Below are 57,671 nucleotides of genomic sequence, written 5' to 3' on the forward strand. Positions count from 1 at the left end.
ATACCGATTGCTCCACCATTATACAGCTAAGCAACAAGATGGATAATTCCTTACTGGCTGTAAGGGGTATTAACCATAAATATATTGTAGTAGAAAGTATCAATCATTTATTGGTGCTTTCTTTTTTTGAAATCATCCCCTAGGCATCCCCATGTGTTTGGTGGGGTGACCTATTCATCACATCAATTAAACAAACAGACGCCCATTGCTACCGAGTAGTGGGATTCACGTCATTCCTTTACCGTTAGGTCTTAGCAGGTGAAGGAATGGCGTATTTCTTTTTCATGAAAAACTGTCGGTTCCACAGGTCATATGTGTTATTCTTATTGTAGTTGGAATTGCAGGACTAAAGATTCTTGCAAAAGAATGAGAATAAAAGGGAGCAATATGACAGAAGAGATTTTTGACATCGTAGATGAAAATGGGCAGCCTACAGGCGAGACAGTGACCAGATCAAAGGCACACGCTGAAGGCATTAGACATAGAACTGCTCACATATGGGTGGTTCGTGAAAATGGTGATAAGACAGATGTTCTTTTACAGAAGAGAGCTATGAATAAGGATTCTTTTCCTGGCAGATACGACACTTCATCAGCTGGACATATTCAGGCTGGGGATGCGCCATTGGAATCTGCAGTTAGAGAACTATCTGAGGAGCTTGGTATTCAGGCGGATCCGGATGATTTGAAATTTGCAGGAACATTTCCAATTCAGTATGAAAAGGAATTCCATGGCAAGCCATTCAGGGACAATGAAATTGCATTCGTCTATGTCTATGATGAGGAAGTAGGAATCGATAACCTTACCATCCAAAAGGAAGAGCTGGACAGTGTAGAGTGGTTCGACCTAGAGGAAGTGTATCAGGCATGCCAGCCACCAAGGGATGAGAAGTTCTGCGTTCCTATGGGCGGATTGGAGATAGTTCGTAAATACGGTAAGATAAGTAGAGGCTAATAATCATTATAAAGAGAGGAGGATTACAACTATGAGTAGAAAAGATTTTGGGGCTAAGCCATTGAGCTATCCACAGCCAGTATGGATTATTGCAACTTACGATGAGAATGGTGTTCCTAACGCTATGAATGCAGCTTGGGGCGGCATTAGTGAATCTAATGAAGTTTCTATTTGCCTATCTGTTGGACATAAGACTTGCAAGAATTTTGAGAAGACTGGAGCTTTCACAATCAGCATGGCTGACGCAGATCATGTGGCAGCATGTGATTATGTAGGTATTGCTTCCGGAAATAAGGATGAGGATAAATTTGCCAAAGCTGGATTTACAGCTGCAAAGAGTGCCAATGTAAATGCACCTATTATCAATGAACTTGCTGTTTGTGTGGAATGCAGGGTAAAGAACTTTGACCACGACAGCTGCATCTTAAAGGGTGAGATTGTTAATGTAAGTGTTGATGAATCAGCTCTTACAGATGGCAAAGTAGATGTTAGCAAGGTTAAGCCTATCACATTTGATCCATTTAATAATGCGTATCTTGTTGTTGGTGAGAAGGTTGGCGATGCATGGAGCAGTGGAAAGAGTTTGATGTAATGAAGAAGATATGCCACTCTTTTATTCCTGGTATTTAGCAGGTGGAGGAGTGGCTTATTTTTTAACATAAAGACTAATTAAGTAGAATCCAAGTAAAATCAAGGCTTTAAGCTGTCCAGTATAGAGAAATTAGAGAAAATTAATTATCTTGAAAAATTGTTGAAGTACATGTATTATAAAAGTGAAAAGTATAGTTTCAAATATGTGAGGTTGAGCTATGATATATGATTACATAATTGAAAATTATAAAACAGGCGATCCAATTTTTCTTGATGAGCTACCTACAAAATCAAAGGATTACCTTAGGCAAGAGATGAAAAAGTTGGTGGACGAGGGTAAGCTTGAAAGATTATATAATGGTGTTTACTATCGTTCATATATCACAATATTAGGTACTAAAGGGAAGATATCTGTTGATAGATTTATCGAAAAGAAATATTTATGTAGAAAAGGTAAGGTTTCTGGATATATCACTGGTCTTCAGCTAGTTAACAAATATGGATTTACTACACAAAATGCAGCTGTTATTGAGGTTTGTAGCAATGAGGCAACAACTAAGCAACGTAAAATAGATATTGATGGAAATTCAGTTATTATTTATAAGCCGGTTGTAGAAATAAATGATACAAATAAAGCTGCTTTACAGTTCTTAGATTTTATGACAGTTATTGATAAGTATAGTGAAATCTCTGGTATTGAGTATAGAAATAAACTTATTAGATTTGTTGAGAATATAAACTTGGATTTTAATCAAGTTAAAAAATATATTTCTTACTATCCTGATAAGGTTTATAAGAATATTTATAATGGAGGCTTGATGGGTGAGCTGGTATAAAAACTTTAAAGAAGAATGGCAAAAGATAATTGAGACGGTTGCTAGGGAAGCAAATAGAACAACACAGATGATTGAGAAAGATACAATTCAATCGATGTTTCTTAGGGAATTGTCAAAAGTAGATTTACCATTTGTATTTAAGGGTGGAACATCAGATTCTTGCAAAAGAATGAGTATAAAAAGGAGTAATATGACATAAGATTGCTCGAGGATGCTAATAATAGGGGGTGACCGTTTATGAGTTCTTTATTTGAGGATTTAAAGGAAGGTTTACAAGAAGCTATTGATTTTGAAAAAGGAAAAATGAAACAATATATTGTAGATGCATTTACAAATACACCTTTTGCAGGTAATCCAGCTGCAGTTTGCGTTATGGATAGCTGGCCATCAGAAGAATCAATGATGAAGCTGGCAATGGAAAATAATCTATCAGAAACAGCATTTATTGTTAAGGAAGAGCAGGGGTATCACTTGCGTTGGTTTACACCAGGTTCAGAGGTAGAACTCTGTGGGCACGCAACTCTTGCATCTTCATTTGTAATCCTTAATTATTTCGATAAGGATTCGGACAAAGTCGAGTTTAATACTCTCAGTGGAAAGCTTATTGTAACAAGAAACGGCAATCTTTTAGAAATGAATTTTCCTACTTATGAACAGAAGGAAATCCCGGTTACGGATGAAATGGAAGAGGCTTATGGCGAGCGGCCAATAAAGGCACTTCTTGGACCAGACCTTCTGTGTATTTTTGAATCAGAAAATCAGATAAAAAATATGAACCCAGATCAGATGAAGCTTTCAAAGCTTCCAGGTCGTGGACAGAATGCCACAGCAAGAGGAAAAGATGTAGACTGTGTTTCGAGATCATTCTTCCCTAAACTACTTGTTGCGGAAGATCCAGTGTGTGGATCTGCTCATTGTCAGATAGCGGCATATTGGTCAGAGGTATTGAACAAAAAGGAAATTAGAGCGTATCAGGCTTCAAAGCGCGGTGGGTATTTATATTGCAAGCTAGAGGATAATAATCGCATCGCAATTAGTGGAGAAGCTACGTTGGTTGCCATTTCGGAAATTGTAGCTACACTATAAATTAGACAGTACTTTACGGAGTAAAATATCAAAATAATGAAAACAGTAAAAGTTGTAGCAGCAGTAATATGTGATTCCATTGAAGAAAAGAATAAGATTTTTGCAACCGCAAGAGGGTATGGCGACTACAAAGGTGGCTGGGAATTCCCTGGTGGCAAAGTAGAAGAAGGGGAAACTTCTGAGCAAGCTCTTGTGAGAGAAATACAGGAAGAGCTTGCTACGCATATAGAAGTGGGGCCATTTATCGATACTGTCGAATACGATTATCCTACATTTCATCTTTCGATGGATTGCTTCTACTGTGAAGTGAGGGACGGAAATCTGGAGCTAAAAGAAGCTGAGGCTGCCAAGTGGTTAACTACAGACACCATTGATGATGTAGATTGGCTGCCAGCTGATGTTACGCTTATTGATAGAATTAAGAGGGATATGCAGAAGTGATGCATGGCAGTTATCTGCTAAAGAATAAACCTAAAGAGGACTGAATTGACTAGGAAGGAGTGGGGTAGGTGTACATAAATTTCAGAAGACATTATCTTTCAAAGGCAATTTGTATATCAGCCATCGCAGGGTTAGCTGGGCAAGTTTTAAATGCTTTTTCCCGAATTATATTTAACTCCAATCCTTTAAGGCCTGATATGTTAAATAATAGCTTCTTTGGCGTTAGTATTATTATTCAGCTGATAGTGGTGCTTTTAATATTTTTGGTATTTCTTCATTACATTCGAAAAATAAAACAGGCAATATACGTAATTGACGAGGATGATTTGGATGAAGTAGCTATGCTGCAGAAGAAATATATTCCAAATACAATTTCTACACTTAAAGGGGAAGCCATATACCAGCTGCTTGAGATTTGGGCTGTTATACTGATTTTTGTTCAGATTATTTCATTGGTTTCTAATTATGAGTATAAGAGATTCATTAGCGGTTTATATGAACTTTTACCCGTCTACTCAGCGGATAATGCAGTGACATTTGCAGAAATCTATAATTACACCCACGGGTTTAAATATATTGGAATGTTTTCTGCGATTATAATTGGGATATTTGTTACCGCTGTTTTTCTACAAGATCGCTTCTTGAAAATACTAGCCACTGTAATCACATTTATTTTTATTTTGGCTTTTATGGTATTTCAAATGGTGACTTTTGAAACACAGATTAAAATTATAAGCATTGTATGGACGGCTGTCATATATCATGGGTTGGAAACCCTTGGCCTGTTTGCATTTTCATTGTATTTGGCAAAGCATTACAGGGGACTGTGATCTTACACTATCAGATGATGAATGGGGTTAAGTAAGATAAATGTAGAGGGAGAATTGGAGTAACTTCAAAGCTTGATGAGAGACAAAACGTTATTAAAAAATAAATATATAGTGTGCTTTTTAGCTATAGTGTGCTGCCTTTTGTGGGGTAGCGCATTCCCTAGTATCAAGATAGGCTATAGGATGTTCGATGTGGAATCTTCGGATGCCATGTCACAGATTCTATTTGCAGGAATAAGATTTTTGCTTGCAGGGATACTTGCAATTATATTTGGCAGTATACTGCAGCGAAAAGTTCTGATGCCAAGGAAAGATACATTGGGAATGGTTTTTAAGCTTAGCATTTTTCAAACTATTCTTCAGTACTTTTTCTTTTACATGGGTCTTGCTCATGCATCTGGAGTAAAGTCTTCTATTATCAATGGAATGAGCACTTTCTTTGCGATATTGCTTGCATGTCTTGTAAGAAAACAGGAGCATTTAACGCGAGAGAAAGTAATAGGATGCTTTTTAGGTGCCATAGGTGTAATTACAGTTAGTCTGGCTGGTGGAAGTATAGATGGCGGCTTTTCTATAAATGGAGAGGGATTTATTCTTATTGCATCTATTTCCTATGCCATATCATCTGTTTTAATCAAGGAATATTCAGTTGTTGAAAATCCTGTAACCCTCAGTGGGTATCAATTTGTCATCGGCGGAGCAATTATGATTTTGATTGGTTTCATTGCCGGTGGTCGACTTCATCTGACTTCATATGCGTGGCTTCTTCTTATAGTTTATATGGCTTTGATTTCGTCAGTTGCATATTCTATATGGGGGATACTTTTAAAATATAATCCGGTGTCTTCGGTAACTATATATGGATTTACAAATCCTATTTTTGGAGCATTATTATCGGCTCTATTTTTAGGAGAGTGGAAAACAATTACTATCCGATATTTAGTAGCATTGGTGCTGGTAAGTTTGGGAATATACATTGTAAATATGGAAAAAGGTAATAACAAATTTACTCATATTGACAAAAGATATCAAACTTAATAATATATACCTAGTAATTCAGTAGGAAATAAAGCAGATGATGGAATGATGTCATCTGCTTGTTTCCTGTTAATAAGAGGTATTTATGTTAAATCAGTTTTCAAGAACAGAGCTCCTTCTTGGCCAAGAAGCCATGGAGCAGTTACAGAATAAGAGAGTTGCAATTTTCGGAATAGGCGGCGTAGGCGGTTATGTATGCGAAGCCCTTGTTCGTACAGGAATCGGTCATTTTGATTTGATTGATGATGATAAAGTTTGTCTTACAAATCTTAACAGACAGATTATTGCCACTCGTTCCACAGTTGGAAAGCACAAGGTAGATGTGATGAAAGAGCGTATGCTCGATATCAATCCAAAGGCTGATATTACAGTGCATAAGTGCTTTTTCCTTCCAGAAAATGCAGATGATTTTGATTTCAAATCCTACGATTATGTAGTAGATGCTGTAGATACAGTTACAGCCAAAATAGAGATTATCATGAGATGTAAGAGGGATGATGTACCTGTAATCAGTTGCATGGGTGCAGGCAACAAGCTTGATCCTAGCCGATTCAGAGTTGCAGACATTTACAAGACCACCATGTGTCCTCTTGCAAAAGTGATGCGTCGTGAGATGAAAAAGCGTGGAGTAAAGAAGCTAAAGGTTGTATTTTCTGATGAAAAGCCAACCCGTCCTATTGAGGATATGGCAATCAGCTGCAGAACAAATTGTATCTGTCCACCAGGTGCAGAGCACAAATGCACAGAGCGTAGAGATATTCCTGGATCTATCGCTTTTACACCAGCTGTAGCAGGCCTTGTGCTTGCCAGCGAAGTCATAAAGGATTTGTCTGATGGATTTGGAAGAGGATTATAAAGACAGCGAGGCTTTATTGCCTCGCTGTTTTCTAAACAATATCCCCTAGCACTTCCCCAAGAGAGAGTACTGCATTTCTTACACATTCAGGGCATTCGCAGAGTACCTGACCACTGCTGATTCCCTTTAAGTCTTTACAAATAGTAGCGCCGCATTTGTCGTTGAATTTGGCTACGATTTCTTTGGAATATCTAGGTGTGCCAGCACCGTCTGTTATCATTCCGGCAGTCATTACTGCGCCGATTAGGGCACCGCAGGTGCTTTCCATGCAGCCCATGCCTGCTGCAAAGCCAGCGGCAAGTTTAGATAGCTCTTCTGGAGCAATATCAATCTTGTCTTCAAATACTTTTAGCACTGACTGTGTGCAGTTGCACTGACCAGTTGCTTTTAAATTCGCTGCAAGAGCAGCTCTTTCTTCTAATGTCATATCAGACTCCTTTTACTTACTGTTTTTGTGTTCCTTTATTTTACATATGCCTTGAGTCATTGTGCCCATAGGGCAGAATGTGCACCAGGTTCTTTCTTTATATAGTACCATGACTATTAATCCAATCAAAGTGGAGGTGAGCATCAGGCTGTAAAAACCAAATGAGAATTGTGCGACCCAATCCGGGAAAATGCTTCCGGAGTACGCCCATTGCCATGGCAGCTTGAAAGTCCAAAATAGTTTGATAGCTTTGCGAAGCTCTGCGGCTCCGGAGAATACCAGATAGGTTTGAAAAATCATAGTTCCAAACATAGTGAGGAAGAATGCTAAAAAGCCGTATCTAAACCATTTAGAAGCAAGCCATCTTGGGGCAGGTTTCTTGCAAGAACATCCCAAGTTTCTTCCTAATACCCAAAACAGCTGGCCGCGGCCACACATATTATTGCAGAACCATTTATTGCCGCCGACGATTGCAAAAATTAGTGGAAGAATAAAATCAATCATGCCGAGCCATGCGAATAATATGTTGAAAAATCCAAGGGCAAAATAAATAATGCTCCAAATCCATAAATAATTATACCAGTGATTTCGTTTTGTCTTTGCCATGTTAGCCCCTTTCTTTCAATTCAATTGCTTCTGCGGGGCAGGCCTTTTTACATAGCCCGCAGCCTACACATATATCTTCATTCACCATGGCGTAGCAACCATTATGAATCCTAATTGCTTCTCTTGGACATTCCAAGGCACATACACCGCAGGCAACGCATATATTCTTATTTACATTTGCAAGTTTTTTTGCCATATCAAATTCCTTTTACATTTTATTTTTGTCTGCTAGCTTGACATACATCTGTAAGATATGTTTATTATAGGTGGTACGAAAAATATATCAAGTACGCAAGAAATATTAACCTAGTAAGGAAAAACTGACTATGAAAAAAGAACCATTATGTGAAGAAATCGCTGGCGAGGGCTGCGGTTTAAAGAAAGTATTGAATATCGTTGGTGGCAAATGGAAGATAATGATTCTATGTGTCATTGATAATAATGAAATTGCAAGGTATGGAGATTTGAGGCGCTCTGTTTATGGCATCACTAACACTATGCTGGCTCAATCACTTAAAGACTTAGAGGCAGATGGGCTGGTTTGCCGCACACAATACGATGAAATGCCGGTTAGAGTAGAATACACACTCACAGAAAAGGCCAAAAGCTTGATTCCCATTTTGCTACAGCTAAAAAAATGGGGAGAAGAGAATCTGTAATTCCATTAAATGCAAAATTCGACAAGAAATGAGCAACAAGAAAAAATGATTTTCCATGGCCCTAAAATACAATTGTTTTAGTAATCAAAAATAGGAGAATCATTATGAATTTAGACAAGAAAAGATGGATAGTCCTTTTTGCTGGATGTTTCATCAATCTATGCTTAGGCTCAATCTACGCCTGGAGCGTATTTTCATCTGCAATGGCAGATTATTTCAATGCATCACTTGGTATGAACGTTACACCTGGTGACCTGGCTATCGTATATACGATAGCAAACTCAGTGGGACCTATCACTATGATTTCAGGTGGTTGGTTCAATGATAAATTTGGCCCAAAGAAGGTCATTCTTGTAGGCGGAATTATGTGGGGGCTTGGAATGTTCCTTTCAGGATTTGCTACAAGTATAGGATTCTTAATTGTGACCTACGGAATTGTTGGAGGTCTTGGTCTTGGTATGGCTTATGGTAGCACAATTTCTACTTGTGTTAAGTTCTTCCCTGATAAGAGAGGACTTATTGGTGGTGTGACCACAGCAGTTTATGGAATGAGTTCAGTTATTCTTCCTCCAATTGTAACAAAGGTTGTTGCTAGCTCAGATGCCACATTTGCTTTTAAAGCAGTAGGTATTGTGTTCCTTGTTCTTATTGCTGTATCCTGCATGTTTTTAGAGCAGTGCCCAGAGGGATACAAACCAGCAGGATGGGAGACAACTATGGCAGCAGGTGGTGCAGCACCTAAGAATCTTGATTGGAAGGGAATGCTTGCGACACCTGTTTTCTATATCATGTTATTCCTTTTAACTTGTGGAGCTTTTACAGGAATGATGGTTATCTCACAAGCATCATCAGTGGCTCAAAATATGATAGGCATGACACCAGCTGCTGCAGGTATAGCGGTTTCTGTCCTTGCTCTATTCAATGCACTTGGTAGAATTGGCGCAGGAACACTTTCTGACAAGATTGGAAGAATCAATACTCTTATGGTAGCATGTATTCTTGCTGTAGCAGGATTATTGTGCCTTTTCAATGCGGGAGCAGGTCAGGTTGGAATGTTTTATATAGGACTTTCAATTGTAGGTGTCAGCTTTGGTTCATTCATGGGAGTTTACCCAGGCTTTACAGCAGATCAGTTTGGTCCAAAGAACAATTCTGTAAACTATGGAATTATGTTCATCGGATTTGCCCTTGCAGGATATTTTGGCCCACAGATTATGAGAAACACATTTGCCAACACTGGCTCATATGACAAGGCATTTCTTATTGCCTGTGTATTCTCTATCGTTGGTATAATGCTTGCCAATGCATACAGATTTCACACTAAAAAGAAGTCTTTGGATTAGATATTTAATCTGAAATATTGAGATTTTTGAAAGCCATTGTGATAAAATCATAAATGGCATCGGGGTGTGGCTCAGGTGGTAGAGCGCTACATTCGGGATGTAGAGGCCGCGCGTTCGAATCGCGTCACTCCGATTGAAGAAGAGTGGTACCTTTTGTACCGCTCTTTTTGTATGCCTTATAAATTAGATTTTACCTGTTGCCTCCAAAAAATTACCTCTTGTCCCAAAATGTTGAGATTATAACTAGGTTATGTAAAATATAATCATAAGGAGGCGCCAATAGTTATGAGAATAAACATTGACGTAGATAATTCGCTGAAAGAGGATAGAGTAACTATTCATTGTCGTGAGATAACAGAAGAAATATTAGAGCTGCAGCGTCTGTTATCAACACAGATAAGTATAGGTCAAAAAATATCTGCCAGCATTGATGATGTGGAGTATTACTTGGATTTGAAATCCATTATCTTCATGGAGTCAGATGGTAATTATATATCCATTCATACGGCGAACAATATTTACAGAAAAAGGCAAAAGTTATATGAATTGGAAGAAATTCTACCAAGAAGTTTTATTAGAGTTTCTAAATCAACAATTGTTAACACTGATTTAATTGTCTCAATAAAAAAGAATATCACTGGTGCTAGCGAAGTGAGTTTTAAAGGGTCTACCAAGCGGGCCTATGCATCAAGAAATTACATAAAATTATTAATTGAAATAATGGAAGAGAAGAGGTTAAAAAGATGAAAGAAAATAATTATAAAAATATACTTAGAGGGGTAATAGTAATTGCGTTTGCAGTATGTTTATTACTGGATAATATTGGAATGTTTCCTAATTTGCCACTTGTGAAAATTGGTATTCTTTTAATTTTGTTTTATGTTTTTGCTGAAGCATTAAAAAAATTAAGCTTTGTTGGAATGACATTTCCCATTGGGCTTGCCGCATGTTTGTTTACAACTGAACTTGGAATAAAAAACGCATCTATAGCAGTTATCATTTTGGTATCTGTATTAGTTGGAGTTGGCTTAGAACTGATTTTTTCCAAGCCAAAAGAAAAGAAAAATCATTTTGAGAGGACAACTACATCATATTCTGAAGGAGAGGGCACATTTGATGTAGATAACAATATGGGGGCTAGAACAGAGTATATTCAGGTAAAGAATATTCGTCGTGGTAAAATAGATAATGCTCTTGGAAAAATGACTGTATATTTAAATGGTTCAACTGTAGATCCCGATGGTGGTTTCATCGATATGGATAATGGCTTAGGTAAGCTTGTTGTTTATATTCCAAAGGAATTAAGAGTATCATTTGTTACAGATAATGGTTTAGGTAAAGTAAATATTCACGGTGAATCATCACATGATGAATCATTACCACTGTTAACAATTAAATTGGATAATGGACTAGGAGAAGTAGATATTTATTTTGAGTAAAGTAAATATATTACTATTTTAAGGAGAAGTTGATTGTTATGATAAATATATTTGCTGATAACACATTAAATATTGATGAATACAAGCCAGATAGCAGAGGTGTGGAAGCAGCCAAGAGGATATTTAAGATAGACAGGATTTGCATTATTGCAATGGTATTAAGTGAGATTCTTGCATACTATATTATGGTCAGCAGAAATTTCTTTGAGCTGTATTGTGTTTCGAAAGCCATTATTTATGTGGGGCTTTTTGTGTTATTGATATGGGCAGAAGTGATAATTCTGAATAGAAATATCACAATGCGAAAGGTGAGCGGATTATCTGATCAAGAGAAGTTCGACTTCAATTATTATTGCTTGTATAAAAAGAAAAATATGAGCATTTGGGCTAGGAATAATTATTTGGTGGCTTTAGCAATTAATTGTGCCCTGATGGGTTTAAAGGAAAAATGTAAGGATGCATTATCACTTATATCATACGAGTATAAGCCGCCAATTCTAAATGTATTAAACGAATGGATTGAGTCAGAGGATGCTGTTATTGATAGAGCAAAAGTTGGTCCTAAGAAAAGGATAATCAATCCAATATGCTTTGCGCCACTGTTTTTAGTTTTGGATATTGGTGTGCTGACAGCATGTATTGATTATAATATCCTGCTGGCTCATGGCGCCACAAAGACCTTTATAGCAGCAATGGGCTATATACAATCCGTAGCTTTTGTGGTGCTTGGTGCGTGGATTGCTGTAATGCTTATTGTGCAAACAGGTAAAAATACCACATTTGCTATTTTATTTAAGCTTAAAGCCACAGCGAAGATTATTATTGGAATAGTTGTTTTGTTGCTTTCTACTTATTCGGTAATTACCAATGAAGCATTACGCTATGGCCTTGAACTAGATAAAGATGATGTAACGGATATATCTACAGTGGAAGATAATTTAGATGATTCGCTAGAAGATTACGACGATTATTATGAAGATGAATCTTTGTATGAAGAATATAAGGCAGATTATGAGGAGGCTTATCCTGAGGAGGAATATCCAGAGGAATCAGCTGATTATGAGCTTGATATCATGAATAAAATGATTATCCTGTGCAATTATCTTCAAAAAAATGGAGTGATTGATGATTTTTCTGTCGAGCTTGGGTATAATGCCAAAGGACGAGTCAAAGGAACAGTGGCTCAGGATGATGATTATATCTATGTCTTATATGACAATGGAACCAAAAAGGATAAGCATGGAAATGACTGTATCGAGCTTGTTTTAGAGGCAGAGCCTCTTGATGAAAATGGCAATTCTTTGGGCCAGTCAGAAGCATCACTTAAGGGATTTTATTTAGTAGATCTAGAGTCCGGAGAGGTTACTGACGAACACAAGACACACTGGTAGAAAAGAATTAGAGAGTAGTAATGGAATCGGTTAAACACTTTATTAAAAATGAAATAGTGCTGTGTATAGCATTTCTTGTAGCTCTTTGCTCTTGCTTTATTATAAAGCCGGGCAAAGAGTATCTTACGTATATAGACTTTAGAACACTCAGCATCCTTTTGATGCTGATGATTACAATGGCAGGCTTTCAAAGGCTAAATGTATTTAGACAGATAGGTGAGATACTGGTGGCAAAAAGTAAATCCATCAGAGGTGTGGTGCTTATTCTTATAGGGCTTTGCTTTTTCTCAAGCATGTTCATTACAAATGATGTGGCACTTTTGACATTTGTGCCATTTTCAATCATCACCTTATCAATATCAAATCGAAGAGATTTGTACATAAAGGTAATTGTGCTTGAGACACTTGCTGCAAATCTTGGTAGTATGCTGACACCTCTTGGCAATCCTCAAAATTTGTATTTATATTCACTGGCAGATATGGGGCTTGGCTCTTTTATAAAGCTGATGTTGCCATATAGCATATGTGCAGCTGTGCTTTTGATTTTAAGTGTTGTGATTTTTGTAAAGAGGGCACCAGCAGTTCTTTCTGGTGATAATAAGAGCGTCTTTAAGCGCACTGCAAGGGATAAAAGAATGCTTTTAATGTATGTATTCACATTTATCCTGGCACTGCTTGTAGTAAGCCGTCTTGTGCCTTATTACATCGGAATGGCAATCGAGCTTGTGATAGTTATTGTCTTTGATAGAAGGATACTTAGAAAGCCAGATTATTCATTGCTTCTTACATTTATCTTTTTATTTATATTTATTGGAAACGTAAAAAGGATTCCTGAGGTAAGCGCTTTCTTAGAATCGCTTATACGAATTAATGAAGTGTTGGTATCTATTGTGCTTAGCCAGTTTATCAGCAACGTGCCTGCGGCTATCCTTTGCTCAGGCTTTACAAAAGATATCCCAAAGATAATCGTAGGAACAAATCTTGGTGGTATGGGAACACTGATTGCATCTATGGCATCCCTCATATCATTTAAGCAGTATTCGTATATAGATGGAGCCAGTAGCAAAAAGTACATACTTGAGTTTACTGTGTTCAATATAGTTTATTTAATAATAATGCTTTTATTTAGTTTTATATTGTAGAAGATTGATTACATAAGAGGAGCGTTTTATGAAGACAGCGTTAATAACAGGGGCTACATCAGGAATTGGCCTTGAGTTTGCAAGACAGCTTGCTAAAGAAGGCTACAGACTTATAGTTACAGGAAGACGTGAGGAGCGTCTTAAGGAACTGGAAGAAGAGGTGGATGTGCCTGTTAGGATAATCCCGGGAGATCTTAGTAAAAAGAAGTCATGCTTTGCTTTACTAGAGAAGCTTGAGGATGAAAAGATAGATGTATTTATAAATAATGCAGGCTTTGGTTTGGCCGGAGCATTTGTGGAGACAGATATTGATAGAGAAATCTCTATGATAAAGGTCAACGACATAGCTATGCATATTTTATTCAAGGGTATTCTTAAAAAGATGGTAGCAGAGGATGAGGGACGCATACTTAATGTGGCATCATCTGCAGGTCTTTTACCAGCAGGCCCTTATATGGCCACCTACTATGCCAGCAAGGCCTATGTGACAAGCCTGACCCGTGCAGTGGCTGTGGAGCTAAAGCAGGCAGGCTCAAAGGTAAAGGTATCGGCTCTTTGCCCAGGCCCGGTTGATACAGAGTTTAATCAAAATGCAGACGTTGTGTTTGCCTTAAAGGGGATTACTCCTGAAAAGTGCGTTGCAGCAGCATTAAATGGCATGAAGAAAGGACGCACCATTATAGTGCCAGGATTTATGATGAGCGTCGTGATGGCTGCTCAGCGTTTGACACCAATGCCACTTCTTGTAAGGATTACAGGACGTCAGCAAAAGAAGAAACTGGGTTAGTGCAGCAGGGAGACATTATGAGAATACTTATTACAAATGATGATGGAATAGAATCAGACGGAATAATTCGCTTGGCCAAAGCGGCCAGGGAATTTGGTGAAGTATGGGTGGTGGCGCCTAAGACTCAAAGAAGTGCAGCGAGCCACAGCATTACACTTCACAATACAATCGATATATATCCATGTAAGGATTTTCCGGTAGAGGGTGTTAAGGCATACTATTGCAGCGGCACCCCTGGAGATTGTGTAAGAGTGGGTGGCCTTAATGTTATGCCCGAAAAGCCTGATTTAGTTCTTTCAGGTATCAACTTCGGCTATAATGTGGCATCTGATATTCAGTATTCAGCCACAGCAGGCGCAGCATTTGAAGCTGCATTTCAAGGTTATCATGCCATAGCCCTTTCAGAGGAAGCCTGTGACTGTCATGAGGTGACAGATAAATACATAAGCCAGATACTAAAGGAGCTTATTGATACACCATTGGCACCAGGTATGATTCACAATGTTAATTTTCCTGGATGCAGCCTATCAGAGTGCAAGGGCATCCTATACGACAGAACAGTATCCCGTGGAATGGTTTTTAGAGATACCTATGATGTGGTTGAAAAGCTTGAGGATAATGGCGTTCGTTATATGGTAAAAGGAGAGTATAACGAGGATAATGAGCCAGGCACCGATTTCAGAGCTATCACAGATAAATATGTTTCTGTGGGAGTAGTTAATAATATAGGCTTTTAATGGTTGCTTTTTTCTGAAAATGGGTATATCATACATATGCTTTAAACTTAATAGGACAGTTCGTTTGTACCATCCTGTCCCTAAACAAAACCAGGACTAATTATCATTAGATTATTAGACTGTAGGTATGCCATCTACAGTCTTTTCTTTTGTGTAATTTCAGGTCCTGTTTCAGGAGGAATTCAATGTATTATTTAACTGCAGAGGCGTCATTTGACGGAGCCCATTTTTTGGCAGGCTACCAGGGTAAATGTTCTAATTTGCATGGTCATAGATGGAGAGTGCTGGTGAAGATTAAAGCTGAAGAGCTTCAAGAGAGTGGTCAGCAGCGAGGAATGGTTGTTGATTTTGGCGATGTAAAGGATGCTCTCAAGAAGGAAACAGATTTCTTTGATCACACTTTTATATATGAGGAAGGCTCACTTAAGGAAACTACAGTAGCTGCTCTTAAGGATGAGGATTTTCTTATGAGAGTTGTAGATTTCAGACCTACAGCAGAAAACTTTTCAAAATACTTTTTCGATAAGTTTGAAGAGTATGGATTTAATGTAGCAGAGGTGACAGTTTACGAGACTCCAAATAACTGTGCCAGCTATAGCAGGTAGGTGAGGATATGTCAGTATTTAATGTAGTAGAGAAATTCGTTAGCATAAATGGCGAAGGGCAGCACGCTGGAGAGCTTGCAGTATTTATTCGCCTTAGAGGCTGCAACCTTTGCTGTAGCTATTGTGATACCAGATGGGCTTGTACATCTGATGCACCAGCGACAGAAATGACTGAGGATGAGATTGTTCAGTATGTATTATCAACAGGGGTGAAGCGCGTTACCCTTACAGGTGGTGAGCCTCTTTTAGCTGATAACATAATGGACCTTTTGAAGGCCTTTGCAGCAGAGGATTTAAAAATTGAAATAGAAACTAATGGTAGTGTGGATATTCATGAATTTACAAAGATAGATAATCCACCAGCTTTTACACTTGATTACAAGCTTGCAGGCTCAGGCATGGAAGACAAAATGAATCTTACTAATTTTGATTGTCTTACATCAAAGGACACAGTAAAATTCGTATGCTCCAATGTGAATGAGCTTGATAAGGTTTGTGAGATAGTAGATAGATATCGTATATCCGATAAATGCACATGCTTAATCAGTCCTGTATTTGGAAAGATTGAGCCAGCGGATATGGTTGATTACATGATAAACCACAACAGAAATGATATTAGGCTTCAGTTACAGCTACACAAATTTATTTGGGATCCAAATAAGCGCGGAGTGTAGTGAGAAAGGAATAATATGGCTATCAACAAAGAACTTATAAAAGAAAGCATTAGAAATATTATTATTGCTCTTGGGGATGATCCTGAAAGGGCTGGCCTTAAGGATACTCCAGATAGAGTTGCTCGCATGTACGAGGAAGTATTTGAGGGTATGAATTACACAAATGATGAAATTGCTGATATGTTCAACAAGACATTCGACGAGGATTATTATGATGAAACCTCTCAGGATTTAGTTGTTGTAAAAGACATCGAGGTATTTTCTTATTGCGAGCATCATCTTGCCCTTATGTACGATATGAAGGTCAGCGTTGCTTATATTCCAAACGGAAAAGTAATCGGACTTTCTAAAATCGCAAGAATCGCTGATATGGTTGCAAAGCGTCTACAGCTTCAGGAGAGAATTGGCAACGATATTGCAGAGGTTATCCAGAAGGTAACAGGCTCAGAGGATGTGGCTGTATTTATTGAGGCAAGCCACAGCTGCATGACAGCCAGAGGTATCAAAAATGCCAGTGCCAAAACTCATACACAGACACTTAGAGGTAGATTCAAAACAGATAGAGATTTGTTAAGTAGATTACTGTAGGAGAATAAAATGAAAGCATTAGTTTTAGTTAGCGGTGGCTTAGACAGCACTACATGTCTGGCTCTTGCTGTAAAAGAATATGGTAGTGAGAATGTAATTGGATTGTCTATTTTTTACGGACAGCGCCATGATAAGGAAATCAAGGCTGCAGATGCAGTTTGCGAACACTATAAGGTAGAGCATATTACACTTGATTTATCTACTATGTTTCAGTTTAGTGATTGCACATTACTTCAGCATTCCGATGGAGAGATTCCAGAGGAGGATTATGCATCACAGCTTGAAAAGACAGATGGCAAGCCTGTAAGCACTTATGTGCCATTTAGAAACGGATTGTTTTTATCAAGTGCAGCAGCTATCGCTCTTTCAAAGGGCTGCTCAAAGATTTACTATGGAGCACATGCGGACGATGCAGCAGGCAACGCATATCCAGATTGCTCAAGCGATTTCAATAATGCCATGAACAAGGCTATCTATGAGGGAAGTGGAAAGCAGCTTGAAATAGAAGCTCCTTTCATCGGTCTTAATAAAGCGGGAGTTGTAAAGCTTGGTCTTGAGCTTAATGTGCCATACGAGCTTACATGGAGCTGCTACGAAGGTCACGATAAGGCTTGCGGAAGATGTGGCACATGCATCGATAGAATGAAAGCATTTGAGATTAACGGTACAAAAGACCCAATCAGTTACGAGGAATAAGGAGAAATAAAATGGCAGATAGAAAAGAAGAAGGAACACTTACACTTTTAGGAAATAAAAACAACGTATATCCAGATAATTATGCACCAGAGATGCTTCAGACATTCTTAAACAAGCATCCTGAAAATGACTATTTTGTAAAGTTCAACTGTCCAGAGTTTACATCACTTTGTCCAATCACAGGTCAGCCTGATTTTGCAAATATCATCATTTCTTATGTACCAGGTGAGAAGATGGTAGAGAGCAAGTCATTAAAGCTTTATTTATTCAGCTTTAGAAACCATGGTGATTTCCATGAGGATTGTGTAAACATCATCATGAAGGATTTGATTAAGCTTATGGATCCTAAATACATCGAGGTTTGGGGCAAGTTCACTCCTAGAGGAGGAATCTCAATCGACCCATATTGCAACTATGGCAAGCCAGGTACAAAGTGGGAAGATGTTGCATGGCAGAGACTCACAAACCATGACATGTATCCTGAAAAAGTAGATAACAGATAAAGAATTTTAAAACTGGTTTACCAAACGGGACTTCTTTGTTATAATTAATCTAGTTTTTCTTAGGCATTTAGGAGGCAGATATGGCAGAAAGTAAAAATTTTGTGATAAATGTTAATGGAGATGATTGCGTTAATATCTCTGAAGAGGTAGTAGGAATCATTGCTGGACTTGGTGCAGTTGAAGTTGATGGTGTAGAGTCATTAGTTGGAAATCTTACATCTGAAAGCATTTCAAAGGCTGGTCAGGGAAAGCTTGCTAAGGCAATTAGAGTTGTAGATAACGAGCCAGGTAAGATCATAGTTCGCATGGCTATTAATATGAAATATGGTTACGAAATTCCAAAGGTTAGTGGAATGGTTCAGGAAAAGGTTAAGTCAGCAGTTGAGACAATGACAGGCCTTGAAGTTACAGCTGTTGATGTACGTATTGCAACAGTTTCAGTTGCTTCTACTAACTAACTCACAATTGTTTATTTTTTATGCATGATAATGTATAATTATGGGGTGCTATTTAACGTAGCACCCTTAATTAGTCTTAATCAATAGATTTTTAGGAGTAGTATTTATGAATAGACATGAAATCAGAAAAGAAGTATTCAAGGCTGTATTTATGAATGAGTTTTATGACTCAGACGATATGAGCGGTGTTATCGGCACTTTCCTTGAAGGCAGAGACAATGCTGAGGAAGAAGACTTAGCTAAGAACAACAAGACTGCCGAGGACGAAGAATACATCAAGACAAAGGCAGAGGATATTAGCAGTAAGATTACAGAAATCGATGCACTTATTAATAAGTCTGTTGATGGCTGGAAGACTACACGTATGGCTAAGGTAGATCTTACACTTATCCGTCTTGCTTTATACGAAATCAAATACGAGAATATTCCAGTGGGAGTTGCCATTAATGAGGCTGTTACTTTAGCAGATGAATTTGGCTCAGACAGCTCAGCTGGATTTGTTAATGGAGCACTTGCGAAGTTAGTCTAATGAACAAAAATGTATATAGTGTATCACAGGTAAATACATATATTGAGCGTATGTTTGCCGATGATTTTATGCTTGGAAACCTTTCCCTTAGTGGGGAGGTTTCTAATTGCAAATACAATCATACAGGGCACATTTATTTTACTCTTAAGGATGAAAAGAGTGCCATTTCCTGTGTGATGTTTGCTGGTAAGCGTCCAAAGGGCCTTAAGTTTCAGATGAAGGACGGAGATAAGGTCGTTGTTACTGGATACGTGGGCATCTACGCAGTTGCTGGTAAGTATCAGGTGTACGCTAGTGAAATAGAGCTTGCCGGTGTAGGTGATTTGTACCAGAGGTTTGAGGCGCTTAAGCAGGAGTTGGAAGAAAGGGGCATGTTCGACCCTATGTATAAAAAGCCACTTCCAACACATGCCATGAAAATCGGTATCATCACTGCATCTACAGGAGCAGCTGTTCACGATATCATTCGTGTTTCCAAGACCAGAAATCCTTTTGTGCAGCTTATCCTTTATCCTGCGCAGGTACAGGGAGAGGCAGCAGCCCCTTCTATTATTTCCGGTATTAATTGTCTGGATGCAATGGGGCTTGATGTGATTATCGTAGGTCGAGGCGGTGGTTCCATAGAGGATTTATGGGCTTTCAACGAGGAAGCTGTGGCAAAGGCAATCTTTAATTGCGAGACACCAATCATTTCTGCTGTGGGCCATGAGACAGATTTTACCATTGCAGATTTCGTGGCAGATAAAAGAGCGGCTACACCTTCACAGGCGGCAGAGCTTGCTAATTTTGTTTACGACGATTTTTACCGAACAATCGAAAGATACTCGGATAAGTTGAATAGAGGGCTTGATTACAAAATCAACAACCTCACAACACAGCTTGAAAATTACAAGCTCAGGCTTAATGCACTTCGTCCAGAGAACAAAATCAAATCAAACGAAGAGAAGCTGAAAATGCTTTATCAACGAATAGATAGTTTGATGCATTCGAAGCTTGAAAGATACGAAAACAGACTGATAGCAATATCCGGCAGACTGGATGGTCTATCACCTGCTAAAAAGCTTTCTACAGGATTTGGTTATGTTACAGATGCTAGTGGTAAGCGGGTAGATTCAGTTCAACAATTAAGTGTTGGTGATGATATCGTCCTTAGAATTAAGGATGGCGTAATCAATAGTCAGGTTACAGGTCTCACCAGCAATTAACAGGAGATAAAATGGAAGAAAACAAGACAAATACAATCGAAGAAAGCTTTGAAGCACTTGAAGAGATTATCACAAAGCTTGAATCGCCAGATGTTACTTTAGATGAATCATTCGCTTTGTACAAAAGCGGAATGGAAGAGCTACAGAGTGCAAATGCTAAAATAGAACAGACCAAGAAAGCTGTTATGGCTATTGCGAAAGACGGCGGACTTGAGGTGTTTGAAGAGGAAGAATAAATGGGAACTGATGTAAAGAGCCAGCTTGCTGAAAGAGCAGCAGAGGCTGAAAAAATAGTTGCAGGTTTTCTACCTGAAGTTACTGGAATGCAGAGCACCATTTTCGAGGCTATGGAATATAGCATTATGGCAGGTGGCAAACGCCTTCGTCCAGTATTAATGAATGAGACATTCAAGCTTTTTGATGGCAAGGGTGAAGCAATCAATTATTTCATGGCAGCCATCGAAATGATTCATACATATTCTTTGGTTCACGACGATTTGCCAGCCATGGATAATGACATGCTCCGTCGCGGCAAGCCTACCACTCACGCAAAGTTTGGCGATGCGATGGGAGTGCTTGCAGGAGATGCACTTTTAAATTTTGCATTTGAGACGGCAATATCAGCTTTTGAAGCAAAAGATGCAGATGTGAGCAGAATAAAAGTCGCACTTCAGATTCTGTCTAAGAAGGCTGGCGTCTTTGGTATGATAGGCGGTCAGGTTGTTGATGTGGAATCTGAAAAGAAGCAGCTTGAAATCACTGAAGAAAAGATTGATTTCATATACGAGCTAAAGACTGGCGCATTGATTGAAGCTGCAATGGAGATAGGTGCAGTACTTGCCGGGGCTTCAGATGAGCAAATTGCCACAATCGAAGCAATCGCTTCTAAAATTGGCATGGCCTTTCAGATTCAGGATGACATCCTTGATATCGAAGGTGACGAGGCAGTGCTTGGCAAGCCAATCGGCTCAGATGAGCGCAACGAAAAAGCTACTTACGTGACATTTGCAGGAATAGAAAAATCAAAAGAAGAGGTAAAACGTCTCACAGACGAAGCAATAGATATGCTAAGCAAGCTTCCTTATGAAAATGCTTTCCTTAAGGATTTATTAGCTTATCTCGTTTACAGAGACAATTAGTAATTATGGTTCTTGATAAGATAAAGCAGCCAAATGATATAAAGAATCTTACAAAGGAGGAGATTGAAGCTCTTCCAGCTGAGATTCGCACATTTTTAATTGATCACCTGTCTAAAACGGGTGGTCATTTAGCATCTAATCTTGGTACAGTAGAGCTTACAATCGCCCTACATTTACTTTTAGATTTTCCTAAGGATAAGCTAGTGTGGGATGTAGGCCATCAGGCTTATACACACAAGATTCTTACTGGAAGAGCAGATGAGTTCGATCATCTTCGCCAGTACGGAGGCCTCAGTGGTTTCCCTAAGAGAGCAGAGAGCGACTGTGATAGCTTTGATACTGGTCACAGCTCAACATCTTTATCTGCGGCATTAGGATATTGCATGGCCCGTGATTTATCTGGAGATGATTACAAAGTGGCTGCGGTTATTGGTGATGGTGCCCTTACAGGCGGCCTTGCTTACGAGGCTTTGAATAATGCATCACGCCTTAAGAAATCTAATTTTCTTATTATTTTAAATGATAACGAAATGTCTATTTCAAAGAATGTTGGTGGTATGTCTACCAACCTTGAAAGACTTCGTACAAGCTCTAAGTATGTTGGGCTTAAGAATAACGTGCTTAATTCTCTTGAATCCTGGCCAAATGGCGAGAAAATCATCAGAAAGATTCGTAGCACTAAAAATGGAATAAAGTCCCTCATGGTGCCTAATATGGTCTTTGAGGACTTAGGAATAATGTATCTTGGTCCTGTTGATGGACACAACATCAAGGCTATGCTTGAGACATTCAAGATGGCTATCAATATCGATGGCCCGGTGCTTGTCCATGTTATTACTAAAAAGGGTAACGGATACGAGCCAGCTGAGCGTCATCCATCACGTTTCCACGGTACAGATATATTTGAAATCGAAACAGGACTTCCAAAGCGAAATCCAAATCCAGGCTATACAGATGTATTCTCTACAGTAATGCGAAAGATGGGAGATAGAAATCCTGAGGTTGTTGCCATTACAGCTGCTATGGCAGAAGGGGCCGGTCTCAAGCGATTTAGAAATATGTTCCCAGACAGGTTCTTTGATGTAGGTATTGCAGAGGAGCATGCTGTTACATTTGCGGCAGGTCTGGCTTTAGGTGGTCGCACACCTGTGTTTGCTGTGTACTCATCATTCTTGCAGCGTGCATACGATCAAATCCTAGAGGACGTTTGCTTGCAGAACCTTCATGTTGTTTTTGCAATAGATAGAGCTGGTCTTGTAGGTGCAGATGGAAGCACACACCAGGGAATATTTGATGTGTCATTCCTCACATCAATGCCAAACATGACTGTTATGGCTCCTAAGAACAAATGGGAGCTTTCAGATATGATGAAATACGCAGTAGGCGAGCACAAAGGGCCAATAGCAATCAGATATCCTAGAGGCGAGGCTTACTGTGGCCTGAAGGAGCAACGTGCTCCAATTGAGCTTGGCAAGGCCGAGGAAATAAAATCAGGCTCAAAGGTAATGCTATTAGCATTGGGCTCTATGGTAAAGAAGGCCGAAGAAGTAGAGGCGCTTCTTCAGGAAAAGGGAATCGATGCTGGTATTTGTAATGCAAGATTTGCAAAGCCTCTTGATAAAGCTTACCTGGATGGCATCAAGAATCAATACGATATGATTGTCACCATGGAAGAAAACGTTGTGACAGGTGGTTTTGGCGAGCATGTTCAGGCATATCTTTATGATAATGGCTTTAAGGGCAAGGTTCTTAAGATTGCTGTACCAGACGAGTTTGTCAGACACGGAAGTGTTACTTTATTGTTTAAGGAGCTCAAGATGGATGCAGAGTCCATTGCAGAGCGAGTATTAAAAGCTTTAGGAAATTAATATGAAAGAAAGACTAGACATTGTATTAGTAGATAGGGGATTTGCTCCATCACGTGAAAAGGCCAAAACCATGATTATGGAAGGCAATGTTTTTGTAAAAGGAAATCGCGAGGATAAAGCAGGTACCAAAATCGACGTAGACGCAGATATAGAAATCCACGGCCAGCAGCTTAAGTATGTAAGCCGCGGTGGTCTTAAGCTTGAAAAGGCTATGACACATTTCGATATCAGCCTTGAAAACAAGGTATGTATGGATATCGGCGCATCCACAGGCGGATTTACAGATTGCATGCTTCAAAACGGAGCATCAAAGGTATTTTCGGTTGATGTAGGTTATGGTCAGTTTGCATGGAAGCTTAGACAGGACCCTAGGGTTGTGTGCATGGAAAAGACTAATATCCGTTACGTCACACCAGAAGACATAGGTGAGCCACTTGATTTCGCCTCTGTTGATGTATCTTTTATCAGCCTTACAAAGGTGCTTGGCCCAGCCAAGGCTTTGCTTGCTGAGGATGCTGAAATGGTTTGTTTGATTAAGCCACAGTTTGAAGCCGGCAGAGAAAAGGTTGGTAAGAAGGGTGTTGTAAGAGACCCAGCGGTACATGAAGAAGTAATTAACAAAATCGTTGATTTTGTTAGAGAGATAGGATTTACGGTTCTTCATTTGGAGTTTTCTCCAATCAAAGGACCTGAAGGTAATATTGAGTATTTAATTCACATAGCTACAAAGGAAAAAATGGGGGAAGCTATTGATGTGCCAGCGGTAGTTAAAATGGCTCATGACAGCTTAGACAAATAATGAAAAACTTTTTAATTGTTGCAAGGTCATTCAGTGATTTACACGAAAAATACATCAATCTCATTAGAGACTACATCTCTGTTCACGGAGGCATGTGCATTCTTGATTTAGATACATGCTCAGATTTTTCTGAGGCTCCTGTTACAGTGGATGATAATATTGAGTGTATCATTACCGTCGGTGGTGATGGTACAGTGGTTCGTGTTGCGCAAAATGTTACTAATCGAAAGGTGCCAATCGTAGGATTAAACTGCGGCCACTTGGGATATCTATGTGATATGACAGTGGATAATGTTGAGCACTGCCTGGATCAGCTTCTTGACGACAGCTACAAGGTAGATGAGAGAATGATGCTTGAAGGTGACTGCAAAAATGATCCAACACACAAATACATGGCTCTCAACGACATCGTAGTAACATCTGATGCTGCAGGTCTTTATGTCCTTAATCTGACAGTTAAAGTTAATGGAATACCTCTTTATTCCCATAATTGTGACGGTCTTATCGTTTCAACTCCAACAGGCTCTACAGCCTACAATCTTTCTGCCAACGGGCCAATTGTCAGCCCACATGCAGATTGTATAGTCTTGACTCCAATCAATCCACATACACTTAATTCAAGGAGCATTATCCTTTCATCAAATGATATTGTTGAGGTTACTTTGGAGGCACGACATGAGGAGGATGAACCTAAGGCCAATGTAATTTACGATGGAACTCTTAGACAGATTCTTAGAAAGGGAGAGTCGATTGAGATATATCGTTCGAAAGCAACAAGCCACATGGCAATGCTTGAAAACGTCAATTTCCTTGAAAGAATCAGAGCACGAATGCAGGAGATATAATATGAAGGTTGCAAGGCAAGCTAAAATATTAGAATTGATTGTTAAAAATGAAATTGGTACTCAGGAGGAGCTTACAGCTCGACTTGAGGAAGCAGGCTTTAATGCTACACAGGCCACAGTTTCACGCGATATTCGCGAGATGAAGCTTACTAAGGTGGCTGATGCTGCAGGAAAGCTTAGATATGTCGCCTTCAAGACAACAGAAGACGATATGAATGAGAAATATATACGCATTTTCCTTGATGGATTTTTATCTATGGACAATGCAGGTAATATATTAGTTATCAAAACTGTTTCTGGTATGGCTATGGCTGTTGCTGCGGCACTTGATCACATGGATTTACCAGAAATTGTTGGTTCTATTGCAGGTGATGACACTATAATGTGCGCAGTCAGAACACTTGATGACACAATAGCTTTAATGGGAAAGCTTAAAAAGCTAATTGAAAAAAGATAGGTGCAATTATTTTTTTACTATTGAGTGTAGACAAAGAAAGGGAGTATTAAATGCTAGCAAGTTTACACGTTAAAAATTTAGCTCTTATTGACGAAGAGGAGATTGTATTTTCAAAGGGGCTCAACATTTTATCCGGCGAGACAGGTGCTGGTAAATCAATAATCTTAGGAGCGCTTCACTTAAGTCTTGGCGATAAGGCTTCAAAGGATGTTCTAAGAGATACGGATTCCGAAGCATTTGTAGAAGCGGTTTATCTTATTGATGATGAGGCTACAAAGCAGGCTTTGAGAGATATGGGCGTTGAACCATACGATGATGAAGTAATAATGAGCAGACGTATTACTGAATCACGAAGCGTAGGCAAGATAAACGGAGAGCAGGTTCCTGCAGCTAAGATGAAGGAAGTAGGGGCACTTTTGCTTGATATCTACGGACAGAAGGAGCACCAGTCACTTCTCAACACAAAGCGCCACATGGAGCTTCTTGATGAGTTTGCAAAGGCTGATATTGGCGACTTGAAATCAAAAATTGCCGCAAGCTTCAAGGAATACAAGGCTCTTACAGCTGAATTAGAAGAAGCCAAGAAAAGTGATGTTTCAAAGGAACGTGAAATCATTCTTCTTGATCATGAAATAAATGAAATCGAATCTGCCAATCTTAAAATAGGTGAAGATGAGGAGCTTGAAGACGAGTACAAGCGTCTTTCAAACTTCAGCAGAACTATGGAATACTTTGGCCGTGCTCACGAAGCAATGGCTGGCGATGGCGGTGTTTCTGATGCAATCAGTGCAGCTATATCGGATATACGATACATCGAAGGCATCGATGAAAAGGCATCAGATTTCCTAAGCATGCTCAACGATGCCGACAGCATCATTTCGGATTTTAACCGGGAGCTCTCAAGTTACATGGCTGATGCATCCTTCGATGCAGAAAGGTTCAATGAAGTAGAACTTCGCCTAAATGAAATCAATCGTTTAAAAGACAAATACGGCACTACCATAGAGCTCATCCTAGATGAACTTAAAAAGCGTCAGGACAAAAAAGCCAAATACGAATCCTTTGACGAGTACCTAGCTGAGCTCAAGGCAAAGGTAGATGCTGCTACAAAAGAGTTATCGGCTCTTTGCGACAAGCTTTCAGACATACGAAAGAAGAAAGCCAAGGAACTCTCAGCCAAGATGGTAGAGGCTATGAGCGACCTCAACTTCCTTAACTCAGAATTTGATGTTAGCCTAAAGCGTCTTGACCATTTCACAGCAGATGGCATAGACGACGGAGAATTCGTAATCTGCACCAACCCTGGCGAGCCACTCAGACCACTTAAGGACATTGCATCCGGCGGTGAAATGAGCCGTATAATGCTTGCCATCAAGACTGTACTGGCCTCAGGTGGCGGTATAGACACCCTCATCTTTGATGAAATCGATGCAGGAATCTCTGGCCGTACAGCCCAGGCTGTCTCAGAAAAACTATCAACTGTTGCCGGCTCTCACCAGGTAATCTGCATTACACACTTACCACAGATTGCCGCAATGGCTGACACTCACTTCCTCATCGAAAAGAGTGTAGAAAATGGCCACACCATCTCCGGCATCAAGAAGCTCTACGACAACGAGTTAGTAGATGAGCTGGCCCGTATGCTTGGCGGTAGCGCCATCACCGAAGCCGTTCTCACCAACGCCAAGGAAATGCTGGAGTTGGCCCGCAAGTACAAGGAATCCTAAGGGAGCCCGCGGCACCCTTGTACATAACTTGTTGTCGCCAGGCCCGGGCCACGCCCCCTGTTTAGAACAAGCTGTGCCAGGCCCCAGGTCACGCCCTGCCAGCAGATACAGGTGACATCGCCTTCGGCTTAAGATTATCTAGGCGCCAAGTGTCGCATTATTTATTGCGCGTGTTCTTTTGATTCTTTGCAATTAGCACGTTACAGTATGTTGGTCACAAACACACTAAACAAATAAATAAAGTCACCAATACAATCTTAGGAATAATTGCGTGATTTTGGAGTGAGCATAGAAAAATAGAAGCAGGTTTTGCAGTATATAGGTATGCGCTGCCACGGATGGCAGCGCAAGTGCGTAAGCGACACGACGTCGCATGGAGCACGGTACCTATATACTCAAAACCTGCTTCGTTATTTTTCTAAGCGAACGTAATATGAACGCAATTATCCTAAGCATTGTTTGGTGACATTTTTATAATCTACAAGTGTTTGTGACCAACATACAGTAATGCTAAATTGCAAAACCAACAAAAGGACACGCGCTAAATGCTCCCTTTTGGCGCCAAGATAATCTAAAACCTCGCGAAATCGTCACCTGTATCTGCTGGCAGGGCGTGATCTTGGGCCTGGCACAGCGACAGAGTTTTAGGGGCGTGGCCCGGGGCCTGGCTTGTAGGTTGAGGGGGGCAGGGGTGCCGCGAGCTAAAAAGTGGGGCTTGACTTGGGCGGCGTCAGTTGGTATATTAATTTCTGCATGATTCTAAAGCATGCGATTATCTTTTAAATTTCCCCGAATGATGCCATTACCGTATGGCAAACGAAAAATTTAATAATTCTAAGAATAGTATAGTGTTTAAGGTGATTAATAAGGAGAAGAATGCAGAGATTTTAGCGCAGGTACCTTATATGGAGTATTTGGATCTTGCGATTGTATTCTATATGGTATTGCCTGGATATGAGTTTGAAGAAGAGAAGAAGGCAGCGCTTATCTTTAATGAAATTGCAGAGGTTTGGGATGTGACTGCGGCTGATTTGATGGAGGCAGCTAGTGTTAATACGCCAAGGATTATGGGACTTAAGATAGGCGGTATTCTTTCGACTATTGCTGATTATTTGCATGATGATAGCTTTAGTGAGATTGCCGAGATTGAAGATGAGAGTGTGCCACTTTATGTGGCTACAAATGAGATGGCTTTTAATGGGGCTGCCGTGATTCTTTATAAAGATATGCTAAAGGCTATGTCGGCCAAGCTGAAAGCGGATTTGTTTGTGATACCTTGTTCGGTGCATGAAGTTATTCTGGTGAAAGTAATAAAAGGCTGCCAGATGGACACCGAAGATCTCAAAAACATGATTTCATATGTAAATGAAAGCAGTGTTCCTGAAAATGATGTGCTGTCTGACAGCCTTTATTATTATTCTAGAGAAACAGATTCTCTTTGTATTGCCTAGTAGGCTTTGAGCTTCTTCCAGAGAGTAGTGGTGTAATCTAAGGTTTCTGTGTCGTATGACTTGTATAGATCACATCTAGCTAGTGTCTCGTCTGTAGGGAAGACAGTTTCGTCTGCGAGTGTTTCTGCATCCTCGTGGCTGGCAACGGTGAGGTTAGGGGTGGCATACCAAACATATTCAAAGTTGGTGGTGGCTGCCTCTTCTTCACACATGAAGTCAATCCACTTCATAGCTGCATCGTAGTGCTTGCAGGTGCGTGGAACGAACCAGGAATCAATCCAAAGATTGCCGCCTTCCTTAGGAACAGTGTAGGCTAAGTCTTCGTTGTATTCCATACCCATTGCGGCTTCGCCGGAGTAGCATACAGCCATTGCGGCATCCTTGGAAACCATGCATTCGTAGGTCTCGTCCATGAGGTATGCGTATACGTATTTCTTTTCGTCGCAGAGCATATTGTATGCTTCGTCTAATTCTTCAGTGTTTGTAGTGTTGATGTCGTAGCCCAGCATCTTGAGAGGTACCATAAAGGCATCACGCTGAGAATTGATCATGACGATTTGGTTTTTGTATGCTGGGTCCCATAGACAGTTCCATGAGCTTACTGTTTCTTCATCAACCATTTTGGTGTTGTAAAGAATGCCGACAGTGCCGTAGAAATATGGAACTGTGTATTTGTGTGTAGGATCGAAAGCTTCGGATGCTTCGATGATTGTTGGGTCAATGTTTTTGTAGTTCTTAAGAGAACTGTAATCGATTGGGATTAGCTCGCCCTCTTTAGAGAGTGTCTCAATCATGTAATCAGATGTGCAGATTACATCGTAGTTGATAGAACCAGCCTTGTATTTGGCGTACATGTCTTCAACTGACTCGTATTCTTCGTATTTAACGGTGATGCCTGTTTCTTCCTGAAAACGCTTTAAAACATCTGCATCGATGTATTTGCCGTAGTTGAGGACAACAAGTGTGTCAGAGCTGCTGGCATCATTTCCACATGCTGTGAAAGAGAAGCAACTAGTGAATGTCAGGCAAAGAAGGCTGAAAATTGTAATTATCTTTTTTCTCATACTCGAGCTGCCTCCTTCTTGTTTAGTCCTTTGAAATTGGTGGCAATCAGCATAATGAATGCTAATAAGAATAGCAGAGTAGAAAGTGCATATAATTCAGGCTGAATACCTTTTCTAAGCTCTGTGTAAAGCATTGTTGAAAGAGTGTTAACACCGGCGCCCTTTGTAAAGTAAGTGATTGTAAAATCATCAAGTGACATTGTAAGGGCCATTAAAAATCCTGAAAGGACTCCAGGGAATATCTCTGGCCAGATTACTTTGTAAAATGCATAGGCAGGTGTAGCACCTAAATCCATGGCAGCCTCATAGCAGGCATCAGACATAGATTGAAGCTTTGGCAATACGTTAAAGATAACATAAGGTACTGAGAAAGCTATGTGAGCCAACACTACTGAAAGTTCACCGAGTGAAGTGAATCTTGTAAACAAAAGCATAAGTGAGATACCGGTAACTATATCTGCATTTAAAAGCGGAATATTGGTTGCGCCAAGCATGATAGCTACGTGTCTCTTTTTCATTCGATGGATACCAATGGCTGCTGTTGTGCCAAGCAAAGTAGCAAGGATGCTAGATGAAAGTGTGATACGAAGTGTAGTCCAAAGTGCATCCATGATGGTATCGTTTGATGGTAAATTAAGGTACCACTGAATAGTGAACCCGCCCCAAACTGTACGTGACATAGAATTATTGAAGGATAAAACTATGAGAACGAGAATTGGTGCATATAAAAACAAAAATATTAATCCTAGGTATAGGAAAGAGGTGCCTTTTTTAATCTTAATCATATAAGCATACCTCCATTCTCAGAATCATCAAGCTTGTTCATGATGCTCATAGATGCAAGTACGAAGAGCATCAGAATAATAGAAAGACCAGAACCTAAATTCCAGTTTCTTGCAAGAGTAAATTCCTGCTCAATAACATTTCCGATAAGAAGTACCTTTCCACCACCTAAGAGGTTGGAAACAACGAATGATGATAATGCAGGTACAAAAACCATTATGACACCTGAAAGAATACCATCACGTGAAAGTGGAAGAGTAATCTTGAAAAATGTATTAATCCAGCTAGAACCTAAATCGGCTGCTGCCTCGATAATGTCGTCGTTAATCTTTGAAAGTGAATTGTAAATCGGCAGAATCATGTATGGCAAAAAGTCGTAAACCATACCAAGAATAACGGCTGATTTAGTATATAAAATATGAATGGTAGGCAATCCTATGGCAGAAAGAATGTTGTTGAGTATTCCGTTGTTGGAAAGGATATTCTGCCAGGCAAGGATTCGAAGCATGAAATTCATCCACATAGGAAGGATAAATAGAAATACGATGAATCCTTTGTTAGTGATTTTGAGATTGTGAAGTATCAAAGCCACTGGATACGCTAAAATAAGACAGACAACTGTTGTGATTAATGCTACCTGGATAGAAAGCCATAGCGATTTAAGGTGAACAGGGTCTGCAATAGCTATAAGGTTTTGGATTGTAAAATCACCTTCTGCGGTGGTGATAGCATAGCCGAGGATGTAGAACAAAGGTAGGATAGTACAAATTAGCACCCAGATGGCATAAGGTGTAGCTATAAAGCTAGTGCGAATTCTGTTAATCATCCTCCTTTAATACCTCCTCATCCTCTGATTCTGGCTTGTTCATAATCTGAATGTTGAATGGAATGACATTGAGTGATACGTGCTGGCCAATTTCGAAGTATTTGGTAGTGTGTACCAGCCATTCGTATTCGCCACACTGAACATCAAGCTCGTAGTGAACGCCTTTGAATAGGCAATCAGTGATAACACCGTCCATAAATCCCTTGCCAGGAGCGTCTAGCTCAACGTCCTCAGGACGAATAACAACGTCTACTGGCTTCATTGTGCCGAATCCCTTATCTACACAAGGAACCTGAACTCCAAGGAAGGATACGAGCTCATCCTTAATCATGATTCCTTCGATGATATTACTTTCACCGATGAAATCCGCAACGAAGGCATTTTCCGGCTCGTTATAGATATCTTCAGGAGTACCAATCTGCTGGATGTAACCCTGGTTCATTACCACGATAGTGTCTGACATGGTAAGGGCTTCTTCCTGATCGTGTGTAACATATATAAATGTAATGCCCAGCTCCTGCTTAATCTTCATAAGCTCGTACTGCATGCTTTGGCGAAGCTTAAGGTCAAGGGCACCAAGTGGCTCATCTAAAAGAAGAACCTTTGGTTCGTTAACGATGGCGCGGGCAATAGCGATACGTTGCTGCTGACCGCCTGATAGAGAATCGATAGAGCGCTTCTCGAATCCATCAAGATTAACAAGCTTTAAGGCATATTTAATCTTATCGTCGATATAATCCTTTGATTTCTTTTGGATCTTAAGTCCAAAGGCGATGTTTTCCTCGATTGTCATATGTGGAAATAGAGCATATTTTTGGAAAACGGTGTTGATTGGACGTAAGTTGGCTGGTAGAGCAGTGATGTCGTTGCCGTTAAGGAAAATCTTTCCTGAATCAGGCTTTTCAAAACCGCCTAATAATCGTAGAGTGGTGGTCTTACCGCAGCCGGATGGGCCCAGTAATGTCACAAAGGAATTCTCCTTTACATAAAGATCTAGTTCATCAAGAACTAATTGCTTACCATAGCTTTTTGAAACATGGTCGAACTGAATAAATTCCAACGCATTAACCTCCTTTTATATATAAGAAGAGCTCCGAATCAGACTCGAACTGACGACCCCCTCATTACGAGTGAGGTGCTCTACCAACTGAGCTATCGGAGCAACAATGAAAGTGTAATATATTGGTTGAAAAAAATCAATGAAATTGTTGAGAAAATCCCGTGGTTTTATTATAATGACACTTGTAAATTTTTTGATTAAAAGAGGAGCTAATTATGGCAGATAATAAGAGAAATGTATCATCAATTAATGTTAAGGAATTTTTCTCAAAGGAGTACTTTCCACTCCATTGTTTAATAGGGCTTGTTGTTTTGGCTGTGGCTGCCATGGTTGTTTCTATTGTGGTATTATCAATCAATCCTGTAGTTGCATGTCTTATGGTTGTACTTGAGGCAGGTCTTGCTGCATGTCTTAACAAAATCCCACTTTGGATTCATGGTCTTGTTTTTATTGCACAGATCGTTTGTGGAATTATGGCATCACAGATCGTATTCATGGTAATCATGGCATTGATCTATGTTTTTGCTACAGCATTTTTATTTGTATGGACTAATAGATAATGAATAAGGTTAATTATCAAAAGGAATTAGATAAGTTAATTAACGAACTTGAAAAAGAAGGCCGCGTGCCTTCTTTATTACTACATAGCTGTTGTGGGCCGTGCAGTAGTTATTGCATCGAGTATCTGTCACAGTTTTTTTATGTTACGGTTTTTTACTACAATCCTAACATTTATCCAGACGATGAATACTATCACAGGGTAAAGGAGCAGCAGCGCTTTATAAATGCATTTCCTACTAAATATCCGGTGGAGTTTATTGAAGGCGATTATGATAAAGAGAGCTTCTATGAAATAGCTAAAGGATTGGAGCATGAGCCTGAAAAGGGAAGGCGTTGTCACAAGTGTTACGACCTTCGACTCAGACGCACGGCAGAGGTCGCAAAAGAAAAAAGCTTTGACTTTTTTACAACAACGCTTACAATATCACCAATGAAAGATTCTCAGGTGCTCAATGAGATTGGCGATAGAATCGGTCAGGAGCTGGGCGTAAGCTGGCTGGTTTCTGATTTCAAAAAGAAGGAAGGCTACAAGCGAAGCACCGAGCTTTCCAAGGAATTTGATATGTACAGGCAGGACTATTGTGGCTGCGTGTATTCATATAATGAAAGGCAACAACAAATAAAGGCAAGAAACACGGAGGATTAGTTATGGCACAGTTGTGGGGTGGAAGATTCACCAAAGCTACCGATCAAATGGTATATGATTTCAATGCATCTATTGGCTTCGACCAGAAGCTTTTTGCACAGGATGTCAGAGGAAGTCGTGCCCATGTAAAGATGCTGGCCAAGGTAGGCGTTATTACAGAAGGCGAAAGAGATGAAATACTTAAGGGACTTGATGGCATCGAGGCAGATGTTAATTCGGGAGCTTTAGAGATTACATCAGAATATGAGGATGTACACAGCTTTGTAGAAGCTAATCTTATTGATAGAATTGGTGATGCTGGCAAGAAGCTTCATACAGGTCGTTCAAGAAATGATCAGGTTGCTCTTGATATGCGTCTCTACACTCGTGATGCGGTAGAGGATACTGCTGATGGGATTAAGCATTTACTTGAGACAATTCTTGGCATTATGGAAGAGCACATTGATACAATTATGCCAGGTTTCACACATCTACAGAAGGCTCAGCCTATCACACTTGCTCATCATATGGGAGCATATTTTGAGATGTTCAAGCGTGACCTTCTTAGATTAAAAGATATCCGCGAAAGAATGAATTACTGTCCACTTGGCTCTGGCGCACTTGCCGGTACCACTTATCCGTTGGACAGAAACATGACAGCAGAGCTTTTGGATTTCTATGGTCCTACAGTCAATTCAATGGATGGAGTTTCTGATAGAGATTATTTAATTGAGTTTTTATCAGCTCTTAGCATGATTCAGATGCACCTTTCACGTTTCTCTGAAGAGGTTATCATCTGGAACAGTAATGAATACAGATTTGTTGAGATAGATGATGCTTACTCAACAGGCTCATCAATTATGCCACAGAAGAAGAACCCTGATATTGCAGAGCTTGTTCGTGGTAAGACAGGCCGTGTTTACGGTGCGCTTACATCCCTTCTTACAACTATGAAGGGCATTCCACTTGCTTACAATAAGGATATGCAGGAGGATAAGGAGCTTGCTTTTGATGCTATGAAGACAGTGCAGGATTGTATTGTATTGTTTGATGGCATGCTTGCTACAATGTCATTTAATAAGGACGTTATGGCAAACAGCGCAAAAAATGGCTTCACAAATGCGACAGATGCTGCTGATTATCTTGTAAACCATGGTGTTCCATTCAGAGATGCACATGGTATTATTGGCCAGGTTGTTCTTTACTGTATCGATAAGGGCATTGCTATCGATGATATGTCTTTAGAGGAGCTTAAGGCTATTTCACCAGCTTTTGAAGAGGATATCTTTGAGGCGATTTCCATGGAGACTTGTGTAAACAAGCGTCTTACAATCGGTGCTCCAGGCCATGATGCAATGGTAAATGAAATTGCAAGTTGTAAGGAATTTATCGCTGCAAATTAAATTATTTTGAATAATAAGCAAGGTTTTTGGTATTTTTATGCAAATTAACCTTGCTTTTTTTATTTAATTTGATATAATACTTTTCAATGACGGACAAATGTCCGCGTGTGAAAAACAATGAATAAGGAGACATATGTAATGAGCGAGAAATTAAAAGTCGGAATTCTTGGTGGTACAGGTATGGTTGGACAGAGATTTATTTCTCTTCTTGAGAACCATCCTTGGTTTGAGGTTACAACAATTGCAGCTAGCCCACGTTCAGCTGGACAGCGTTACGAGGATGCAGTAGGAGGCAGATGGAAGATGGATACTCCAATGCCAGCTGCAGTTAAGGATATTATTGTTAAGAATGTAAACGAAGTAGAAGAAGTAGCTAAGGAAGTTGACTTTGTATTTTCTGCTGTTGATATGTCTAAGGATGAGATTAAAGCAATCGAGGAGGCTTATGCTAAGACAGAGACTCCTGTTGTTTCAAACAATTCCGCACATAGATGGACACCAGATGTTCCTATGGTAGTTCCAGAAATTAATCCACAGCACATGGAAGTAATTGAGTTCCAGAAGAAGAGACTTGGCACTACAAGAGGTTTTGTTGCGGTTAAGCCTAACTGCTCAATTCAGTCTTATGCTCCAGTTCTTACAGCATGGAAAGAGTTTGAGCCATACGAGGTAGTTGTTACAACATACCAGGCAATCTCAGGTGCAGGTAAGACATTTAAGGATTGGCCAGAGATGGAGCACAACATCATTCCTTTCATCTCAGGTGAGGAAGAGAAGTCAGAGAAGGAGCCACTTAGAATCTGGGGTAAGATCGAAGATGGCGTTATCGTTCCTGCTGATGATGTTAAAATTACAAGCCAGTGCATCCGTGTACCAGTATTAAACGGTCACACAGCAGCTGTATTCGTTAAGTTCAAGAAGCAGCCTACAAAGCAGCAGCTTATCGATGCAATCAACAACTTCTCAGGTGTACCACAGGAGCTTCAGCTTCCTAGCGCACCAAAGCAGTTTATCCGTTACATGGAAGAGGATAACAGACCTCAGGTAGCACTTGATGTAGATTATGAAAACGGAATGGGAATCAATGTTGGTCGTCTTCGCGAGGACAGCATTTATGATTGGAAGTTCGTAGGATTATCTCACAACACTGTTCGTGGTGCTGCAGGTGGTGCTGTTCTTTGCGCAGAGCTTCTTAAGGCACAGGGTTATATCACAAAGAAATAATTTAGTGTTTCAAATATAAAGCATTAGCATTCTTACATATGTGAGCATAGGTAAGGATGCTATTTTTTTGAAGTCTTTTATAATTCACGTTTTTGGAATAAATTAAAACTGAATAAAATTCTTTTTTAGTGTAGCGGACTAAAGTGAAATGTGTTATTATATTTGGCGTATAACTGAAAACGTGTAGATTCTTTAGGGAGAAATGTTATGGTTACTAGAACAAACGAACTGAAAAAGCTTGACACAATTTATCAAAAGAGTAGTAGTGATATTGTGCTTTTATATGGCAGGCTTGGCAGTGGTAAGGAGGCTTTGATAGACGATTTCACCACTGGAAAGCAGTACTTCTACTATAGAAGCCGTCAATGTTCTGATGCTAAACAGTTAAAGTATCTGGACGAACAGCTTTCTGCGGAATATGACAGGGCTGTTGATAGCGCATCTTTCGATGAATGCTTCAAGAAGTTCAGATCAAAGGACGGTTCAAAACTTGTAGTTGTTATTGATGAAGCGCAGTATGCTATCAAGAAGTCTAACGAGCTTTTGGCTAGCCTTATTTCTCTTAAAAATAAAAAGCTTTACCCTGGCAAGGTGATGATAATCATTGTAAGTTCATCTATTGTCTGGGCTGAAAATAATTTCCCTGAAATTGCAGGAAGTAGTGCAAATTCAGTAGACGAGACAATCAAGCTTGAAAATCTTTCATTCCTTGATGTGGTTAGAGCATTTCCTAGCTATTCTGTTGCTCAGTGCGTTAGCACATACGGTATCGTAGGTGGAGTATCAGAGTACTTAGACAGATGGAATGGTAAGAAATCCATAAAGGATAATGTTTGCGAAAACATTCTTACACCTACCGGATTTTTATATTCAGCTGCTGAAGGATATATTTCATCAGAACTCAGAGAGCTTTCATGCTACAACACAATTTTAGGTTCCATCGCATCTGGTAATGAAAAGCTTAATGATTTGTTCGAGGATACTGGTTATTCTCGTGCTAAGATTTCTGTTTACATGAAGAACCTAGCAGCATTTGATGTGGTTGATAAGGTGGTATCCTTCGAAACAGGAGGATGGGATAACACTAAAAAGGGTATATACAGAATTGTGGATCCTTACGTTAATTTCTGGTTCACTTTTGTGTATCCGCATTTATCAGAGCTTATATCCTACACACCTGATAGATTTTACGATACTTTCATCGCACCAAAGCTAGATGAATATCTTGAATACTATTTTGTAAATGTTTGTAGAGAATACCTACATCTATTAAATATGGTTGGACAGCTTCCTATTAAGCTTACAAAGATTGGGACATGGCTTGGTAAGGAAGGCACCATAGATGTTATAGGTCAAAGCTCTAACAGAGAAAACGTTGTGGGCATTTGCAACTGGACAGAAAAGAGCATGGGATATGATGCTTATGAAAAGCTTCTTGAATCTATGAAGCAGGCACGTATCTCAGCCAACACAATTTTCATGTTCTCCGCTACCAAATTTGATAGTAAATTAGTAGAACTTTCAAAAGAAAATAAATCTATTGTTTTGGTAGACATGACAGAACTGTAATTGATATAATTTAATAGTTAATATTGTTTGAAGCCTTTGCATTTCATGCGAAGGCTTCGACTTTTGTTAATTTTAAAATTAATTTTTAGGGAGTTTAGTGATTTGGGAAAGAGTTTAATAATCACAGAGAAACCATCTGTTGCCCGAGACTTTGCGCGAGTTCTTAATGTGTCAGGCAATCAAAATGGTTTTATTGAAAACAATCAATATGTCATAAGCTGGTGCTATGGACATCTGGTTCAGATGGTTTATCCAGAAGAGTATGACATTAAATATAAGAACTGGAATCTTGAGGATTTACCATTCTTACCTAAGGATTATAAGTACGGAGTTGTAGAGTCAGCAAAAGAACAATACAAGGTAGTCAATGGCCTTCTGCACAGAGAAGACATCGATACAGTCTATTGGGCAGGTGACTCGGGAAAAGAAGGACAGACAATCGAAGAGAACATCAGAAATTATGGTGGTGTTCGTGAAGGCATGACAGAGCTTCGTGTATGGATTGATTCTCAGACCGATGATGAAATTCTGCGTGGAATTAGAGAAGCAAAGCCTATGAGCGATTATGCAAAGCTGGGAGCTTCAGGCATAATGCGAACTATAGAAGATTATAGCTTAGGCATTAATTTCTCTAGAGCTTTATCTGTTAAATATGGAAGACTTATCAATGATGCAGCCGCAACTACAAGCTATTCTGCCATAGCAATTGGCCGAGTTATGACTTGTGTGCTTGGCATGGTTGTTGAGAGAGAAAGAGAAATCAGGAACTTCAACGAAGATCCATTCTTTAAGGTTGTTGGTAAGTTTTCAGATGTTAATTTCCCTGCAGAGTGGAAGGCGATAGAAAAGTCAAAGTATTTTGAATCTCCACTTTTATATGGGGATAAAGGAAATGGCTTTAAAGAAAGAGGTAGTGCTGAAAAGTTAATTGAAAAATTAATAAATAAGCCTGCTTCTATTACAGATAAGGATTGCGGCATTTCTAAGAAGAAGGCACCATTGCTATTCAACTTAGCAGAGCTTCAGTCAGAATGTTCTAAGCGATTCAAGATTTCGCCGGCTCAGACTCTTGAAATCATTCAGGAGCTATACGAAAAGAAGTACACTACATATCCTCGTACTGATGCAAGAGTACTTACAACAGCTGTTGCAAAGGAGATAAATAAAAACCTTAACAAGCTTCAATCCTATGGTCCTACTGCTAAATATGTACATGAGATTTTGGCAGATAGAAAGTATGTAGGCATTGAAAATACTAGCTATACAGACGATAGCAAGGTTACAGATCACTATGCAATCATTCCTACAGGACAGTGTAATGGCATAGAGAATCTTTCGGGTCTTAGCCAGAGAGTTTATGAATTGATAATCCGCAGGTTTCTGTCTATTTTTTATCCACCTGCAGAATATAAAAATGTTAAGGTTACAATCGGTATTGATTCAGAAAGCTTTTTTGCTGGAGCAAAACTTTTAGTTAAACCAGGCTATTTGGAAATAGCTGGCATACCAAAGGCTAAGAATTCTGACAACACTGATAATGATGATGAATCTGAGGATGCAGAAGATGAGTTTTCAAAGGAAAAATTTGTTGAATTCATCGAAAAAGCCTCTATTGGAGATGCTATAGATGTAAATTGCTTCGAATTAAAAGAAGGCAAAACATCACCTCCAAAGCGATATACATCAGGTTCCTTGATTCTTGCAATGGAAAATGCAGGAAAGCTTATCGAAGATGAAGAGCTTCGTGAGCAAATCAAGACTACAGGTATCGGAACATCTGCTACTCGTGGTGAGATTCTTGAAAAGCTTGTAAGAATTGGATATCTTAATCAAAATAATAAGACCCAGGTCATCACCCCTGAAAAGCTTGGTGAAATGATCTATGAAGTTGTGCTTCTTACAACACCTTCATTATTAAAGCCAGAGCAGACTGCAAACTGGGAGAAGGGGCTTGAAGGAATTATCAATGGAACAGTAGAGTTTACTGATTATAGACAAGAACTAGAGGATTACATTCGCAGTGAAACAAAAAATATGATAGAGCAGGATTTGACACAGACCATTGCTCTTAATATTAATCAGTTTACTGGAAAGGATTCTAAGGGACTTGCTACAAGAAAGCCTTTAGGTATCAAATGTCCTAAGTGCGGAGGCGAACTTACAACTACATCATTTGGATATGGCTGTAGTAATTATGCTAACGACGAAATTAAATGTAGATTTAGTATTGGACAAATCGCTGGTGTAGATCTGCCTGAGGAGCAGTTTAAAAAGCTTATATTAGAGGGAAAGACAGACTTAATCGAAGGCTTCAAGAGCAAGTCTAATAAACCCTTTAAATCTGTTCTTAAGCTTGAAAAGAATGAGGATGGCGAGTTCAATGTAAGCTTTGATTTCTCTGAGACACCTACAGAATATGTTGAAGAATTAAAATGCCCTGTGTGCCAGGGAAGAATCGCTAAGACTGGCTATGGCTTTGCATGTGAGCATCGATTCCAGGAAGAGAATCAGTGTTACTTCTCAGTTGGCGAGATTGCAGGAAGAAAGATTTCCGAAGAGGAATTAACTTCTCTTATTAATAATGGAATTACAGATGTTCTCACTGGGTTCAAATCTAAAACCAATCAAAAGTTTAGTGCTAAGATTCAGCTAAAGGAAAACGAAGAGGGCAAGAAGGTTCTCAGTTTCAATTTTGATGGTATAGAGGCTGAAAAGCTTGAGGGCTGCAAATGTCCAGATTGTGGTGGCGATATTCTTATTCGCCCTAGTGGATATGGTTGTGGCAATTTTAACGCTCAGGATGAAAACTCATGTAAGTTTTATATAGGAAAGACAATCGCTGGTAAAAATATTGGCGGTGGCGTTGTGACGGAGCTCTTACTTAAAGGCAAATCAGAAACTCTTAGAGGTTTCAAAGGAAAATCAGGTAAGAAATTTGACGCAAGGCTTGTGTTAAAGAAAAACGAAGAGACCGGTAGAACAGAAGTCGTATTTGATTTTGACGATGTGGAACCAAATTATCTTGCAGATGTAACATGCCCTGATTGTGGCAGCAAGATAATTAAAACTAACTTTGGGTTTGCCTGTGAGAAATATTTTGATCAGGAAAACAAATGCGGATTTGTTCTGGGGGAAATCGCTTCTAAGAAGCTTACAGATTCTGATGCCAAGGAGCTTTTGACAGAAGGTCATTCCAAAACTATCAGAGGCTTTAAGGGTAAGTCTGGTAAAAAGTTTGATGCATGTCTTATTCTTAAGAAAAATGAAGAGACTGGCAAAACAGAAGTGGCCTTTGATTTTGATAATGTAGAAGCCAAGGATATTAAAGATGTGGTATGTCCACTTTGTGGTGGCAAGATAGTAGTTACACCATTTGGATATGGATGTAGTAATTATAAAAAGGATGATCCAGATAATTCCTGTGGCTTTAATCTGGGGCAGATTGCTGGCGTGAAGCTTAAAGAAGCTCAGGTTAAGGAGTTATTAAAAGACGGTATAACATCTACTATATCTGGCTTTAAATCAAAGAAGGGCACAAAGTTTGAAGCCAAGCTTGCTTTAAATAAGGATGAAACTGGGAAGGTATCTGGCGTAAAGTTTGTTTTTGAAGATGATGAAAAGGTTATGCCAAATCTGAAATGCCCAAGGTGCGAATCGCCGATAATTAAGAATCATTTTGGCTACCGATGCAAGAATAATGTCAGGGATAATGTTGACAGCTGTCCATTCTATGTTGGCAAGGTGGCAGGGGTAGATATACCTGAAGATCAGTTCATCAAACTAATTACAGAAAAGAAAACTGATGTCATATCTGGATTTTTGAGCAAAAAAGGTTTATTCTTTGATGCAAGGTTAAAACTGAATGATGAGTTCCGTACGGAATTTGAATTCGATAATTATTCTTAAGGAATTAAGATTACAAGAAAGGATAAAAAATATGGAACAGTGCAAAATTAAATCTATGTATAATTTAGATGAGACCATTGCGAAGGATTTATTTGATGGTAAGGAATATCCATGGGAAGTTCTTCCAGAGATTTCTGAGTTCATCAAGAAGCTTGGACCAACTCTTGATCCTGAAAAGTTTGAAAAGAGAGGGGAAGATATCTGGGTAGCAAAATCTGCAACAGTTTTTGATTCAGCATATCTTCACGGCCCACTTATTATCGATGAAGATGCTGAGGTACGTCAGTGTGCTTTCATTAGAGGCTCAGCTATCGTAGGTAAGAATTGTGTAGTTGGTAACTCTACAGAGCTAAAGAATGTTGTTTTATTTAATAATGTTCAGGTTCCTCACTACAATTATGTTGGCGATTCTGTTTTAGGATACAAGTCACACATGGGCGCTGGTAGCATCACATCTAATGTAAAGCAGGATAAGACATTGGTTGTTGTAAAAACTAGAGATGGAGAGAAAATTGAAACAGGATTAAAGAAATTTGGAGCTATGCTTGGCGACAATGTTGAAGTTGGCTGCAATTCAGTTTTAAATCCTGGAACAGTTGTATGTCCACGTTCTAATGTTTATCCTCTTTCTCCAGTTCGTGGGGTAGTTGAGGCTGATAGCATTTTTAAGAGCCAGGATAATATCGTTAAAAAGAATTAAAATTTTTTAAAGACTCATCTTTTAAAGGTGAGTCTTTTTTGGTATTATATTAATACTTATTGAAATTTTGTACAAAATTAGGGAGGATACAAAATGGGATTAATACAAGCATTCAAGGGCTCTGTTTCTGGAGAGCTCGCTAATCAATGGAAGGAATTATTCGTTTCAGATTCTATGTCTGCTGACACTCTTGTTAAGAGAGCTGATCACAAAGTTTCCGGAAGAAGCACAAATACAAAGGGTGATGCTGATGTTATTACAAAGGGTTCAGCTATTATCGTAAATGAGGGACAGTGTGCTCTTTTAGTAGATAGCGGAAGAATCATCGATGTAGCTGCTGAGGCAGGTGCATACGAGTGGGATGAGACCGGCTCTGCATCAATTTTCGCTGGCGATTTTGCTAACGTATTTAAGGAATTCGGTAGAAGATTTACTTTCGGTGGTGAAAAGCCAGTTCAGCAGAGAGTATATTTCATCAACACAAAAGATATTGTTGGATTAAAGTTTGGCACACCAAGCCCAATTCCATTTAGAATTCTTGACAACAACATCGGCCTTGATATGGATACTACACTTAAGTGCAATGGTAATTACAGCATGAAGGTTACAGATCCTACTCAGCTTTATGTTAATTTGGCAGGAAATGTTAAGGACGAATACACAGTAGAAGATATTCAGGATCAGCTACGTGCTGAATTCATTCAGGCTCTTCAGCCTGCGCTTGGCAAGCTTACAGCTCTTGGTGTTAGACCATCAGCTATTCCTAGCTATACAAAGGAAATGTCTGAAGCTATGAGTGAGGAGCTTGATCAGTCTTGGACAGATAAATATGGTCTTGCAATCACATCTGTTCAGATCCTTTCAACAATCATCCCAGAGGATGACGCTGCAACTCTTAAAGAGCTTCAAAAGTCAGGAGCACTTCGTTCACAGGCTATGGCAGGAGCTACACTTGTTCAGGCCCAGGCAGAGGCAATGAAGAATGCAGCAAGCAATCCAAACGGAGCAGCTATGGGCTTTTTCGGAATGAACATGGCTATGCAGGCAGGTGGAGCAAATGCTGCAGATTTACTTAGTGCAGGAGCAGCTGCAGGTGCAGCTATGAATCCTGGATTTAATCAGGGTATGCAACCACAGGGACAGCCACAGATGCAGCCACAGGCTGGAGCAGCACCACAAGCTGGGGCAGCTCAGGCAGGCAGATGGTTCTGTCCAAATTGCGGCAATGAAAACTTTGGCAATTTCTGCGTAAACTGCGGAACAAAAAGACCTTAAATATAAATCAGGAGAATAATGTATGGCAACAATGTATCCCTGTCCAAGTTGCGGTGGACAGTTGGTTTTTTCGCCATCGAAGCAGAAGTTAAAGTGTAAATCATGCGGAAATTTAACTGATGCGGATAGTTATAATGGTAGTGATAGGGTGAGCATTTCTTCCATCACTACCAATGTATATTCATGTCCAACATGCGGCGGCGAAATTCAATTAATAGACAACGATGGTATGGAATTTTGTCCATTTTGCGGTAATCAGGCAACAATGGAAGAGCATTTTTCTACTGAAGGTGCTCCTAAATATATCTTACCTTTTGCGATTGGTAAGAAGGCTGCTAGAAACAGCTATCAAAAATATGCAGGTAAGATTTCCTATGCACCAGAAGGATTAGATAACGAAGAGAACATCAATAAGATGGTAGGGCTTTATGTCCCTTACAATGTGTATGAGTACAGTGTAAATGACACTATTGAGTACAAAGGAACACATAGCTATTCTAGAGGCTCATACGACTACACTGATTACGCTAACATTAATGCTAATGTAGATATTCAGAATCTAAAGGTTCCATTTGATGCATCTCAATCTTTGGATGATACAGTTTCAGAGCAGATTGAGCCTTTCCCTTCAGCACAGATTAGAGACTTTAATCCTAATTATCTGGCTGGTTTCTATGTTGAGAATTCAACAGTTGATTCTGATTTATATGTAGAAGACTCAGTAGATAAGGCTGCAGATTATCTTTATAAAAAGGTAGTTGATGATGCTAAAGGCTATGAGCCTGATGGACGTTCTGCAAAGCTTATCAAAGAAAGGCTTAAATCAGATTTAGTTGGATGTGGTGTTGGTGGCGCCTATTTCCCAATTTACTTCATGACCACCAAATATAATGATAGAGTTGCATATTCTATAGTAAACGGAGCATCTGGCGCAGCTTACATGGATATGCCTATTGAAAAAAGTAAGATGTTCAAGGGCGGATTGATGGCATCTGGCATCACATTCGTGATATTGTTTTTGTTTTCGCTTATTGCTAATACAATTATCAATATCAAGAGCATGTGTGGCTTTGGAGCATTAATATCAGCAGTTATAGCTTACACTGGCGCATATCTTGCTAATGCTTCTTACCGCAAGGATAATCACTTGGATGATAAGGGCTTCTATCAAAATAGAGACTCCGTTCAAAAGAAGAAGGTTAAAGTTAAAAAGAAAAATGGCCAGATATTTATAATGCTTCCTATATTTCTGATGGGTGGCCTATTGTTTGGTATCTTTTCATTTGGCTCAAAGATTATATCTATTATCGCTACACTTGGTTATCCAGTCAGCGTTGTTCTTATTATAATGGCGCTATTTAAAATCCATAAAGGCAAGAAGAAGGTATTACTTCTTGGTATGTTAGGCTGGATTGCTTCTATCGTTATAAGATTTATGAATATGGTAAATGATATTTATTACTATGGAGCGCTTGCAATTGCGTTCATCGTAATTCTCTTATCTATTACTGAGATGGTAAATACATATAATGTATTTGCAACACGTCCATCTCCTCAATTCTTAAAGAAAGGAGGCGGACTCGACAGTGTTAAAGAACAATAAAATAATTTTAGCATTCATGCTTGGTCTGGCTCTATTGCTTCCTATGAAAGTAGATGCTGAGCCTTCATATTCTAATGTGTATTTGTTTGATGAGGCATCTATTCTCAGTTCTTCAGAAGAAGAGGATATAGTGGAATACTTAGAGACTCTAGACGATGATATTAATTATTTGGTTATCACTTATGATGATTCGGATTTTGGAAGTGATACAGATGAAATGCTTGAAGCGTATTATGACGCTTACTTTTCAAAATATGATGATGGCATTGCCTTTGCTGTGGATATGTATAATCGCGAGATATACATTTCTGGTTATGGTGATATTCAATATAAAATTACAGATGCTGATGCTTATGATATTACTGACAATGCCTACAAGTTTGCTGCGAAAGAAGATTACTATAATTGCATCATAAAAGCTATGAACCAGGCAGACACCCTTGTTAACAAAGGCTTTATCTTAAGACCTATGAAATATCTAGTTTTAATGTTCTTATCGTTAATAATTGGTTATTTGTTTGCGTTCTATAAAGCGATGCTTCAAAGAGCTAATATCAAGATGACAACATCCTACGAAGATATGCTTTTGACTGGAGCGAATATTGCTTCTGGTGTAACTGTTTACAATACCATTAAAAGTCGTCATAGCTCATCTTCCTCAGGTGGAGGTGGCGGAAGCTCTGGCGGCGGAGGTGGCGGAGGCCACTCAGGAGGCGGTCACAGCTTCTAAACATTATGGCAGGACCATTGGCCCTGCCTTTTTTGATGAAAAAGGATGATATTTTTTTAACAAATTGCAAAAGAGTACTTTACTAAGTGACTAGAAAGTGAGAAAATGTAATCAATAACGTCCAAAGTGACGTTTCATAATTGTGGCATTAATGTAGTAGCAATATATTAATGGTATTCACGAACGAAGAAAGGAGTTCTACAATGATTTACACAAAAGAAGTAGAAAACATGTGTCCTGTAGCAAAGGGCGCAAAGCATGAACCAGCTCCTATCCCTGAGGAGGGAAAATGGGTACACGCTAAGCAGATTTCTGACATTAGCGGTTTCACACATGGTGTTGGCTGGTGTGCTCCACAGCAGGGTGCCTGCAAATTATCTTTAAATGTTAAGAATGGTGTTATCGAGGAAGCACTTGTTGAGACAATTGGTTGTTCAGGTATGACACATTCAGCAGCTATGGCTGCAGAGATTCTTCAGGGAAAGACAATCCTTGAGGCTCTTAATACAGACCTTGTTTGTGACGCTATCAACACAGCTATGAGAGAGCTTTTCCTTCAGATCGTTTACGGACGTACACAGTCTGCATTCTCTGATGACGGACTTGCAGTTGGTGCTGGTCTTGAGGATCTTGGAAAGGGTCTTCGTTCACAGGTTGGTACAATGTACGCAACAAAGGAAAAGGGCGTTCGTTACCTTGAGATGGCTGAAGGCTATGTAACAGGTATCGCTCTTGATGCTGATAACGAAGTTATCGGTTACCAGTTTGTTTCTCTTGGAAAGATGACAGACTTCATTAAGAAGGGTGATGATCCTAACACAGCATGGGAGAAGGCAAAGGGCCAGTACGGTCGTGTTGACGATGCTGTTAAGATTATCGATCCACGTCAGGAATAATTATAGAAAGGAGAAACAATAATGTCTTTATTTGAATCATACGAAAGAAGAATTGATCAGATCAATGCAGTTCTTAATCAGTACGGTATCAGCTCAATCGAAGAAGCTGAGAAGATTACTAAGGACGCTGGTCTTGATGTATACGAGCAGGTAAAGAAGATTCAGCCTATCTGCTTCGAGAACGCTTGCTGGGCTTACACTGTAGGTGCTGCAATCGCTATTAAGAAGGGTTGCCGTAAGGCTGCTGATGCAGCTGCAGCAATCGGAGAGGGCCTTCAGGCTTTCTGTATTCCAGGTTCAGTTGCTGACCACCGTAAGGTAGGTATTGGCCATGGTAACCTTGGAAAGATGCTCCTTGAGGAGGAGACAGAGTGCTTCTGTTTCTTAGCAGGTCACGAGTCATTTGCTGCTGCTGAAGGTGCTATCGGTATCGCTGAGAAGGCTAACAAGGTTCGTCAGAAGCCTCTTCGCGTTATCCTTAACGGTCTTGGAAAGGACGCTGCACAGATTATTTCTCGTATCAACGGTTTCACATTTGTTGAGACAAAGTACGATTACAAGGAAGCTAAGCTTAACATCGTTTCTGAGAAGGCATACTCAAACGGTCTTCGTGCAACAGTTAAGTGCTACGGCGCTGATGATGTTCAGGAAGGTGTTGCTATCATGCACCATGAGAACGTAGGTGTTTCTATCACAGGTAACTCTACAAACCCTACTCGTTTCCAGCATCCAGTAGCTGGTACATACAAGAAGGAATGTATCGACCTTGGTAAGAAGTACTTCTCAGTTGCTTCAGGTGGTGGTACAGGACGTACACTTCACCCAGATAACATGGCAGCAGGTCCTGCTTCATACGGTATGACAGATACTCTTGGACGTATGCACTCAGATGCTCAGTTCGCTGGTTCATCTTCAGTTCCTGCACACGTTGAGATGATGGGTCTTATCGGTATGGGTAACAACCCAATGGTAGGTGCTACAGTTGCTGTAGCCGTATCAGTTGAGGAAGCTGCTACTGCTGGTAAGTTCTAAATTACATTTTTGGGGAAGCTGAAAGCTTTCACAAAATTGTACTGGAGGGCTCAAATCTCCGAAGGAGATTTCTTTTAAATGAGCCCGACTGTCATTGTTTTATTCAAAGCCCTCGGCATAGCCGAGGGCTTTTTTGATGCACCCACATGGGCCCCGCCTGTATACACTATAACCCAGCCCCAGTAGGGAGCTCGTGGCCTGTGGGGACTAGGAACATCGCCTGCGGCTTAAGATTATCTAGGTGCCAAGTGTCGCATCATTTATTGTGCGTGTTCTTTAAATTCTTTGCAATCCGGAGACGGCTGTGCGCATAATACAGACACACACTACTTATTAATAAGTTACCAATACAATCTTAGAACTAATTGCGTGATTTTGGAGTGAACCTAGAAAAATAGAAGCAGGTTTTGAAATATATAGGTAGGCGCTGCCATGGACGGCAGCGCAAGTGCGTAAGCGACAGGACGTCGCATGGAGCACGGTACCTAGATATTCAAAACCTGCTTCGTTATTTTTCTTGGAGAACGGAGTATGAACGCAATTAGTCTAAGCATTGTTTGGTAACTAATATTTTACATATAAGTGTCTGTATTATGCGTACAGCCGCCGCCGGATTGCAAAACCAATTAAAGTACACGCACTGAATGCTCCCTTTTGGCACCAAGATAATCTAAAGCCTTGCGAAATCGTTCCTAGTCCCCGCAGGCCACGGGCTCCCTACTGGGGCTGGATTCGAAATCTACGCGGGGTCCATGTGGGGGCGGGGGCATAGGGCTAGCCGAGGGCTCTTGTAATTTAGGTGGATTATTGGTATACTATAGGCACTTTAATACTTTTAATCACTAAAGTGAATGGAGGACTAGAAAGATGAAAAAAGAGATATCCAAGCTTTTGGAAGTGAGGGAGAGCGTAAGGGTTGTGGACGCAACATTGCGAGATGGAGGATTGGTAAATGATTTTTATTTTACTGATGAGTTCGCAAAGGCTCTTTATTTGACTAATGTGAAGGCTGGGGTTGACTATATGGAAATGGGGTATCGTGCTGATAAGGAGCAATTCGATGTAGATAAATTCGGCCCATGGAAGTTTTCATCAGATGAATATATTAGAAAAATTGTGGGTGATAATGATACTGACCTTAAGATTGCTATTATGGCGGATGTAGGAAGATGTAATTATAAAGAGGATATTCACCCTAAGGCTGAAAGTCCGGTAGATTTGATTCGTGTTGCAACATATCTTCATCAGTTGCCAGGTGCAGTTCAAATGATAGAGGATGCTGCAAAGAAGGGATACGAGACCACTTGTAACATTATGGCTATTTCAACAGCTTCAATGGAAGATATTAAGTCGGCGTTAGATATTGTCTGCCAGACACCTATTTCATGTATTTATATAGTTGATAGCTATGGTTCATTATATCCAGAGCAGACAGAGCGTATTGCGGATATGTATTATGAAATTGCTTCTAAGTACGGTAAGAAAGTGGGTATGCATGCTCATGATAACCAGAAGCTTGCATTTGCCAATACAATCGAAGCTTGTGGAGATATGGTAGATTATCTTGATGCAACATACTGCAGCATGGGACGTGGAGCAGGAAATTGTGCAATGGAGCTTTTGCTTGGATTCCTTAAGAATCCTAAGTATAAAGAGAGATATGCCATTAAGTTTGTTGAGGATTATATGCTTCCTCTTAAGGAGCAGGGTGTTGTTTGGGGATATGATATGCAGTATTTGACAACAGGTCTTTTGAATCAGCATCCTAGAACAGCAATCCAGTTTACAAAGGATGGCAGAAAGGATTATTTTGCATTCTATCAGGAGATGCAAAATATCGATTAATGGATTGCCTTTGTAATTAAATCGGCGATATTAGCCCAGGTGTGTTTTGAATTTGCGATTTCAAAGCCGCCTTGGGCTATTTTTTTAAGCTGTGAAAGGTTATCAAGGCTACGGTCTACTTTGTCTGCCACCTGATTTAAGTGATCTAAGTCGTAGAATAATATGTTTTCGTTGTCTTTGTATTCTTCAAGTAAGAGAGTGGTTGGGTCTGTTAGAGAAACGGCTCCGTTTAGCTGGGCGGAAAAGACTCTGTCATGGCTGCCGGCTTTAAAATTAGGCATTATATTTACGGATATTTTTGCTTTTGAAAATACTGTAAATGTCAGGTTGAATGGGATTTCCCTGTGCAGTGTGGCATTCTTCAAATCCAGCTCTTCCCAAAGGGCACCAAAGATGTCAAAGGAATGCTGGCATTTGTCCAGGTTTAATACCAGATTTTTCCTGTTGATGCAGCGCACGTAAGCATCCGCAAGGTAAAATGACTGCGTGTGCAGTGGTAAGTCAGAATTGATGTAATCGTAGATTTCGTTTTCAGCTAAGGTTGTGACAGCATCTTCTATTGTAAGAGTGCTGTCAGCTGTCATCATATCTATTAATTCGTAGACGTTTTTGGCGAGAAAATCCGGCATTTTATTTATGGCTGTTTCCAAGCGCGTAGGGTCGGTGTAAGTGCCAGATAATAATATATCGTATTGACGATTTTCAAAATCATCCCAATTGATGGAGTCGTGGCCAAAGGCCAGCTCACCAGTCATAGGTGTAACTAAAACTGATTTAATGTGAGGGTAGTATTTTAAAATGTAATCCTTGTGCTTTGAATCAAGGCAGATTACATGAAAGTTTTCTATTTTGTGTTTTAGTGAATCGTGGTGATATAGGGGATGGTCAAGAATGATGTCGAAAAATGGGGCATCCACATGATTTAAGAAGTAGGAATCATCGTCCATAAGTGCTCTAGGTAAGTCGGAGTTAAAATCAATCATTGCATCGAAATGAGTACCTACGTAACGCTCTAAATCATCAAGGGCATCCTCATCTACTTTGAAGTACTCAACACTGTGGCCAAGTTTAGTGAGGGCATTGCCTAAGGCATCTCCAAAATAAAGGTAGGAATTGTAGCATACAGTTTTCATTTCAAAGATAAGAAATTTCATATTTTTAGCTCCCGTTTAACCCCTATTAATAAAGAATCGTTCACAAAAATTTTATCATATTTAATTCTCACTATGTTATACTTTTTATATGAATTCTAACTAGGGGGAGACTATGATTAAAGCGGCAGCATACAATTGTGAAGCACTACAGAATCCTTTCATTTTTGATGAGGTGTACAGCTTGATTAGTCCGCAACGCAGAGAGCATGTCGATCAGGCTAAGACACTTAAAGGAAAATGTGAGAGGCTGGGTGCTGCGCATCTTTTGGAGAAGCTTCTTTGGGAAAATCATATACAAAGACCCTATGTGTATAGCACCACATCGCAGGGAAAGCCAATGTTCATTCAACCTAAGAATGTTGACTTCAGCATTTCTCATTCTAATTATTTCGCAGTAGCAGCAATTTCAGATAAGCCGGTAGGGATTGATGTGGAACGCATCCGTCCGTACGATAGAGATTTGGTTAAGCGTTTCTTTACCAAATATGATTTAGAATACCTGGATTCCATCAAAAAGTCCGAGGTAGATAAAAAGTTTACTGAGGTTTGGACCTTCAAGGAGGCTACCTGTAAAATGATGGACAGGCCATTGATGCAGATTCTTCAGTGGGTAGATTATAGCGAATACTGTGATTTTGAGAAGGGTAATAGATACTGGACGAAGCAAGGTTTTGAGTTCAGAGATTTCTATATTACATTATGTTACGAGGATAAAAGACAATCCATTCAAATGGGACTTTATAATCCTTATGATGGAAAATATTATTAATATTCCTCATAGTTGTGAATTATTGATATTGACATATCAAATGATTGTGATAGAATTCTAAATAGTTTCGTACTTCAAAGCACTAAAGTGTTTTGGATTATAGTTATAGGAGATTTTTATGGAGTCTAAAAAAGTTCTTTCAATACTAGTAGAAAATACACCAGGTCTTACAAGTCGTATTTCGGGCTTATTTTCACGTAGAGGATACAATATAGATAGTTTCTCAGCTGGAGTTACAGCTGACCCTAGATATACAAGAGTTACAATTGTCACACATGGTGATGAGATGATTCTTGAGCAGATTGAAAAGCAGGTTTCAAAGCTTACTGAAGTAGTTGATCTCAAAGTTTTGGAGCATGGACAGTCTGTTAAAAGAGAGCTTATGCTGGTTAAGATTTCAGCTAGAAATAATGATAGACAGGATGTACTTACAATTGTGGAGATTTTCCATGGCAAGGTTGTAGATGTCACTCATGATTCAATGATTCTAGAGCTTACAGGAAATCAGGATAAGCTGGAAGCATTTTTAGATATGCTAGGAGACTATGATATTCTTGAGCTTGCACGTACAGGTCTTACAGGCCTTACACGTGGCTCAGAGGACGTAGTTATATTATAAAATAGGAGGATAAAAAGAATGTCACAGGAAGCAAAGATCTATTATCAGGAAGATTGCAATCTTTCATTATTGAAAGGTAAGACAATAGCTATTATCGGTTATGGTAGCCAGGGTCATGCACACGCACTCAACCTTAAGGAGAGTGGTTGTGATGTCATTATCGGTCTTTACGAAGGCTCTAAGTCATGGGCAAAGGCTGAAAAGCAGGGACTTACAGTATACACAGCTGCAGAAGCAGCAAAGAAGGCTGATATCATCATGATTCTTATCAACGATGAGAAGCAGGCTGATATGTACAAGGCTGACATCGAGCCAAACCTTGAGGCAGGCAACATGCTTATGTTTGCTCATGGTTTCAATATTCACTTTGGTTGCATCAAGCCACCAGCTGATGTTGATGTTACTATGATTGCACCAAAGGCTCCAGGTCACACAGTACGTTCAGAGTATCAGGCAGGAAAGGGTACACCTTGTCTTGTTGCTGTATACCAGGATGCTACAGGAAAGGCTCTTGATCTTGCACTTGCTTATGGTGCTGGTATCGGTGGAGCTCGTGCTGGTATTCTTGAGACAACATTCAGAACTGAGACAGAGACAGACTTATTTGGTGAGCAGGCAGTACTTTGCGGTGGTGTTTGTGCTCTTATGCAGGCTGGTTTCGAGACTCTTGTTGAGGCTGGATATGATCCAAGAAACGCATACTTCGAGTGTGTACACGAGATGAAGCTTATCGTAGATCTTATCTATCAGTCAGGCTTTGCTGGAATGAGATATTCTATTTCAAATACAGCTGAGTACGGTGATTACATCACTGGACCAAAGATTGTTACAGAGGATACAAAGAAGGCTATGAAGCAGATCCTTTCTGATATTCAGGATGGTACATTTGCTAAGGAATTCCTTCTTGATATGTCTCCAGCTGGACGTCAGGTTCACTTCCAGGCAATGAGAAAGCTTGCAGCTGAGCATCCAGCAGAAAAAGTTGGTGAGCAGATCCGTAGCCTTTACTCATGGAACAATGAGGAAGATAAGTTCATTAACAACTAGTTATAGTGGAAAGCCCTAATTGCCGTAGGCGATTTAAATGGGTTACTGACCTTATAAAAAAGCCACCGAAAACTTTTAGTTTTTGGTGGCTCTTATATTAAGTGCTAAGCATCACGGAAATTCTTGTTTCTGAAGAATTTATATAGATGAGAAGATATTTTAATTTCAGTATATACATCAGCATATTCTCTTGGTGAATACTCAGTGATGTAGTTGATAGGAAAAGATTTTGTCATGCCTCTGGCCCTGCACAAATCTACAGCTTTATTATAGGCAATGGCAGCGGTAGCTTCGTTGTTGTATCGGCCCACAATGAAATCACCATTTAGATGAATTTTTGCTGCGTATATTATTTTTCCTTTTTTCTCTTCTTTATATACTCCGTGATATTTATTTACTACTACAATGTTTGAATACCTAAAATCAGTATCGTCACCGTTGGCAAACTGATAATCACGGCCTTTTACGCTATAGGGCTTGATTCCGTAGCGACCAAGGATGTTGTATTGCATTCCGTAGTCGTTTACAAACATGTGACCACCTCGATTTTGAATCTTGTGGCTGGAGTAGTAGAACAAATCATCATTATCAAATTTTAGAATAGTGGATTTATCCAAGTAATAGAGAAAATAGCTTTTCTGTAGGTAGATTGGATTTTTTATATATATGCCATTATCTCTAAAATTGATAAGGGTTATGCATTTTTCGAAGGAAAGTGTATGTATGTTTTGAAGCAGATTATCAAGGGTGATGGTGCTATCTTTAATTAATAGTCTTGCTTCATCATAAGCTTTTGTGCAATCAGATTCAGCGTTAAAGCTACCGATACTGATGTGCTTACCGCTGTAGGTTATGCTACCACGGTAGTAAGATCTGCCATCTTTGCGAGTGGCTACGCTAACGCCTGGTTTCATAGAGCTTTGCCTCCTTTTCCATAACATTAGTTTACACTATTGGGAAGGAGAAAATATTAAATTTGTGTGAATAAAAAAGGGTGTATTTATGACTTTGGATTTGAAAAATACAAAGAAAAAAATCTTTGTAGAAGGTGTAAGAGACGGTGTTCCAATTGGTTTGGGATACTTTGCAGTGGCCTTCTCTCTAGGCATAATTGCAAGACAAGCGGGGTTAAATCCTATTCAAGGATTTATCAATTCAATGCTTAATCATGCAAGTGCAGGAGAGTATGCTGTTTATAGCATAGTAAAAGAAGGGGCAACATATGTAGAAATGGCTATAATGACTCTCATCGTTAATGCTAGATATCTGCTTATGTCCACAGCTCTTAGCCAAAAGTTTGATTCAAAAACCTCAATTCTTCATAGAGTATTGGTGGCCTTTGGCGTTACAGATGAACTGTTTGCCATCACTATAAAAAGGCCTGGAGTTATAGCTCCGCTATACAATTATGGTGCATTTGCCATTGCGGCACTTTGTTGGTCTCTTGGAACAGCATTTGGAATTGTAGCAGGAGAACTGATGCCAATCAGAGCAGTGTCTGCTTTATCAGTTGCATTATATGGAATGTTTCTTGCTTGCATTATGCCGGAAGCCAGAAAGCGCAGAATTGTTGCAGTATTGATTATTATTAGCTTTGTACTTAGCTACATAGCTGCACGTTTGCCGATGCTTTCAAATGTTTCAAGCGGTACCAAGACAATTATTCTTACAGTTGTAATAGCATCAGCTGCAGCGATTGCATTCCCAAGACCGGAGGAAGAGGATGATGAGTAATACATACATTTATATATTGGTTGCTGCCATTGTTAGTACTATAATCCGAGTACTTCCAGTGACAGTTTTTAGAAAGAATATTAAAAACAGATTTGTACGCTCTTTTCTATATTATGTACCTTTTGTTACATTGGCTGTTATGACGTTTCCTGCAATTATTGATGCTACACAAAGCAAGATATCAGGAATTCTGGCTCTTGTATGTGGCACTTTGGCAGCCTGGTTCAATATGAGCTTATTTAAGGTAGCTTGTATCTGCTGTGCAGTGGTATTTATTGCCGAGTTTTTTGTATAATGGGTATTATATGTAACAATTCGATAAAAAAGGCTCTATAGAGTCTTTTTTTATTGTGTAGAATTTCTAAGATAGAAAATAGAATTTTATATTTTAAACAAAAAAAGTAACTGATAGAATCAAATCATAGTAAAAAACGGCAACATAAGTTGCTAGCGAAACAGGAGGAGAAGAAAACATGAAAAAACGCGTTCTTGGGGTTTTACTAACAGCCGTTATGGCTATGGGAATGTTCGCTGGTTGTGGACCTGCTGATACAGGAGCACCTGCTGGGGATGCAGGCACAGCTCAGACAGCAGATTCGGGGGATACATCTACACCAGCAAACCCTAATGGCAAGAGAGTTGCAGTAGCAATGCCTACTCAGTCATCAGAAAGATGGATCAATGATGGTAATAACATGAAGGAGAAGCTTGAAGCTCTCGGTTACGAAGTAGATTTGCAGTATGCTGAAGATGACGTACAGGCTCAGGTTTCTCAGATTGAGAACATGATCGCAGCTGGTGCTGATTGCTTAGTTATCGCAGCTGTAGATTCATCAGCTCTTGTAAATGTAGAGCAGCAGGCAAAGGATGCTGGTATTCCTATCATCGCCTATGACAGACTTTTAATGGATACAGATGCTGTTTCATATTATGCAACATTCGATAACAAGGGTGTTGGTACAGCAATCGGTAAGTACATTGAGGATGCTAAGGATCTTAAGAATGCTAAGGCAGACGGAAAGTCTTACACAATCGAGTTCTTCATGGGTTCACCAGATGATAACAACGCTGTAATGCTTTATGACGGACTTATGGAAGTACTTCAGCCATACCTTGATGATGAAGTATTAGTTTGTAAGTCAGGTAGAACATCATTTGATGATACATGTATCTTAAGATGGTCTCAGGAAACAGCTCAGCAGAACTGTGAGAACTACTTAACAGGTTTCTATGCAGATGAAAAGCTTGATATCTGTGCAACAGCTTTTGATGGTTTTGCTTATGGTTGTAAGGCAGCTCTTGAAGGTGCTGGATATAAGGTTGGCGAGGATTGGCCACTTATCACAGGACAGGATGCAGAGCTTATGGCAACAAAGAACATCATCGCAGGTTCTCAGACAATGTCTATCTACAAGGATACACGTCTCCTTGCAGACAAGTGCGTAACAATGGTACAGGCAGTTCTTGAAGGCGGCGAGCCAGAAATCAACGATACAGAGCAGTATGACAATGGTAAGAAGGTAGTTCCTTCATATCTATGTACACCTGTTGCAGTTGATAAAGACAACTACAAAGAAATCATTGTAGATGGTGGTTACTACACAGAGGAACAGCTTGCTGAATAAGATTTAGCACAATGCATTAGATGTTTACACAAGTGGCGACTTGCAAGAGTCGCCACAGTTTTTAAAAGGAGAAGATTATGTCAGATTACATCTTGGAAATGAAACATATTATTAAAGAGTTTTCTGGAGTAAGAGCCCTTGATGATGTTAATCTGCAGGTTAAAAAGGGAGAGATACACGCTCTTTGTGGAGAGAATGGTGCTGGAAAATCAACTTTGATGAACGTTTTGTCTGGTGTTTATCCATATGGAAGCTACGAGGGAGACGTTGAGTATCACGGAGAGGTTTGTAAATTCCATAACCTGAGAGATTCAGAGGCAAAAGGAATAGTTATTATTCACCAGGAACTTGCACTTAGTCCACTTCTTTCTATAGCAGAAAACGTATTCTTAGGAAACGAGCAGCTTTCTATGAAAGGTGTTATAGATTGGACAAAGACTAGACAAAAAGCTCAGGAAATGTTGGCTAGAGTTGGCCTTGAAAATGAAAATGTCAATGCGCCTGTTAATTCACTTGGTGTTGGCAAACAGCAGCTTATAGAAATTGCAAAAGCAATGGCTAAAAAGGTAGAGCTTCTTATTTTGGATGAGCCTACTGCAGCCTTAAATGATGAAGAATCTAAAAAACTTTTGGACATCATGTTGGAGCTTAAGAGACAGGGAATTACCTGTATTATTATTTCACATAAGCTAAATGAGATTAGCTATGTTGCAGACGCAGTTACCGTAATTAGAGATGGTAAAACAATTGAAACACTTGTTAAAGGTGTTGATGATTTCTCTGAGGATAGAGTTATTAAGGCCATGGTTGGTCGAGAGCTTACTAATCGATATCCAGTAAGAGAAGGCGTTACTATTGGTGATACAATTTTCGAAGTAAAGAACTGGAATGTGTATCATCCAGATGATCCTGAC

Annotated in this window: 62 protein-coding genes and 2 tRNA genes (1 of these 64 running past the window's edge); 54 read left to right on the forward strand and 10 right to left on the reverse strand. The window is 39.6% G+C overall.

The genetic code is table 11. The features are described 5' to 3' along the window. Nucleotides 1-387 precede the first annotated feature (387 nt). The 9 genes from T498_RS0111250 (at nt 388) to T498_RS0111290 (ending at nt 6,632) form a co-directional block, all read left to right on the forward strand. Nucleotides 388-954, forward strand: coding sequence for an NUDIX hydrolase (locus tag T498_RS0111250; protein ID WP_028235987.1), 567 nt, complete (start codon nt 388-390; stop codon nt 952-954). 31 nt (nt 955-985) lie between these two features. Then, complete coding sequence (locus tag T498_RS0111255) at nt 986-1,546, forward strand: flavin reductase family protein (protein WP_036978480.1); 561 nt, start codon at nt 986-988, stop codon at nt 1,544-1,546. 217 nt (nt 1,547-1,763) lie between these two features. Beyond that, nucleotides 1,764-2,381 (forward strand): hypothetical protein, encoded by a 618-nt coding sequence (locus T498_RS0111260; RefSeq protein WP_028235989.1) that lies wholly within the window; start codon nt 1,764-1,766, stop codon nt 2,379-2,381. Further along, the gene (locus T498_RS0111265; protein ID WP_028235990.1) at nt 2,368-2,580 is read left to right on the forward strand and encodes a hypothetical protein; all 213 of its coding nucleotides are present in this window, start codon (nt 2,368-2,370) and stop codon (nt 2,578-2,580) included. Before T498_RS0111260 ends, T498_RS0111265 begins: the two co-directional genes overlap by 14 nt. Before the next feature lie 38 nt (nt 2,581-2,618). Continuing rightward, nucleotides 2,619-3,467: a PhzF family phenazine biosynthesis protein gene (locus tag T498_RS0111270; protein ID WP_330372330.1), complete on the forward strand. Its 849-nt coding sequence runs from the start codon at nt 2,619-2,621 to the stop codon at nt 3,465-3,467. A gap of 36 nt (nt 3,468-3,503) precedes the next feature. Then, entirely contained in the window at nt 3,504-3,908 is a 405-nt protein-coding gene (locus T498_RS0111275) for a (deoxy)nucleoside triphosphate pyrophosphohydrolase (protein ID WP_028235992.1), read from the forward strand. Between the two features lie 68 nt (nt 3,909-3,976). Continuing rightward, a complete protein-coding gene (locus T498_RS0111280) occupies nt 3,977-4,738 on the forward strand; it encodes a hypothetical protein (RefSeq protein ID WP_028235993.1) in 762 nt (253 codons plus the stop codon). Nucleotides 4,739-4,813: 75 nt separating this feature from the next. Continuing rightward, on the forward strand, nt 4,814-5,776 hold the full coding sequence (locus tag T498_RS15690) for a DMT family transporter (RefSeq protein ID WP_036978483.1): 963 nt from the start codon (nt 4,814-4,816) through the stop codon (nt 5,774-5,776). A gap of 85 nt (nt 5,777-5,861) precedes the next feature. Further along, nucleotides 5,862-6,632, forward strand: a complete 771-nt coding sequence (locus T498_RS0111290) for a tRNA threonylcarbamoyladenosine dehydratase (RefSeq protein WP_028235994.1) — start codon at nt 5,862-5,864, stop codon at nt 6,630-6,632. A 31-nt stretch (nt 6,633-6,663) separates the two neighbouring features. On the opposite strand, the gene T498_RS0111295 is transcribed toward T498_RS0111290, so the two are convergent. Genes T498_RS0111295 through T498_RS0111305 form a run of 3 tightly spaced genes read right to left on the reverse strand, consistent with a single transcriptional unit; the run spans nt 6,664 to nt 7,861 of the window. Beyond that, nucleotides 6,664-7,059 carry a C-GCAxxG-C-C family protein gene (locus T498_RS0111295; protein WP_028235995.1) on the reverse strand — a complete coding sequence of 132 codons (396 nt, stop codon included), beginning with the start codon at nt 7,057-7,059 and terminating at the stop codon, nt 6,664-6,666. Nucleotides 7,060-7,071: 12 nt separating this feature from the next. Beyond that, complete coding sequence (locus tag T498_RS0111300) at nt 7,072-7,665, reverse strand: membrane protein (protein WP_028235996.1); 594 nt, start codon at nt 7,663-7,665, stop codon at nt 7,072-7,074. 1 nt (nt 7,666) lies between these two features. Beyond that, entirely contained in the window at nt 7,667-7,861 is a 195-nt protein-coding gene (locus tag T498_RS0111305; protein WP_028235997.1) for a 4Fe-4S binding protein, read from the reverse strand. A 130-nt stretch (nt 7,862-7,991) separates the two neighbouring features. Between T498_RS0111305 and T498_RS15695 the strand changes: the two genes are divergently transcribed. From T498_RS15695 to T498_RS0111430, 25 genes are all read left to right on the forward strand, one after another. Further along, nucleotides 7,992-8,324, forward strand: coding sequence for a winged helix-turn-helix transcriptional regulator (locus T498_RS15695; RefSeq protein ID WP_036978485.1), 333 nt, complete (start codon nt 7,992-7,994; stop codon nt 8,322-8,324). A 104-nt stretch (nt 8,325-8,428) separates the two neighbouring features. After that, the gene (locus T498_RS0111315; RefSeq protein ID WP_028235998.1) at nt 8,429-9,667 is read left to right on the forward strand and encodes an L-lactate MFS transporter; all 1,239 of its coding nucleotides are present in this window, start codon (nt 8,429-8,431) and stop codon (nt 9,665-9,667) included. Nucleotides 9,668-9,727: 60 nt separating this feature from the next. Then, nucleotides 9,728-9,800, forward strand: a tRNA-Pro gene (locus T498_RS0111320). Between the two features lie 152 nt (nt 9,801-9,952). After that, the gene (locus T498_RS0111325) at nt 9,953-10,414 is read left to right on the forward strand and encodes a LytTR family DNA-binding domain-containing protein (protein WP_028235999.1); all 462 of its coding nucleotides are present in this window, start codon (nt 9,953-9,955) and stop codon (nt 10,412-10,414) included. After that, entirely contained in the window at nt 10,411-11,106 is a 696-nt protein-coding gene (locus T498_RS0111330) for a hypothetical protein (RefSeq protein WP_197019962.1), read from the forward strand. The genes T498_RS0111325 and T498_RS0111330 overlap by 4 nt, the downstream gene beginning before the upstream one ends. 38 nt (nt 11,107-11,144) lie before the next feature. Then, the gene (locus T498_RS15700) at nt 11,145-12,497 is read left to right on the forward strand and encodes a hypothetical protein (RefSeq protein ID WP_036978487.1); all 1,353 of its coding nucleotides are present in this window, start codon (nt 11,145-11,147) and stop codon (nt 12,495-12,497) included. 20 nt (nt 12,498-12,517) lie between these two features. After that, nucleotides 12,518-13,639, forward strand: coding sequence for an SLC13 family permease (locus T498_RS0111340; RefSeq protein ID WP_028236001.1), 1,122 nt, complete (start codon nt 12,518-12,520; stop codon nt 13,637-13,639). A gap of 28 nt (nt 13,640-13,667) precedes the next feature. Beyond that, nucleotides 13,668-14,426 (forward strand): SDR family NAD(P)-dependent oxidoreductase, encoded by a 759-nt coding sequence (locus T498_RS0111345; RefSeq protein ID WP_028236002.1) that lies wholly within the window; start codon nt 13,668-13,670, stop codon nt 14,424-14,426. Between the two features lie 17 nt (nt 14,427-14,443). Then, the gene (gene surE, locus T498_RS0111350) at nt 14,444-15,163 is read left to right on the forward strand and encodes a 5'/3'-nucleotidase SurE (protein WP_028236003.1); all 720 of its coding nucleotides are present in this window, start codon (nt 14,444-14,446) and stop codon (nt 15,161-15,163) included. Between the two features lie 185 nt (nt 15,164-15,348). After that, on the forward strand, nt 15,349-15,768 hold the full coding sequence (locus tag T498_RS0111355) for a 6-pyruvoyl trahydropterin synthase family protein (RefSeq protein ID WP_028236004.1): 420 nt from the start codon (nt 15,349-15,351) through the stop codon (nt 15,766-15,768). An 8-nt stretch (nt 15,769-15,776) separates the two neighbouring features. After that, complete coding sequence (gene queE / locus T498_RS0111360) at nt 15,777-16,442, forward strand: putative 7-carboxy-7-deazaguanine synthase QueE (protein WP_028236005.1); 666 nt, start codon at nt 15,777-15,779, stop codon at nt 16,440-16,442. A gap of 15 nt (nt 16,443-16,457) precedes the next feature. After that, entirely contained in the window at nt 16,458-17,030 is a 573-nt protein-coding gene (gene folE / locus T498_RS0111365) for a GTP cyclohydrolase I FolE (RefSeq protein ID WP_028236006.1), read from the forward strand. A gap of 9 nt (nt 17,031-17,039) precedes the next feature. Beyond that, complete coding sequence (queC, locus tag T498_RS0111370) at nt 17,040-17,726, forward strand: 7-cyano-7-deazaguanine synthase QueC (RefSeq protein ID WP_028236007.1); 687 nt, start codon at nt 17,040-17,042, stop codon at nt 17,724-17,726. A gap of 11 nt (nt 17,727-17,737) precedes the next feature. Beyond that, on the forward strand, nt 17,738-18,229 hold the full coding sequence (gene queF / locus T498_RS0111375) for a preQ(1) synthase (RefSeq protein ID WP_028236008.1): 492 nt from the start codon (nt 17,738-17,740) through the stop codon (nt 18,227-18,229). A gap of 80 nt (nt 18,230-18,309) precedes the next feature. After that, on the forward strand, nt 18,310-18,687 hold the full coding sequence (locus T498_RS0111380) for an Asp23/Gls24 family envelope stress response protein (protein ID WP_028236009.1): 378 nt from the start codon (nt 18,310-18,312) through the stop codon (nt 18,685-18,687). A 106-nt stretch (nt 18,688-18,793) separates the two neighbouring features. Beyond that, nucleotides 18,794-19,216, forward strand: a complete 423-nt coding sequence (gene nusB / locus T498_RS0111385; protein ID WP_028236010.1) for a transcription antitermination factor NusB — start codon at nt 18,794-18,796, stop codon at nt 19,214-19,216. Further along, the gene (gene xseA / locus T498_RS0111390; protein ID WP_028236011.1) at nt 19,216-20,421 is read left to right on the forward strand and encodes an exodeoxyribonuclease VII large subunit; all 1,206 of its coding nucleotides are present in this window, start codon (nt 19,216-19,218) and stop codon (nt 20,419-20,421) included. The genes nusB and xseA overlap by 1 nt, the downstream gene beginning before the upstream one ends. Before the next feature lie 11 nt (nt 20,422-20,432). After that, nucleotides 20,433-20,657 (forward strand): exodeoxyribonuclease VII small subunit, encoded by a 225-nt coding sequence (gene xseB / locus T498_RS0111395; RefSeq protein WP_028236012.1) that lies wholly within the window; start codon nt 20,433-20,435, stop codon nt 20,655-20,657. Next, entirely contained in the window at nt 20,658-21,560 is a 903-nt protein-coding gene (locus T498_RS0111400; protein WP_028236013.1) for a polyprenyl synthetase family protein, read from the forward strand. Nucleotides 21,561-21,565: 5 nt separating this feature from the next. Beyond that, complete coding sequence (gene dxs, locus T498_RS0111405) at nt 21,566-23,428, forward strand: 1-deoxy-D-xylulose-5-phosphate synthase (protein ID WP_028236014.1); 1,863 nt, start codon at nt 21,566-21,568, stop codon at nt 23,426-23,428. A gap of 1 nt (nt 23,429) precedes the next feature. Further along, nucleotides 23,430-24,227 carry a TlyA family RNA methyltransferase gene (locus T498_RS0111410; RefSeq protein ID WP_028236015.1) on the forward strand — a complete coding sequence of 266 codons (798 nt, stop codon included), beginning with the start codon at nt 23,430-23,432 and terminating at the stop codon, nt 24,225-24,227. Then, entirely contained in the window at nt 24,227-25,072 is an 846-nt protein-coding gene (locus tag T498_RS15705) for an NAD(+)/NADH kinase (RefSeq protein ID WP_081779756.1), read from the forward strand. The genes T498_RS0111410 and T498_RS15705 overlap by 1 nt, the downstream gene beginning before the upstream one ends. A 1-nt stretch (nt 25,073) precedes the next feature. Continuing rightward, nucleotides 25,074-25,529 carry an arginine repressor gene (gene argR / locus T498_RS0111420; protein ID WP_028236016.1) on the forward strand — a complete coding sequence of 152 codons (456 nt, stop codon included), beginning with the start codon at nt 25,074-25,076 and terminating at the stop codon, nt 25,527-25,529. Between the two features lie 50 nt (nt 25,530-25,579). Further along, a complete protein-coding gene (gene recN / locus T498_RS0111425) occupies nt 25,580-27,256 on the forward strand; it encodes a DNA repair protein RecN (RefSeq protein WP_028236017.1) in 1,677 nt (558 codons plus the stop codon). Between the two features lie 809 nt (nt 27,257-28,065). Continuing rightward, entirely contained in the window at nt 28,066-28,707 is a 642-nt protein-coding gene (locus tag T498_RS0111430) for a DUF5688 family protein (RefSeq protein ID WP_028236018.1), read from the forward strand. On the opposite strand, the gene T498_RS0111435 is transcribed toward T498_RS0111430, so the two are convergent. The 5 genes from T498_RS0111435 to T498_RS0111455 form a co-directional block, all read right to left on the reverse strand. Beyond that, a complete protein-coding gene (locus T498_RS0111435) occupies nt 28,704-29,771 on the reverse strand; it encodes an ABC transporter substrate-binding protein (RefSeq protein WP_028236019.1) in 1,068 nt (355 codons plus the stop codon). The genes T498_RS0111430 and T498_RS0111435 overlap by 4 nt on opposite strands. Next, nucleotides 29,768-30,556: an ABC transporter permease gene (locus tag T498_RS0111440; RefSeq protein ID WP_028236020.1), complete on the reverse strand. Its 789-nt coding sequence runs from the start codon at nt 30,554-30,556 to the stop codon at nt 29,768-29,770. Before T498_RS0111440 ends, T498_RS0111435 begins: the two co-directional genes overlap by 4 nt. Beyond that, nucleotides 30,553-31,380 carry an ABC transporter permease gene (locus T498_RS0111445; RefSeq protein ID WP_036978491.1) on the reverse strand — a complete coding sequence of 276 codons (828 nt, stop codon included), beginning with the start codon at nt 31,378-31,380 and terminating at the stop codon, nt 30,553-30,555. The genes T498_RS0111440 and T498_RS0111445 overlap by 4 nt, the downstream gene beginning before the upstream one ends. Next, on the reverse strand, nt 31,373-32,440 hold the full coding sequence (locus T498_RS0111450; protein ID WP_028236022.1) for an ABC transporter ATP-binding protein: 1,068 nt from the start codon (nt 32,438-32,440) through the stop codon (nt 31,373-31,375). The genes T498_RS0111445 and T498_RS0111450 overlap by 8 nt, the downstream gene beginning before the upstream one ends. 29 nt (nt 32,441-32,469) lie before the next feature. Next, nucleotides 32,470-32,542, reverse strand: a tRNA-Thr gene (locus T498_RS0111455). Nucleotides 32,543-32,655: 113 nt separating this feature from the next. On the opposite strand from T498_RS0111455, the gene T498_RS0111460 reads away from it, so the two are divergent. The 13 genes from T498_RS0111460 (at nt 32,656) to T498_RS0111530 (ending at nt 49,809) form a co-directional block, all read left to right on the forward strand. Beyond that, complete coding sequence (locus T498_RS0111460) at nt 32,656-33,000, forward strand: hypothetical protein (protein ID WP_028236023.1); 345 nt, start codon at nt 32,656-32,658, stop codon at nt 32,998-33,000. After that, the gene (locus T498_RS0111465) at nt 33,000-33,647 is read left to right on the forward strand and encodes an epoxyqueuosine reductase QueH (protein WP_028236024.1); all 648 of its coding nucleotides are present in this window, start codon (nt 33,000-33,002) and stop codon (nt 33,645-33,647) included. Before T498_RS0111460 ends, T498_RS0111465 begins: the two co-directional genes overlap by 1 nt. 2 nt (nt 33,648-33,649) lie before the next feature. Further along, nucleotides 33,650-35,029 carry an argininosuccinate lyase gene (argH, locus tag T498_RS0111470; protein WP_028236025.1) on the forward strand — a complete coding sequence of 460 codons (1,380 nt, stop codon included), beginning with the start codon at nt 33,650-33,652 and terminating at the stop codon, nt 35,027-35,029. 138 nt (nt 35,030-35,167) lie between these two features. Then, entirely contained in the window at nt 35,168-36,253 is a 1,086-nt protein-coding gene (gene asd / locus T498_RS0111475) for an aspartate-semialdehyde dehydrogenase (RefSeq protein ID WP_028236026.1), read from the forward strand. Nucleotides 36,254-36,460: 207 nt separating this feature from the next. Then, a complete protein-coding gene (locus tag T498_RS0111480; protein WP_028236027.1) occupies nt 36,461-37,822 on the forward strand; it encodes an ATP-binding protein in 1,362 nt (453 codons plus the stop codon). A 102-nt stretch (nt 37,823-37,924) separates the two neighbouring features. After that, nucleotides 37,925-41,728, forward strand: coding sequence for a DNA topoisomerase III (locus T498_RS16605; protein WP_155951066.1), 3,804 nt, complete (start codon nt 37,925-37,927; stop codon nt 41,726-41,728). Between the two features lie 31 nt (nt 41,729-41,759). After that, nucleotides 41,760-42,428, forward strand: coding sequence for a UDP-N-acetylglucosamine pyrophosphorylase (locus T498_RS0111490; RefSeq protein ID WP_028236028.1), 669 nt, complete (start codon nt 41,760-41,762; stop codon nt 42,426-42,428). Nucleotides 42,429-42,521: 93 nt separating this feature from the next. Next, complete coding sequence (locus T498_RS0111495; RefSeq protein WP_028236029.1) at nt 42,522-43,703, forward strand: SPFH domain-containing protein; 1,182 nt, start codon at nt 42,522-42,524, stop codon at nt 43,701-43,703. A gap of 22 nt (nt 43,704-43,725) precedes the next feature. Beyond that, nucleotides 43,726-45,306, forward strand: coding sequence for a hypothetical protein (locus tag T498_RS0111500; RefSeq protein ID WP_028236030.1), 1,581 nt, complete (start codon nt 43,726-43,728; stop codon nt 45,304-45,306). After that, a complete protein-coding gene (locus tag T498_RS0111505; RefSeq protein ID WP_028236031.1) occupies nt 45,290-46,036 on the forward strand; it encodes a TPM domain-containing protein in 747 nt (248 codons plus the stop codon). Before T498_RS0111500 ends, T498_RS0111505 begins: the two co-directional genes overlap by 17 nt. Before the next feature lie 203 nt (nt 46,037-46,239). Then, entirely contained in the window at nt 46,240-46,932 is a 693-nt protein-coding gene (locus T498_RS0111515) for an iron-sulfur cluster assembly scaffold protein (RefSeq protein ID WP_015549537.1), read from the forward strand. Nucleotides 46,933-46,953: 21 nt separating this feature from the next. Next, entirely contained in the window at nt 46,954-47,964 is a 1,011-nt protein-coding gene (locus T498_RS0111520) for a GGGtGRT protein (protein WP_028236032.1), read from the forward strand. A gap of 867 nt (nt 47,965-48,831) precedes the next feature. Further along, nucleotides 48,832-49,809 carry an aldolase catalytic domain-containing protein gene (locus T498_RS0111530; protein WP_028236033.1) on the forward strand — a complete coding sequence of 326 codons (978 nt, stop codon included), beginning with the start codon at nt 48,832-48,834 and terminating at the stop codon, nt 49,807-49,809. Here T498_RS0111530 and T498_RS0111535 read toward each other — a convergent pair. Then, nucleotides 49,806-50,963, reverse strand: coding sequence for a glycosyltransferase (locus T498_RS0111535; protein ID WP_028236034.1), 1,158 nt, complete (start codon nt 50,961-50,963; stop codon nt 49,806-49,808). The two genes, T498_RS0111530 and T498_RS0111535, sit on opposite strands and share 4 nt — an antisense overlap. A 112-nt stretch (nt 50,964-51,075) precedes the next feature. Between T498_RS0111535 and T498_RS0111540 the strand changes: the two genes are divergently transcribed. The 3 genes from T498_RS0111540 to ilvC all read left to right on the forward strand — a co-directional run bounded on the left by T498_RS0111540 (nt 51,076) and on the right by ilvC (nt 53,398). After that, nucleotides 51,076-51,732 carry a 4'-phosphopantetheinyl transferase family protein gene (locus T498_RS0111540; protein WP_028236035.1) on the forward strand — a complete coding sequence of 219 codons (657 nt, stop codon included), beginning with the start codon at nt 51,076-51,078 and terminating at the stop codon, nt 51,730-51,732. A gap of 118 nt (nt 51,733-51,850) precedes the next feature. Beyond that, nucleotides 51,851-52,351 carry an acetolactate synthase small subunit gene (ilvN, locus tag T498_RS0111545; protein WP_028236036.1) on the forward strand — a complete coding sequence of 167 codons (501 nt, stop codon included), beginning with the start codon at nt 51,851-51,853 and terminating at the stop codon, nt 52,349-52,351. Between the two features lie 18 nt (nt 52,352-52,369). Beyond that, the gene (gene ilvC / locus T498_RS0111550; protein ID WP_028236037.1) at nt 52,370-53,398 is read left to right on the forward strand and encodes a ketol-acid reductoisomerase; all 1,029 of its coding nucleotides are present in this window, start codon (nt 52,370-52,372) and stop codon (nt 53,396-53,398) included. 104 nt (nt 53,399-53,502) lie between these two features. On the opposite strand, the gene T498_RS0111555 is transcribed toward ilvC, so the two are convergent. Continuing rightward, nucleotides 53,503-54,312: a hypothetical protein gene (locus tag T498_RS0111555; RefSeq protein WP_028236038.1), complete on the reverse strand. Its 810-nt coding sequence runs from the start codon at nt 54,310-54,312 to the stop codon at nt 53,503-53,505. An 88-nt stretch (nt 54,313-54,400) separates the two neighbouring features. Between T498_RS0111555 and T498_RS0111560 the strand changes: the two genes are divergently transcribed. From T498_RS0111560 to mmsA, 4 genes are all read left to right on the forward strand, one after another. After that, nucleotides 54,401-55,132 (forward strand): AzlC family ABC transporter permease, encoded by a 732-nt coding sequence (locus tag T498_RS0111560; protein ID WP_028236039.1) that lies wholly within the window; start codon nt 54,401-54,403, stop codon nt 55,130-55,132. Continuing rightward, complete coding sequence (locus T498_RS0111565; protein WP_334291529.1) at nt 55,125-55,427, forward strand: AzlD domain-containing protein; 303 nt, start codon at nt 55,125-55,127, stop codon at nt 55,425-55,427. Before T498_RS0111560 ends, T498_RS0111565 begins: the two co-directional genes overlap by 8 nt. 178 nt (nt 55,428-55,605) lie before the next feature. After that, a complete protein-coding gene (gene chvE / locus T498_RS0111570) occupies nt 55,606-56,757 on the forward strand; it encodes a multiple monosaccharide ABC transporter substrate-binding protein (RefSeq protein ID WP_028236041.1) in 1,152 nt (383 codons plus the stop codon). Nucleotides 56,758-56,834: 77 nt separating this feature from the next. Continuing rightward, nucleotides 56,835-57,671, forward strand: the 5' portion of a protein-coding gene (gene mmsA / locus T498_RS0111575) for a multiple monosaccharide ABC transporter ATP-binding protein (protein ID WP_028236042.1). The gene runs 723 nt beyond the window's last position; 837 of the gene's 1,560 nt are visible here — the first part of the coding sequence; the start codon lies at nt 56,835-56,837; its stop codon lies off the right edge, out of view.

Origin of the sequence: Pseudobutyrivibrio sp. MD2005 (assembly GCF_000621865.1) — a bacterium.
Classification (GTDB): Bacteria; Bacillota; Clostridia; order Lachnospirales; family Lachnospiraceae; genus Pseudobutyrivibrio.

Bases quoted from the DNA above. Each gene is read 5' to 3' on its own strand.
- T498_RS0111340 (WP_028236001.1), top strand. From the start codon at position 12,518: ATGGAATCGGTTAAACACTTTATTAAAAATGAAATAGTGCTGTGTATA.
- T498_RS0111380 (WP_028236009.1), top strand. From the start codon at position 18,310: ATGGCAGAAAGTAAAAATTTTGTGATAAATGTTAATGGAGATGATTGC.
- surE (WP_028236003.1), top strand. From the start codon at position 14,444: ATGAGAATACTTATTACAAATGATGATGGAATAGAATCAGACGGAATA.
- T498_RS0111535 (WP_028236034.1), bottom strand. From the start codon at position 50,963: ATGAAATTTCTTATCTTTGAAATGAAAACTGTATGCTACAATTCCTAC.
- T498_RS0111325 (WP_028235999.1), top strand. From the start codon at position 9,953: ATGAGAATAAACATTGACGTAGATAATTCGCTGAAAGAGGATAGAGTA.
- queF (WP_028236008.1), top strand. From the start codon at position 17,738: ATGGCAGATAGAAAAGAAGAAGGAACACTTACACTTTTAGGAAATAAA.
- T498_RS0111435 (WP_028236019.1), bottom strand. From the start codon at position 29,771: ATGAGAAAAAAGATAATTACAATTTTCAGCCTTCTTTGCCTGACATTC.
- T498_RS0111410 (WP_028236015.1), top strand. From the start codon at position 23,430: ATGAAAGAAAGACTAGACATTGTATTAGTAGATAGGGGATTTGCTCCA.
- T498_RS15695 (WP_036978485.1), top strand. From the start codon at position 7,992: ATGAAAAAAGAACCATTATGTGAAGAAATCGCTGGCGAGGGCTGCGGT.
- T498_RS0111315 (WP_028235998.1), top strand. From the start codon at position 8,429: ATGAATTTAGACAAGAAAAGATGGATAGTCCTTTTTGCTGGATGTTTC.
- T498_RS0111400 (WP_028236013.1), top strand. From the start codon at position 20,658: ATGGGAACTGATGTAAAGAGCCAGCTTGCTGAAAGAGCAGCAGAGGCT.
- xseB (WP_028236012.1), top strand. From the start codon at position 20,433: ATGGAAGAAAACAAGACAAATACAATCGAAGAAAGCTTTGAAGCACTT.
- T498_RS0111345 (WP_028236002.1), top strand. From the start codon at position 13,668: ATGAAGACAGCGTTAATAACAGGGGCTACATCAGGAATTGGCCTTGAG.
- recN (WP_028236017.1), top strand. From the start codon at position 25,580: ATGCTAGCAAGTTTACACGTTAAAAATTTAGCTCTTATTGACGAAGAG.
- T498_RS0111355 (WP_028236004.1), top strand. From the start codon at position 15,349: ATGTATTATTTAACTGCAGAGGCGTCATTTGACGGAGCCCATTTTTTG.
- T498_RS0111500 (WP_028236030.1), top strand. From the start codon at position 43,726: ATGGCAACAATGTATCCCTGTCCAAGTTGCGGTGGACAGTTGGTTTTT.
- T498_RS0111520 (WP_028236032.1), top strand. From the start codon at position 46,954: ATGTCTTTATTTGAATCATACGAAAGAAGAATTGATCAGATCAATGCA.
- T498_RS0111495 (WP_028236029.1), top strand. From the start codon at position 42,522: ATGGGATTAATACAAGCATTCAAGGGCTCTGTTTCTGGAGAGCTCGCT.
- queC (WP_028236007.1), top strand. From the start codon at position 17,040: ATGAAAGCATTAGTTTTAGTTAGCGGTGGCTTAGACAGCACTACATGT.
- ilvC (WP_028236037.1), top strand. From the start codon at position 52,370: ATGTCACAGGAAGCAAAGATCTATTATCAGGAAGATTGCAATCTTTCA.
- asd (WP_028236026.1), top strand. From the start codon at position 35,168: ATGAGCGAGAAATTAAAAGTCGGAATTCTTGGTGGTACAGGTATGGTT.
- T498_RS0111560 (WP_028236039.1), top strand. From the start codon at position 54,401: ATGACTTTGGATTTGAAAAATACAAAGAAAAAAATCTTTGTAGAAGGT.
- T498_RS0111330 (WP_197019962.1), top strand. From the start codon at position 10,411: ATGAAAGAAAATAATTATAAAAATATACTTAGAGGGGTAATAGTAATT.
- T498_RS0111445 (WP_036978491.1), bottom strand. From the start codon at position 31,380: ATGATTAACAGAATTCGCACTAGCTTTATAGCTACACCTTATGCCATC.
- T498_RS0111250 (WP_028235987.1), top strand. From the start codon at position 388: ATGACAGAAGAGATTTTTGACATCGTAGATGAAAATGGGCAGCCTACA.
- T498_RS0111540 (WP_028236035.1), top strand. From the start codon at position 51,076: ATGATTAAAGCGGCAGCATACAATTGTGAAGCACTACAGAATCCTTTC.
- argH (WP_028236025.1), top strand. From the start codon at position 33,650: ATGGCACAGTTGTGGGGTGGAAGATTCACCAAAGCTACCGATCAAATG.
- T498_RS0111290 (WP_028235994.1), top strand. From the start codon at position 5,862: ATGTTAAATCAGTTTTCAAGAACAGAGCTCCTTCTTGGCCAAGAAGCC.
- T498_RS0111440 (WP_028236020.1), bottom strand. From the start codon at position 30,556: ATGATTAAGATTAAAAAAGGCACCTCTTTCCTATACCTAGGATTAATA.
- queE (WP_028236005.1), top strand. From the start codon at position 15,777: ATGTCAGTATTTAATGTAGTAGAGAAATTCGTTAGCATAAATGGCGAA.
- T498_RS0111255 (WP_036978480.1), top strand. From the start codon at position 986: ATGAGTAGAAAAGATTTTGGGGCTAAGCCATTGAGCTATCCACAGCCA.
- argR (WP_028236016.1), top strand. From the start codon at position 25,074: ATGAAGGTTGCAAGGCAAGCTAAAATATTAGAATTGATTGTTAAAAAT.
- T498_RS0111275 (WP_028235992.1), top strand. From the start codon at position 3,504: ATGAAAACAGTAAAAGTTGTAGCAGCAGTAATATGTGATTCCATTGAA.
- T498_RS0111480 (WP_028236027.1), top strand. From the start codon at position 36,461: ATGGTTACTAGAACAAACGAACTGAAAAAGCTTGACACAATTTATCAA.
- folE (WP_028236006.1), top strand. From the start codon at position 16,458: ATGGCTATCAACAAAGAACTTATAAAAGAAAGCATTAGAAATATTATT.
- T498_RS0111460 (WP_028236023.1), top strand. From the start codon at position 32,656: ATGGCAGATAATAAGAGAAATGTATCATCAATTAATGTTAAGGAATTT.
- T498_RS15690 (WP_036978483.1), top strand. From the start codon at position 4,814: ATGAGAGACAAAACGTTATTAAAAAATAAATATATAGTGTGCTTTTTA.
- T498_RS0111270 (WP_330372330.1), top strand. From the start codon at position 2,619: ATGAGTTCTTTATTTGAGGATTTAAAGGAAGGTTTACAAGAAGCTATT.
- T498_RS0111430 (WP_028236018.1), top strand. From the start codon at position 28,066: ATGGCAAACGAAAAATTTAATAATTCTAAGAATAGTATAGTGTTTAAG.
- T498_RS0111300 (WP_028235996.1), bottom strand. From the start codon at position 7,665: ATGGCAAAGACAAAACGAAATCACTGGTATAATTATTTATGGATTTGG.
- T498_RS0111295 (WP_028235995.1), bottom strand. From the start codon at position 7,059: ATGACATTAGAAGAAAGAGCTGCTCTTGCAGCGAATTTAAAAGCAACT.
- T498_RS0111465 (WP_028236024.1), top strand. From the start codon at position 33,000: ATGAATAAGGTTAATTATCAAAAGGAATTAGATAAGTTAATTAACGAA.
- nusB (WP_028236010.1), top strand. From the start codon at position 18,794: ATGAATAGACATGAAATCAGAAAAGAAGTATTCAAGGCTGTATTTATG.
- T498_RS15700 (WP_036978487.1), top strand. From the start codon at position 11,145: ATGATAAATATATTTGCTGATAACACATTAAATATTGATGAATACAAG.
- T498_RS0111555 (WP_028236038.1), bottom strand. From the start codon at position 54,312: ATGAAACCAGGCGTTAGCGTAGCCACTCGCAAAGATGGCAGATCTTAC.
- T498_RS0111515 (WP_015549537.1), top strand. From the start codon at position 46,240: ATGATTTACACAAAAGAAGTAGAAAACATGTGTCCTGTAGCAAAGGGC.
- T498_RS0111490 (WP_028236028.1), top strand. From the start codon at position 41,760: ATGGAACAGTGCAAAATTAAATCTATGTATAATTTAGATGAGACCATT.
- T498_RS15705 (WP_081779756.1), top strand. From the start codon at position 24,227: ATGAAAAACTTTTTAATTGTTGCAAGGTCATTCAGTGATTTACACGAA.
- T498_RS0111565 (WP_334291529.1), top strand. From the start codon at position 55,125: ATGAGTAATACATACATTTATATATTGGTTGCTGCCATTGTTAGTACT.
- T498_RS0111305 (WP_028235997.1), bottom strand. From the start codon at position 7,861: ATGGCAAAAAAACTTGCAAATGTAAATAAGAATATATGCGTTGCCTGC.
- chvE (WP_028236041.1), top strand. From the start codon at position 55,606: ATGAAAAAACGCGTTCTTGGGGTTTTACTAACAGCCGTTATGGCTATG.
- xseA (WP_028236011.1), top strand. From the start codon at position 19,216: ATGAACAAAAATGTATATAGTGTATCACAGGTAAATACATATATTGAG.
- T498_RS0111530 (WP_028236033.1), top strand. From the start codon at position 48,832: ATGAAAAAAGAGATATCCAAGCTTTTGGAAGTGAGGGAGAGCGTAAGG.
- dxs (WP_028236014.1), top strand. From the start codon at position 21,566: ATGGTTCTTGATAAGATAAAGCAGCCAAATGATATAAAGAATCTTACA.
- T498_RS0111260 (WP_028235989.1), top strand. From the start codon at position 1,764: ATGATATATGATTACATAATTGAAAATTATAAAACAGGCGATCCAATT.
- ilvN (WP_028236036.1), top strand. From the start codon at position 51,851: ATGGAGTCTAAAAAAGTTCTTTCAATACTAGTAGAAAATACACCAGGT.